The organism is uncultured Parabacteroides sp., assembly GCF_902493135.1.
GTDB lineage: Bacteria > Bacteroidota > Bacteroidia > Bacteroidales > Tannerellaceae > Parabacteroides.
Genome location: NZ_CABUOD010000031.1, coordinates 1 through 53,570 on the forward strand (window position 1 = coordinate 1; position 53,570 = coordinate 53,570).

Annotated in this window: 41 protein-coding genes; 11 read left to right on the forward strand and 30 right to left on the reverse strand. The window is 45.5% G+C overall.

Going from position 1 to position 53,570, the window contains the following annotated elements; all coding sequences use genetic code 11:
• Positions 1-684: 684 nt before the first annotated feature.
• Complete coding sequence (trmB, locus tag RDN79_RS13500; protein ID WP_298550674.1) at positions 685-1,443, forward strand: tRNA (guanosine(46)-N7)-methyltransferase TrmB; 759 nt, start codon at positions 685-687, stop codon at positions 1,441-1,443.
• 31 nt (positions 1,444-1,474) lie between these two features.
• Positions 1,475-2,584, forward strand: coding sequence for an Mrp/NBP35 family ATP-binding protein (locus tag RDN79_RS13505; RefSeq protein WP_298550676.1), 1,110 nt, complete (start codon positions 1,475-1,477; stop codon positions 2,582-2,584).
• 74 nt (positions 2,585-2,658) lie between these two features.
• Here RDN79_RS13505 and hutH read toward each other — a convergent pair whose 3' ends face one another.
• The 6 genes from hutH to secDF form a co-directional block, all read right to left on the reverse strand.
• On the reverse strand, positions 2,659-4,152 hold the full coding sequence (gene hutH, locus RDN79_RS13510; protein WP_298550678.1) for a histidine ammonia-lyase: 1,494 nt from the start codon (positions 4,150-4,152) through the stop codon (positions 2,659-2,661).
• A gap of 5 nt (positions 4,153-4,157) precedes the next feature.
• Positions 4,158-4,793 (reverse strand): cyclodeaminase/cyclohydrolase family protein, encoded by a 636-nt coding sequence (locus RDN79_RS13515; protein WP_298550680.1) that lies wholly within the window; start codon positions 4,791-4,793, stop codon positions 4,158-4,160.
• Positions 4,794-4,883: 90 nt separating this feature from the next.
• Positions 4,884-6,134 (reverse strand): imidazolonepropionase, encoded by a 1,251-nt coding sequence (gene hutI / locus RDN79_RS13520; RefSeq protein WP_298550682.1) that lies wholly within the window; start codon positions 6,132-6,134, stop codon positions 4,884-4,886.
• Positions 6,135-6,137: 3 nt separating this feature from the next.
• Complete coding sequence (gene ftcD / locus RDN79_RS13525; RefSeq protein WP_298550684.1) at positions 6,138-7,043, reverse strand: glutamate formimidoyltransferase; 906 nt, start codon at positions 7,041-7,043, stop codon at positions 6,138-6,140.
• Positions 7,040-9,043, reverse strand: coding sequence for a urocanate hydratase (locus tag RDN79_RS13530; protein ID WP_298550685.1), 2,004 nt, complete (start codon positions 9,041-9,043; stop codon positions 7,040-7,042). Before RDN79_RS13530 ends, ftcD begins: the two co-directional genes overlap by 4 nt.
• 174 nt (positions 9,044-9,217) lie before the next feature.
• Positions 9,218-12,232: a protein translocase subunit SecDF gene (secDF, locus tag RDN79_RS13535; RefSeq protein ID WP_298550687.1), complete on the reverse strand. Its 3,015-nt coding sequence runs from the start codon at positions 12,230-12,232 to the stop codon at positions 9,218-9,220.
• A 165-nt stretch (positions 12,233-12,397) separates the two neighbouring features.
• Here secDF and RDN79_RS13540 point away from each other — a divergent pair, with 165 nt between their 5' ends.
• A complete protein-coding gene (locus tag RDN79_RS13540; protein ID WP_298550689.1) occupies positions 12,398-13,399 on the forward strand; it encodes a DUF4468 domain-containing protein in 1,002 nt (333 codons plus the stop codon).
• A gap of 8 nt (positions 13,400-13,407) precedes the next feature.
• Positions 13,408-13,959 (forward strand): DUF4468 domain-containing protein, encoded by a 552-nt coding sequence (locus RDN79_RS13545; protein WP_308573240.1) that lies wholly within the window; start codon positions 13,408-13,410, stop codon positions 13,957-13,959.
• Positions 13,960-14,087: 128 nt separating this feature from the next.
• Here RDN79_RS13545 and RDN79_RS13550 read toward each other — a convergent pair whose 3' ends face one another.
• The 5 genes from RDN79_RS13550 to RDN79_RS13570 all read right to left on the reverse strand — a co-directional run bounded on the left by RDN79_RS13550 (position 14,088) and on the right by RDN79_RS13570 (position 19,041).
• The gene (locus RDN79_RS13550) at positions 14,088-15,716 is read right to left on the reverse strand and encodes a flotillin family protein (RefSeq protein ID WP_298550692.1); all 1,629 of its coding nucleotides are present in this window, start codon (positions 15,714-15,716) and stop codon (positions 14,088-14,090) included.
• A 21-nt stretch (positions 15,717-15,737) separates the two neighbouring features.
• On the reverse strand, positions 15,738-16,232 hold the full coding sequence (locus tag RDN79_RS13555) for a hypothetical protein (protein WP_298550694.1): 495 nt from the start codon (positions 16,230-16,232) through the stop codon (positions 15,738-15,740).
• Between the two features lie 121 nt (positions 16,233-16,353).
• Positions 16,354-17,475 (reverse strand): endonuclease/exonuclease/phosphatase family protein, encoded by a 1,122-nt coding sequence (locus tag RDN79_RS13560; protein WP_298550696.1) that lies wholly within the window; start codon positions 17,473-17,475, stop codon positions 16,354-16,356.
• On the reverse strand, positions 17,472-18,350 hold the full coding sequence (locus RDN79_RS13565) for a rhomboid family intramembrane serine protease (protein WP_298550698.1): 879 nt from the start codon (positions 18,348-18,350) through the stop codon (positions 17,472-17,474). The genes RDN79_RS13560 and RDN79_RS13565 overlap by 4 nt, the downstream gene beginning before the upstream one ends.
• On the reverse strand, positions 18,331-19,041 hold the full coding sequence (locus RDN79_RS13570) for a rhomboid family intramembrane serine protease (protein WP_298550700.1): 711 nt from the start codon (positions 19,039-19,041) through the stop codon (positions 18,331-18,333). Before RDN79_RS13570 ends, RDN79_RS13565 begins: the two co-directional genes overlap by 20 nt.
• A gap of 187 nt (positions 19,042-19,228) precedes the next feature.
• Between RDN79_RS13570 and RDN79_RS13575 the strand changes: the two genes are divergently transcribed.
• From RDN79_RS13575 to RDN79_RS13585, 3 genes are all read left to right on the forward strand, one after another.
• Positions 19,229-19,501 (forward strand): HU family DNA-binding protein, encoded by a 273-nt coding sequence (locus RDN79_RS13575; RefSeq protein ID WP_005637478.1) that lies wholly within the window; start codon positions 19,229-19,231, stop codon positions 19,499-19,501.
• A gap of 181 nt (positions 19,502-19,682) precedes the next feature.
• Positions 19,683-21,476, forward strand: a complete 1,794-nt coding sequence (gene argS, locus RDN79_RS13580) for an arginine--tRNA ligase (protein ID WP_298550703.1) — start codon at positions 19,683-19,685, stop codon at positions 21,474-21,476.
• 9 nt (positions 21,477-21,485) lie between these two features.
• A complete protein-coding gene (locus RDN79_RS13585; RefSeq protein WP_298550705.1) occupies positions 21,486-22,361 on the forward strand; it encodes a VIT1/CCC1 transporter family protein in 876 nt (291 codons plus the stop codon).
• A gap of 265 nt (positions 22,362-22,626) precedes the next feature.
• On the opposite strand, the gene topA is transcribed toward RDN79_RS13585, so the two are convergent.
• Positions 22,627-24,972: a type I DNA topoisomerase gene (gene topA, locus RDN79_RS13590; RefSeq protein ID WP_298550707.1), complete on the reverse strand. Its 2,346-nt coding sequence runs from the start codon at positions 24,970-24,972 to the stop codon at positions 22,627-22,629.
• A gap of 149 nt (positions 24,973-25,121) precedes the next feature.
• On the opposite strand from topA, the gene RDN79_RS13595 reads away from it, so the two are divergent.
• The gene (locus RDN79_RS13595) at positions 25,122-25,385 is read left to right on the forward strand and encodes a M48 family metallopeptidase (RefSeq protein WP_298550708.1); all 264 of its coding nucleotides are present in this window, start codon (positions 25,122-25,124) and stop codon (positions 25,383-25,385) included.
• A gap of 67 nt (positions 25,386-25,452) precedes the next feature.
• Here the strand turns inward: RDN79_RS13595 and nagB are convergent, their stop codons facing one another.
• The 4 genes from nagB to RDN79_RS13615 form a co-directional block, all read right to left on the reverse strand.
• A complete protein-coding gene (nagB, locus tag RDN79_RS13600) occupies positions 25,453-26,265 on the reverse strand; it encodes a glucosamine-6-phosphate deaminase (RefSeq protein WP_186930675.1) in 813 nt (270 codons plus the stop codon).
• Between the two features lie 73 nt (positions 26,266-26,338).
• Positions 26,339-27,535, reverse strand: coding sequence for an FprA family A-type flavoprotein (locus RDN79_RS13605; protein WP_298550711.1), 1,197 nt, complete (start codon positions 27,533-27,535; stop codon positions 26,339-26,341).
• A 37-nt stretch (positions 27,536-27,572) separates the two neighbouring features.
• Entirely contained in the window at positions 27,573-28,406 is an 834-nt protein-coding gene (gene lgt, locus RDN79_RS13610) for a prolipoprotein diacylglyceryl transferase (RefSeq protein ID WP_298550713.1), read from the reverse strand.
• 29 nt (positions 28,407-28,435) lie between these two features.
• Positions 28,436-29,332: a diaminopimelate dehydrogenase gene (locus tag RDN79_RS13615; protein ID WP_298550715.1), complete on the reverse strand. Its 897-nt coding sequence runs from the start codon at positions 29,330-29,332 to the stop codon at positions 28,436-28,438.
• A 310-nt stretch (positions 29,333-29,642) separates the two neighbouring features.
• Between RDN79_RS13615 and RDN79_RS13620 the strand changes: the two genes are divergently transcribed.
• Positions 29,643-29,960 carry a winged helix-turn-helix domain-containing protein gene (locus RDN79_RS13620; protein WP_298550717.1) on the forward strand — a complete coding sequence of 106 codons (318 nt, stop codon included), beginning with the start codon at positions 29,643-29,645 and terminating at the stop codon, positions 29,958-29,960.
• A 63-nt stretch (positions 29,961-30,023) separates the two neighbouring features.
• Here RDN79_RS13620 and RDN79_RS13625 read toward each other — a convergent pair whose 3' ends face one another.
• The 4 genes from RDN79_RS13625 to RDN79_RS13640 all read right to left on the reverse strand — a co-directional run bounded on the left by RDN79_RS13625 (position 30,024) and on the right by RDN79_RS13640 (position 34,687).
• A complete protein-coding gene (locus RDN79_RS13625; protein ID WP_298550719.1) occupies positions 30,024-30,974 on the reverse strand; it encodes an outer membrane beta-barrel protein in 951 nt (316 codons plus the stop codon).
• Positions 30,975-31,144: 170 nt separating this feature from the next.
• Complete coding sequence (locus RDN79_RS13630; RefSeq protein ID WP_298550720.1) at positions 31,145-31,558, reverse strand: hypothetical protein; 414 nt, start codon at positions 31,556-31,558, stop codon at positions 31,145-31,147.
• Positions 31,555-33,009 carry an RHS repeat domain-containing protein gene (locus RDN79_RS13635; RefSeq protein ID WP_298550722.1) on the reverse strand — a complete coding sequence of 485 codons (1,455 nt, stop codon included), beginning with the start codon at positions 33,007-33,009 and terminating at the stop codon, positions 31,555-31,557. Before RDN79_RS13635 ends, RDN79_RS13630 begins: the two co-directional genes overlap by 4 nt.
• Positions 33,010-33,697: 688 nt before the next feature.
• On the reverse strand, positions 33,698-34,687 hold the full coding sequence (locus RDN79_RS13640) for a sugar phosphate isomerase/epimerase (protein WP_298550724.1): 990 nt from the start codon (positions 34,685-34,687) through the stop codon (positions 33,698-33,700).
• A gap of 139 nt (positions 34,688-34,826) precedes the next feature.
• Here RDN79_RS13640 and RDN79_RS13645 point away from each other — a divergent pair, with 139 nt between their 5' ends.
• Positions 34,827-35,780: a hypothetical protein gene (locus RDN79_RS13645; RefSeq protein ID WP_298550726.1), complete on the forward strand. Its 954-nt coding sequence runs from the start codon at positions 34,827-34,829 to the stop codon at positions 35,778-35,780.
• Positions 35,781-35,914: 134 nt separating this feature from the next.
• Here the strand turns inward: RDN79_RS13645 and RDN79_RS13650 are convergent, their stop codons facing one another.
• From RDN79_RS13650 to RDN79_RS13695, 10 genes are read right to left on the reverse strand one after another with little or no spacing between them, the layout of a single operon-like run.
• Positions 35,915-38,728, reverse strand: a complete 2,814-nt coding sequence (locus RDN79_RS13650; RefSeq protein ID WP_308573239.1) for a sugar-binding domain-containing protein — start codon at positions 38,726-38,728, stop codon at positions 35,915-35,917.
• A gap of 41 nt (positions 38,729-38,769) precedes the next feature.
• Positions 38,770-40,203 (reverse strand): cellulase family glycosylhydrolase, encoded by a 1,434-nt coding sequence (locus RDN79_RS13655; RefSeq protein ID WP_298550729.1) that lies wholly within the window; start codon positions 40,201-40,203, stop codon positions 38,770-38,772.
• Positions 40,204-40,213: 10 nt separating this feature from the next.
• Positions 40,214-40,957, reverse strand: coding sequence for an RraA family protein (locus RDN79_RS13660; RefSeq protein ID WP_186929962.1), 744 nt, complete (start codon positions 40,955-40,957; stop codon positions 40,214-40,216).
• Positions 40,958-40,978: 21 nt separating this feature from the next.
• On the reverse strand, positions 40,979-41,752 hold the full coding sequence (locus RDN79_RS13665; RefSeq protein ID WP_186929963.1) for an SDR family NAD(P)-dependent oxidoreductase: 774 nt from the start codon (positions 41,750-41,752) through the stop codon (positions 40,979-40,981).
• 12 nt (positions 41,753-41,764) lie between these two features.
• Positions 41,765-42,955, reverse strand: a complete 1,191-nt coding sequence (locus RDN79_RS13670) for an enolase C-terminal domain-like protein (protein ID WP_298550733.1) — start codon at positions 42,953-42,955, stop codon at positions 41,765-41,767.
• A 10-nt stretch (positions 42,956-42,965) separates the two neighbouring features.
• Entirely contained in the window at positions 42,966-44,516 is a 1,551-nt protein-coding gene (locus RDN79_RS13675) for an endo-1,4-beta-xylanase (protein ID WP_298550734.1), read from the reverse strand.
• Between the two features lie 18 nt (positions 44,517-44,534).
• Positions 44,535-45,836 carry an endo-1,4-beta-xylanase gene (locus tag RDN79_RS13680; RefSeq protein ID WP_298550736.1) on the reverse strand — a complete coding sequence of 434 codons (1,302 nt, stop codon included), beginning with the start codon at positions 45,834-45,836 and terminating at the stop codon, positions 44,535-44,537.
• A gap of 25 nt (positions 45,837-45,861) precedes the next feature.
• Entirely contained in the window at positions 45,862-47,091 is a 1,230-nt protein-coding gene (locus RDN79_RS13685) for an MFS transporter (RefSeq protein ID WP_298550738.1), read from the reverse strand.
• A 54-nt stretch (positions 47,092-47,145) separates the two neighbouring features.
• Complete coding sequence (locus tag RDN79_RS13690; RefSeq protein WP_298550740.1) at positions 47,146-48,603, reverse strand: RagB/SusD family nutrient uptake outer membrane protein; 1,458 nt, start codon at positions 48,601-48,603, stop codon at positions 47,146-47,148.
• A 24-nt stretch (positions 48,604-48,627) separates the two neighbouring features.
• Complete coding sequence (locus RDN79_RS13695; protein ID WP_298550741.1) at positions 48,628-51,618, reverse strand: TonB-dependent receptor; 2,991 nt, start codon at positions 51,616-51,618, stop codon at positions 48,628-48,630.
• A 770-nt stretch (positions 51,619-52,388) separates the two neighbouring features.
• Here RDN79_RS13695 and RDN79_RS13700 point away from each other — a divergent pair.
• The gene (locus RDN79_RS13700) at positions 52,389-53,135 is read left to right on the forward strand and encodes an IclR family transcriptional regulator (RefSeq protein ID WP_298550743.1); all 747 of its coding nucleotides are present in this window, start codon (positions 52,389-52,391) and stop codon (positions 53,133-53,135) included.
• Positions 53,136-53,570: the final 435 nt, after the last annotated feature.

Genomic DNA, 53,570 nt, shown 5'->3' on the forward strand with positions numbered 1-53,570 from the left:
GTTATCTGTTGAATCTGTGTCATCTGCGCTCTATTTTATATTTTGACACACCTTCATGGCCTAAGCGGACGGGCGTCAAGCGGAGGGCAAAGGTGGAGCGGCAGGAGCCTGCGCTGTCTGAGCGAAGCGAGTTTCGCAGGCGACAGCGGAACCTTTGCCCGGAGTAGACCGGACGGTTCAGCCTTGATCTTTGAAGGTGTGTCAAAAAGAAAATCCTGCTTACAATAGACACAATTTAGGCACGGATTACGCGGATTACACGGAAAGATAATAAATTTATCCGTGTAAATCCGTGAAATCCGTGAAATCCGTGCCTTAAAGATCGTGATAAAGGAGTCTTGACACACCTCCACAAATCCTATAGAGGCTTGCATCCCCATCCCCCAAAAAAAGACAAGAAAACGAAAGATAATCGTCATAAAAAACTATTTACCAACAAATTACAAAACCTCTCATCTTCTCCGCATCCCCAAAATGTAGCGGGTGCCTTTTCTGTCCCTTTTTGTCCTTTTCCCTATTCCGGCACTTCAAATACGCGTTTTAAAGTTCAAAAAGCTATAGCCTGCCCAACGAAAAAGCTATAGCCTGCAAACAAAAAGGCTATACCCTTTCCGATAAAAAGCTATACCCTTTTGCTGGGCAGGTTATAGCCTTTTTTACGCGCAATTGTATTACCTTTGCATCATGGGAAAGAATAAATTAGCAAAGTTTGACGACATGGCGGGATATCCCCATGTGTTCCAATATCCGTTTGCGACCCTTCAGGAGAAAGGATTCGAACTGAAGGGGCACTGGCACGAACGGTTCTTTAAGAACGACCATCCGATCGTGCTTGAATTAGGTTGCGGAAAAGGAGAATATACGGTAGGTCTGGGAAAGCTGTTCCCAGACAAGAACTTCATAGGAGTCGATATCAAGGGCGCCCGTATGTGGACAGGCGCGAAAGAATCGCTTGAGGCAGGCATGACGAACGTTGCCTTCCTCCGGACCAGTATCGAACTGATCGCCCATTTCTTTGCCGCCGGAGAGGTGGCCGAGATCTGGCTCACCTTCCCCGACCCGCAGATGAAGAAAGTGAACAAACGCCTCACCTCCACCCGCTTCATGAAGATGTACCGCGAGATACTGGCGGGAGACGGCATCGTTCACCTGAAAACAGACAGCAACTTTATGTACACCTACACCTGCGAGATGGCAAAGGCGAACCGTTATCCTGTCTTGTTCAGCAACGACGACCTGTATCATTCCGATCTGGCGGACGACATTCTTTCTATCAAGACCTATTATGAACAGCAGTGGCTGGACCGCGGTCTGAACATCAAATACATCAAGTTTGTTTGTGAAGAGCGGGAGGAACTGGTCGAACCGGATGTGGAAATCGAATACGACCCGTATCGCAGTTTCAACCGCAGCAAACGGAGCGCGTTGGCTTCCGGCAAATAAATCATACATCATACATTATAAATCATACATCATGACACTCTATCCAAAGCTAATCATGGACGCGCTGGCAAAAGTGCGTTACCCCGGAACAGGGAAAGACCTTGTGACGATGGGCATGGTAGAAGATAACATCCGGATCGACGGCAACAAAGTCAGCTTCTCGCTCCTTTTCGAAAAACCGAACGACCCGTTCATCAAATCGGTGGTAAAAGCCGCCGAGACAGCTATCCTTACTTATGTAGGCGAGGATGTGGAAATCAAAGGCAACATCACGGTAAACGCCAAACAGACAGCCCGTCCCGAACCGGACAAGCTGCTGCCGGAGGTGAAAAACATCATCGCCGTGTCTTCCGGCAAGGGAGGTGTGGGCAAAAGTACGGTGGCGGCCAACCTGGCAGTGGCGCTGGCTTTGCAGGGCTACAAGGTCGGTTTGCTGGATGCCGATATCTTCGGCCCTTCGCAGCCTAAGATGTTCAATGTCGAAGAAGCCCGTCCCTATATGGTGGAGGTGGGAGGCCGCGAACTGATCGAACCGGCTGCCAACTACGGAGTGAAGCTGTTGTCCATCGGTTTCTTTGTCAATAAGGAAGACGCCGTCCTCTGGCGCGGCGCTATGGCAAGCAATGCCCTGAAACAGCTGATCGGCGATGCCGACTGGGGAGACCTCGATTATTTCCTGATCGACCTGCCACCGGGCACAAGCGATATCCACCTGACGATGGTGCAGACATTGGCCATCACCGGCGCCATCGTCGTCAGCACGCCGCAGGAAGTGGCGCTGGCGGATGCCCGCAAGGGGATCAGCATGTTCATGGGCGAGAAGATCAACGTGCCTGTATTGGGACTGGTCGAGAACATGTCCTGGTTCACGCCTGCCGAGCTGCCGGAAAACAAATACTATCTGTTCGGCAAAGAAGGAGGCAAACGTCTGGCGGAAGAGCTGAATATCCCGCTATTAGGACAGATCCCCATCGTACAAAGCATCTGCGAAGGCGGAGACAGCGGAACACCGGTCGCCCTCAATCCGGACAGCATCACCGGGCAGGCTTTCCAGAAGTTAGCCGAAAATGTCGTAAAACAGATCGATTACCGTAACGAGCATTTGGACCCGACAAAACGGGTGGTCGTTACTAAGAAATGAGGAGATTTATGATTTAAGATTTATGATTTATTATTGACGCATAAATCATAAATCTTAAATCATAAATCACAATTCTATACCTCCGAATACCGCCTCAGAAAAGCGACCGTCCGATGGATTTCGGGATACATGATGATGTCTTCGTCTATGAAAGGAACCTCTTTGCGATAGGCTTTCAGGAATTTCTCCAGGACAGGGGAAGTACGCGCCGGGCGGCGGAACTCGATGCCTTGCGCAGCATTCATCAGCTCGATCGCCAGGATGTGATCCAGGTTGTCCATAATCTTGAAGAGCTTCGTCGCCGCATTGGCCCCCATGCTCACATGATCCTCCTGCCCGTTGCTGGACACGATCGAGTCGCTGCTGGCGGCATAACAATACATCTTGTTCTGGCTCACCATGCTGGCGGCCGCATACTGCGGGATCATAAAGCCGGAGTTCAGTCCGGGATTGGCCACCAGGAATTCCGGCAACCCCCGAAGCCCCATGATCAGTTGCGCCACACGCCGTTCGGAGATGTTCCCCAACTCAGCCAAAGCAATCGCGAGGAAATCATAGGAGATCGCCAACGGCTGGCCGTGGAAATTGCCGCCGGAGATGATCTTGTCCTCATCGGGAAAGATCGTCGGGTTGTCCGTCACCGAATTGATCTCGGTAAGCAGTACGCCGGAGACATACCGGATCGCATCTTTCGTCGCCCCGTGTACCTGCGGGATGCAGCGGAACGAATACGGGTCCTGCACATGCTCCTTCTTCCGGCCGATCAGTTCACTGCCCTCCAAGATACGACGGAAAGCATCGCCCGTCTCGATCTGTCCGGGATGCGGGCGCATCTGCTGGATGCAATCCATAAAAGGATCGATCCGCCCGTCGAAAGCTTCGAGCGACAGAGCGGCAATCAGGTCCGCCCGCTTCGACACGGCAAAGGCACGCATCAGGGCAAACACGCCGTTGGCACTCATGAACTGCGTACCGTTCAGCAACGCCAGTCCCTCCTTGCTCATCAGGCGCACCGGCTTCCAGGCAAACTCGTCCAGGACGCTGATAGCCTCCCTCTTCTTTCCTTTATAATAGACATCCCCCACCCCGATCAGCGGAAGGAATAGATTCGCCAGGGGAGCCAGGTCGCCCGACGCACCGAGCGAACCCCGGTCATAGACGATCGGGAGCACGTCATTATTAAAGAAATCAAGGATACGCTGCACCGTTATCACCTGCACGCCGCTATGCCCCAGAGACAAGGCATGCGCTTTCAGCAACATCATCAGGCGGACAATCACCGGGCTCACCTCATCGCCCACGCTACAAGCATGGCTCTTCACCAGATTCTCCTGCAAGGTGCTGAGTTCGTCCGGAGAGATATTCTTATTGCACAAGGAACCAAAGCCTGTCGTGATGCCGTAAAGCGGCTCTTTCTGCGTCTCGATCTTACGGTCCAGATAATCGCGGCAACGCTGGATGCGTTCCTTCACTTCCGGGGTCAGTTCCAGCTTCATATTTCCGGTCAGTATCTCTTCGATACGTTCGAACGTCAGCGGTTCCGCTCCCACATAATGAACATTTCCCATAACTTTCAACTTTCAATTTTCAATTGCTCTTTCGCCCAATCGAGCAACTTCTTCTCTATCCGGATAGCTTCCGATTCGAGGTAATCCGCCTTCTCCGACATCCGCCGGACAAAGGCTTCATCCTTTATGGATACAAGATTGATGCGGACATTCAGCAACGCCCCCAGTACGCAGGTACGAGCCGCCATCATAGCCACACACGCATCGGTCACGGCATTCCGGTTCCCTTTGTGCGCCACGTAGATAATCGCCTCCATCACCGAAGCGATCTCTTCGCCCACTTCCATCGGGACCATTGCCGCCTCTTTCGTGGCATCCTGGATCACCCGGCTGCGTTCCGCCTTTTCCTCTTCCGTATCTTTCGGGAGCTTGAAGGCGGCAAACACGCGGTCGTACGCTTCGCTGTCGCGGTCTATATCGCGTATCAGGCGTTCACGGATGAGAGCCGCTTCCGTCGCGATAGTCCTCATCTGGCCTTCCACGTCGGCATATTTCTTTTTCCCGATCGTCAGGTTTGCCACCATCTCGGTAAGCGCTGTCGCAATAGCCCCGTTCAAAGCCGAGATACTTCCGCCCCCCGGAACAGGGGCGCTACCTGCCGTTTCGGCAAGGAATCCTTTAATCGTCAAATCTACAAGCATAATGTCTATTATTTAAGATTAAACATTTTGTTTCTTTATTCGGTTTACCGGTAAATGGCGATTTACCCGCTCTCTTTAATTTTCGTTCTATCATACGATATAAAGCACACCGTCTTTGATAACCGTGTCCACGATATTCATCCCTACATGATAAGGAAGGAACTTATATGAAGGAAACTTCAACAAGATCAGGTCCGCCTTCTTTCCGACATCGATGCTGCCGATCTTCTTTTCCCGCCCAAGGGCTGCGGCTCCATTGATCGTAAGGGCGGTCAAAGCCTCTTCAGGAGTCATCTTCATCTGGATGCAGGCGAGGGCGAACAACAGCGGGATCGAGCAGGAGAAACAACTTCCGGGATTCAGGTCGGAAGCCAACGCCACGGCACAACCGGCGTCTATCATCCGGCGTCCCGGAGCATACGGTTCGCCCAGTGAGAAGGCGGTAAGCGGCAACAAGGTCGCGATCGTGCCGGAACGCGCCAACCGCTCGATACCGGTATCGGACACATGCAACAGATGATCGGCACTCACGGCTTTCAGGCGGACTGCCAACTCGGCCCCGCCAAAAGGCACGATCTCGTCGGCATGGAGTTTAAGTTTAAAACGCTGGCTGCGGGCTGCCTTCAACAGGCGTTCACTTTGTTCGATCGAAAAAACGCCTTGCTCGCAAAAGACATCGCAAAAGGTCACGGAGCGTTCTGTACGGACATGCGGCAACACTTCTTCTATTACATAGTCGACATACGCATCCGTACGCCCCGCAAATTCGGGAGGAACGGCATGTGCCCCCAGGAAGGTGGAGACCACATCCAGCGGATGGTCGTCATTAAGCTCTTTCATTACGCGAAGTTGGATCAGCTCCGTGGCGAGATCGAGACCGTACCCGCTCTTTCCTTCGACGGTAGTCACACCCATGTCCATCATAGAGTCGAGACGGTCATATGCATCCCCGAACAGATCATCGTAGCTACTGCTCCGCGTCGCATTCATCGTATTGACGATCCCGCCTCCCCGTTCCATGATCGACATATAGCTGTCGCCTTTCATCCGCCAGGAGAACTCCTCTTCCCGGTAACCGCCGAAGACAAAGTGCGTATGACTATCCACGAACCCCGGCAGAAGCGCCCGCCCGCAAGCATTTACTTCCAGATACTCTTCAACATCCACTTGCCGGAGGACTTCTTCGGTCGGCCCCACATGCGTAATAATACCGTTCGATACGGCAACGGCCCCATCTTCGATCACACCGACATCGGACATGGCCTTGCCTTTCTTCGCTTCAAAACCGGAACAGGTCACCACCTGCGATGCGTTCCGTATCAATATCTTTTCATCCTCCATAGTCTATTCCATTATTCTGGCTTCCAACACCTGATCCATCGAAAAGTCTTCCAGTCCCAAATAGTAAGAAGCCGTATCGATCAACGCCTCCATCGGGACCAGCCCGATAATCTCGCTTCCGACGACCGGAACGCCGTAGCGACGCGCCTCGATGCGCACCAGCTCGAAAGCACGGTAGAGGGCGGTACGGGTATAATCGGTCATATTGATCGAAACCTGCACGATGCCGCGTTCTTTCAATTCCACTCCCATCGCCTTGCAGTAACGGAGTCCGCCACCTATGAAACGGATCTTTTTGGCAATGCTGTTCGCGATCTCCGGATTTGCCGTACCCAAATTGACGTTATAGGCCACCAACGGCATACGGGCGCCGATCGCCACGGTCCCCGCCGACGGATGCCGCTCGGCAGGCCCGAAGTCCGGTTTCCATTCCGGCAGCTTGATCTTTTCAGCCATTCCTTCAAATTCTCCTTTGCGGATAGCTGCCAGGTTCTCCCGATGCGGGGCCGAAGCCGATTTCTCATAAAGGAAGACCGGCACGCGATACAGAGCCGCCACCTTCTCGCCGACTTCCTTAGAGAGCGCAATCGCTTCATCCATCGTACACCCTTTGATCGGGATAAAAGGAACGACGTCGACCGCTCCCATCCGGGGATGCTGCCCTGAATGTTTCGTGAGGTCTATCAGTTCGACCGCCTGCCCGATGGCTTCGAGCAGTGCGTCCTTCAAGGCATCCGGTTCGCCGACTACCGTTACGACCAGTCGGTTATGATCCTCGTCATTGCTGTAATCCAACAGCTTTACACCGGCTTTGGCACGAAATTTATCCACTATCTTTTCTATTTTCGCTAAATCCCTTCCCTCACTGAAATTGGGGACACATTCCATTATTTTGCTCCAAGCACTCATACTTTGTGTTTTAAAGAGGTACGTATTATATTTTGAATCAAATCTTCTTTCGGTATGAAAGGCAGTGTGATGTGATACCGGTCGCCATAGCTTTCGTTAAAGGCGGCACTGGTCGCCAGGGCATTCGGATTCCGGGCCCATGAACGGCGGGCCACTCCTCCCATCACATCCCAGAGCATGGCCGAACGGAGGATCTCGTCCACCCGCTCACTTCCGTCCAGCACCATCCCGAAGCCGCCGTTTATCGCTTTACCGATACCGACCCCGCCGCCGTTATGAAGGGCGACAAGGCTCATCCCCCGCGCCGCATTTCCGGCAAAACATTGGACGGCCATATCGGCCATGACGTTGCTCCCGTCATAGATGTTGGACGTTTCGCGGAAAGGCGAATCCGTCCCGCTTACATCATGATGGTCGCGTCCGAGCATGATCGGCCCGACTTCTCCGTCCCGCACCATGCGGTTGAAACGGAGTGCGATCTTCAGCCGTCCTTCCGCATCCTGGTAAAGGATACGCGCCTGGGTACCCACCACAAGCCGGTTCTTCCCGGCATCGCGAATCCAGTTGTAGTTATCGCGGTCCTGCCCGCGCCGGGCAGGATCGATACAATCCATCGCTGCCCGGTCGGTCTTCGCCAGATCTTCCTGTTTCCCGCTCAGACAGACCCAACGGAAAGGCCCGTAACCATAGTCGAACAGTTCCGGCCCCATGATATCTTCGACGTAGGAGGGCCAGATAAAGCCGTCTTTCTCATCGATCCCGTTCCGGGAGATTTCCTTTACACCGGCATCGTAGATGGCTTTCATAAACGAGTTTCCGTAATCGAAAAAGTAAGTGCCGCGAGCCACCAATTTCTTGATTACCGCAAAATGCCGGTGCAGGGACCGGTCGACCAGCCAACGGAAACGGTCTATATCGTGGGAAAGGAGTTCCGTTCGTTCGGCAAAGGAAATACCCGCCGGACAGTAACCGCCTTCATAAACGGCATGGCAAGAGGTTTGATCGCTCAACAAGTCGATCCGGATCGCCTGTGATTCGGCAAATTCCAGCAAATCGACTATATTGCCATGATAAGCGACCGAAACCGGTTCTTTTGCCTGCATCGCTTCCTGCGCCCTACGGAAGGCCTCCGCTTTATCACCGGTCACATGCTGTACCCATCCCTGCGAGTAACGGGTTTCGATACGGGAACTGTCCACCTCGGCAATGATACTGGCGGCACCGGCGATAACGGCGGCTTTCGGTTGTGCGCCGCTCATCCCTCCGAGACCGGAAGAGACAAAGAGATGTCCGCGCAAGTCCCGATCCTGCGGAATGCCCAATTTCTTCCGCCCGGCATTCAATAAGGTATTGAACGTCCCGTGCACGATCCCCTGCGGACCGATATACATCCAGCCGCCGGCAGTCATCTGCCCGTAATTGGCCACTCCCATCTGGGCGGCGATATGCCAGTCCTTTTGGTTGTCGAACATGCCGACCATCATGGAATTGGTTATGATCACACGGGGTGCATCCGCCCTGGAACGGAACAGTCCCAACGGATGTCCGGACTCGATCACAAGTGTCTGCTCGCTCGTCAGTATTTCGAGGTATTGCTTGATCAGCCGGTATTGCATCCAGTTCTGGCAGACCTGTCCGGTCTCGCCATATGTAACCAGCTCATAAGGATAAAGGGCGATATCGAAACAGAGGTTGTTGTCGATCATTACCTGAAAGGCTTTTCCCTCCAGGCACCGGCCTTTATACTGATCGACAGGTTTTGCTTTCAGGTCTCCCTCCGGCCGGTAACGGTATCCGTAAATACGGCCGCGGGTCATCAACTCTTCCATAAATTCCGGAGCCAGCACTTCATGCAACTCTTCGGGAATATAACGGAGCGCATTCTTCAAGGCCGTCTCCGTCTGTGCAGGCGTAAGCGAATAGCCGCGATCAGGAGCGCGGCGGATACCGGGGACAAAAGATGGATAAACCGGCAATTGGTTGCTCAGGCGTACTTCCATAACATGACATTTTAAGGTGTTTGTTTACAATCTGTAAGTAAATAACAGAAGTAAGAGGCCTACAAGATAAGCATTCTCTTTCATCTTGCCAACCGGCACCGGTATGTTTAGAAGCACAAAAAGGGCCATTCCCCCAACGGGAACAGCCCTTTTCTATCGGATTGGAATGTATTCTTATTTACCAGCTTCGGCAGCTGCTTTCTTATTGATCTTTTTCTTCTGCAATTCGTATGCGATAGGAGTTGCCACGAACAGAGTAGAATATGTACCGACAATGATACCTAACAGGATCGCGAACGTAAAGCTGCGGATCGTCGCACCACCTAAGATGAAGATACACAATACCACTACCAATGTAGTCAAGGATGTATTGAAGGTACGAGACAAAGTGGAGTTCAACGCATCGTTGATCACCTGGTAACGGTCGCGCTTCGGATACAGGCCGATCGTCTCACGGATACGGTCGAACACAACCACGGTATCGTTGATAGAGTAACCGATGATTGTCAGGATAGCCGCGATGAAGGTCTGATCGACTTCCATAGAGAACGGCAATACCTTCCAAAGCAATGTGTAGAATGAAATAATACACAAGGTCGTGACCGCAACGGAAGCGAATGCACCGACCGAGAACGAAATGTCGCGGAAACGGAGCAGGATGTAAGCTGCCATACAGAACATGGCGAATACAACTGCGAGGAAGGCAGCATTCTTGATATCGTCTGCCATGCTCGGTCCCACTTTCTGCGAACTCTGGATATACTGTCCTGTGAACTGATCCAGCGTCGTACCTGCCGGAAGCAATGACTTGACACCTTCAAACAATTTATTTTCGATTTCCTGGTCGATAGCCGGATCGTTGTCGTCGATCTTATAGTTGGTAGAAACGCGCACCTGGTCGGGAGTACCGATCTGGATAACGCTTACGGAACCGTCCAGCTGGGCATCCAGCATATTGCGGACTTCGTCCGTCTTCACATCCTGGTCGAAGCGGATCACATAGTTACGTCCACCGGTGAAGTCGATACCGTTGTTCAAACCGATAGTAGACATGGAGATCGCACCTAACACGATGATAGCGGCCGGAATCAGATAGCCCACCTTACGGGCAGCCAGGAAGTTGATCTTCGGATTCGTCAACAGGTCTTTCGTGATAGAAGTCGTAAAGGTCACGTTCTTCAGTTTATCTTTAGCCAGCAGCGCTTCATAGACGATACGCGTCAGGAAGACAGCCGTCAGGAAGGATGCGATCAAACCGATAATCATCGTCGTGGCAAAACCACGGATAGGACCTGTACCGAAGTAGAACAATACGACACCCGTGATGATAGACGTCAAGTTGGAGTCGAAGATGGCGGAGAATGCATTTCCATACCCATCGGCAATTGCCTTGCTCAACGATTTACCGGCACGAAGCTCTTCTTTCGTACGTTCGTAGATCAACACGTTGGCATCGACGGCCATACCTAATGTCAACACCATACCGGCAATACCCGGCAATGTAAGAACGGCCTGGAATGAGGCAAGGATACCCATTGTGAAGAAGATGTTCAACACCAAAGCGCCGTCGGCTATCAGCCCCGGAATGACGCCGTAGAAAGCACACATGTAGAACATCAACAGCACCAATGCCAATGCAAACGAAATCACACCGGAATTGATAGCTTCCTGACCCAGAGACGGTCCGACAACGTCTTCCTGCACGATACTTACAGAAGCAGCCATCTTACCTGATTTCAACACGTTAGCCAAGTCCTTCGCTTCTTCCGGAGTGAAGTGGCCTGTGATCTGGGAACGTCCGCCGGTGATTTCCACCTGCACGTTCGGAGCGGAATAAACCATATCGTCGAGAACGATGGCAACCGCTTTACCGATGTTTTCTTTTGTCAGGCGAGCCCATGCCTTAGCGCCTTCCGCATTCATGGTCATGCTGACCTGCTGTTCGGAACGGCCGGCCTGCTGGACGAAGTCGGCATTAGCATCCGTGACAACATCGCCGCCCAAAGCAGGCGTACCGTCGCGGTTCGTCATCTTGATCGCATACAAGTAGAAATATTGTTCTTTGTCGTCGATAGCCTTTACGCCCCATTTCAAAGAAAGGTTACGCGGCAGGATATCTTTCACCTGCTTCATGTTCAGGTATTCGTTGATCTTGGCAATATCTTTCTTATCGGCAATACCGACAACCGGGCCGGATGCCAACTGTCCGTTATACTGGTTGATCTGCAGGACGGCAAACAACGGATGTTGCTTTGCGAATTCTTCCATGCTCTTGGCAGCCTGTGCTTCCGGCTTGTCTTCACCGATCTTGGCCAGCAAAGAATCTGCGTCGTTGGTCGTTTCGGCCGCAGCATTGTCGGCAACCACTTCTCCCGTTGCTTCCGCAGCAGCAGTTTCCGAACCGTCGGCGGCGGCATCGTCCGATTTCAGGAGTGTAGCCAACATATTATCGGCAGCAACCAGCTGCTGGTAGATTTCCGGCAAGTTGTACGTTTCCCAGAATTCGAGGTTGGCACTGCCCTGCAACAATTTACGCACACGTTCAGGTTCTTTCACGCCCGGAAGTTCAACCAGGATACGGCCGGCAGTTTCCAGACGCTGGATGTTCGGGGATACCACACCGAAACGGTCGATACGGGTACGCAAAACGTTAAATGAATTATCGATAGCGCTCTTCAGCTCTTCCTTCAACACGGCGATCACCTGTGCGTCCGAACTCTGCGGAGTGATTTTGTCTTTCAATTCGAAAGTACTGAATATGGCGGATAAACGTGCGCCATTATCCAACTTCTTATACTCGTCTGCAAAGAGATCAATAAAGTCCTTCTGACTTGTAGCCTGGTGAGCATAGGCCAAATCCAATGCTTTGTTGAAATTCTCATCCTGGTTGTTGTTTGAAAGCGAGCGGATCACATCAGCCACATTCAATTCCAGAACGACGTTCATACCGCCCTTCAAGTCAAGTCCTAAACTAATTTCCATTTCACGGCACTGCTTGAGCGTATAGCCCAGCCATACCTTCTGAGTAGATAACGAGTCCAAATAAGAACTCTCTTTTACCGGATCTCCACCTGCATACTCAGCGGCTTTACTGTTGTAATGTCTTGTCACGAACGAGAATGACAGATAAAACATACAGACAAGCGTAAGTAACACCGCAAAGACCTTTACAAATCCTTTGTTTTGCATTTGAATCTTATGTTTATGTTATTATTCGTTTTTTCACAGGGTGCAAATATAGGCTTTTTTTCTTTGTCCAACAGTAATTAGATTAATTTATTTGTCACACTCTTAGTTTATTTCAGCCACAATTATATATCTTTGCCCGTAAAAAAACATAAGTCAAGAATAACCATGAAGCAACTTTTATTATTAGCGCTATTTATCCCGACCCTGCTCTGGGCTCAGGACGATTCCAAGTATTTAGCCGGAGCCGTTCCCGTCGAGAATGGCAAAGTAGTATTCACAAAAGAGATAAACGCTCCTTCTTTTTCAAAAGATGAAGTATATGACAGGATGTTGGGCTGGGCGGACGGTTTCTTCCGTGAAGACGGCAACCGCGTTGTCTACTCCGACAAGGCGAAAGGCGACATCGCCGCAGTTGGACAAGCCAACTTAGTGTTCCAGAATACGGCCCTCTCCTTGGACCGTACGGAAATGAACTATCGCGTCACGATGGAATGCGAGAACCGGAAATGTATCATGAAAGTGGCCGGTATCCGCTACGAATATAATGTCTCTTACCAGCGCGAACCGGAAAAATACACTGCCGAAGAGTGGATCACAGATAAATATTGCCTGAACAAGGATAAAACCAAACTGAACCGGGGCAACGGCAAGTTCCGTAGAAAGACGGTCGACTTCATGGATGAGATGTTCGCCTCCGCCTCTGCCGCTTTAGGCGTGCAAGCAGCCGCCGACGTAGCTCCGGCCACTCCGGTCACGCCGGCACGGACTGTGACGCCGGCACAAGCCGTACAACCGGCAACTCCTGTTCCGGCAAAAGAAGGATATGTGGCTTTTGCCGCCGACAAAGTTCCGTCTACCTTATTACAGATGTTGCCGGAAAGCGATATGCAGGTCGCATCCGCCGGCAAACCGGACACCAAAGAGACATCCGCCGAATGGAAAGGCACGGGCAATATGTTCGGCAAATCGATCGCCTCGATCGCCATCAGCCAAGACAGCCCTGTCTATAAAGAAATAGGTAACAACGGCACCTACAGCCTGTCTTTCTTCAAGAAAGGCGAAAGCGGGGAAGCCTGGCTGATCATCGACTGCCGCAAGCAGGGCGAAACGGCGGAAGGCCGGCAGATGACCGTTATCGGTGAAATCGTAAATGTATGGATGAAATAGCCAGGATGATGAAAAAGTTGTTTTTCCTTCTATTAATCATGCTCCCTGCGCTGGCAATGGCACAGGGGCATAAAGGCGAAGTCGACGAGTGCGCCCCGATGAAAAACGGGAAGGTATGCTATCACGACACCGTCCATGTGAACGATATGAGCCAGGATCAGATATTCGAAGTCATCAACCGATGGGCGAAGAAAAGCTATGCGAAGGATGTATTCCTGTCGAATGTCAACTCCAAGAAGTCCAAAGGGACTATCAATGTTGCATCCAAAGTCGAGATGCTGCTGGACGATACGGACAAGACGATCATCAAATACAAGATGAAGATCAGCTGCCACGACAACAGTTACTCGGCAGAAGTAAGCAACATCGTTTATCAATACGATCCTGAGAACAACAAGAAGTTCAAGACCTATCCGGCAGAAAGCGTGATCGCCGGCAATGGCAACAGCAATACGGTCGCATTGATCAAGGACCCGAAGCTGTTCTGCAATGCCACGTTCTTCTTCGTCGAGAACCTGTTCGCCGATATCCTGGATGCAGTGAACGAGGCGGAACTATAGCATGAAGGGTCGGTTCCATAAGCATGGGACAAAAGTTTCACCCGCATGAAACAAAAGTTCCATAGGCATGAAACAAAAGTTCCCCTATAGAGAAACTACGGTTTCCTTACAGGGGAACTTTTCATATATTATAAGGTAGGAGCCGGATCATCCTTTCCTTTCTCGTCCGGCTTGATGATGTTCTTGACGGTTTCGCCGATCGGCAGCTTATCCAATACGCCGAGGCTCGGAGCGACCGTCTTCACGAGTTGGTTCAGGAAGTTGCCGGTAGCGCCGTTTCCGCCATCGAATACCGTAATATTGCCGAGGTTGATACGTTCGAACGCCTTAACCTGTTCGCCTGCGATCTCTTTCCACTGGTCGACCATCTTGTACTGGATCGCAATCGCCGGATTCGATTCGGCAGCTTCGACCATCGCCCGGAAACCGTCGGCTTCGGCCAGCAACGACTTCTTCTTACCGTCAGCCTCGGCTTCCAGTTTCATGCGGATGGCAGAGGCTTCGGCTTCGGCCTGCGCCAGCAAGGCTTTTGCACGTGCTTCGGCCTCACGGATGGTCTTTTCGGCAACGGCATCGGCCTGCAGGATGGCTTCCTGCTTTGCCACTTCGGCGGGGACGATCTTTTGAGCTTTCAGGGCCGATTCGACTTTTCTGGCTTTAGCCTCTTCCACCTCCTTCTGGGCTATCTCGCGTGCGGCCTGCACAGAGGCTTCCGAACGGGCGGCGGCTTCACCGGCTTTCTTATCGGCATCCGCCTGCGTCACGGCAAGTTCGGAATTAGAAAGCGCGATATCCTTGCCGGCTTCATTTCGTCCGATAGCGGCTTTCTTCTCCGCATCGGCCTTCTTGATTTCCATGTCGGAGTTCAGTTCGGCAATACGGCTTTCCTTTTCCGTATTGGCTTTCTCTATATTGATATTCTTCTCGGCTTCCGCTTTTGCCACCTGCGATTCCTTTTCGGCATTGGCGATGGCAACCTGGGAGATACGGTCCTTATCGGCATTGGCCACCGAGATTTCCTGCTGCTTCTTGGTTTCGGCAATGGCGATATCCTGGTCCTTGCGGGTTTCGGCGACCTTTGTCTCACGTTCCTTGATCTGGTTGGCAATCTTGATGGCTCCCAACTTTTCCTGTTCTTCGATGTTGGCCTGTGCCTCGTTCAAGGCCTTGCTTTCCGCTTCTTTACCGAGGTTGACGATATAGTTGGCGGCATCACGAATATCACTGATATTGATATTCATCAGATAAAGACCGAACTTGCGGAGTTCCGTATCGATATTCTCGCGTACCTTGGACAGGAATTTATCACGGTCGGAGTTCAACTCCTCGATCGTCATGTCGGCAATCACCAGACGCATCTGCCCATAGACGACATCCGTAATCAGGTTTTGTTTGTCTTCCGACTGCAACCCCAGCAAACGTTCGGCTGCGTTCTGCATCACTTCGGGATCCGTACTGATGGCGACCGTAATGGTTGTCGGCACGTCCACACGGATATTCTGGGCAGACAAAGCGCCGGTCAACTTGCAATCGATCTGCAAAGGTTTCATGGAGAGGAATTCGTACCCTTGAATGATCGGCCATACGAAAGCAGCGCCGCCATGATAAAGTTTGGCAGACTTATCCCCTGAAGTCTTACCATACACAACCAACACCTCATCACTCTTACATTTCCGGTAGCGCGAAAGGATGCCGATAAACGAAACAATGACCACTACAACCAGTATAGCGACCATGATTAACATCTCCTGTGTCATAATTTTAAATAGATTTGTTATTTACTGAATATACATAATTCCCGATTCTACCTTGACAATCGCAACCCTGTCGCCGGTCTGGTATTTCCGGCCCTCAAGCGAGCGGACATCCATCTCACGCAAGGCGCCGTTGACGGCAATCTGCACGATATAGCGATCTCCGTCATGCGTATAGATCGTGCACTCACGCCCCAACAAAGCTTCCGGCTTCTCCGGCTTATTCTCCTTCTGCAATTGCCAGGCTTTCTTATACAGATACCAGAGAACCAGCACAAAGACAAGTCCTACCAGAATACCGGTCACATAAGACGGGATATCCGTCCCCTGTGTGATATACATGTACCAACCCATACCGATACAGAAATGCGTCAGCCCCTTAAAAGAAAGAACACTGCCGATATCGGTATCCATATCGACATCCGTATCGATGTCACCAAAAAAGATGGAAACAACAAACTGGATCAGAAAGATCGCCGTAGCAACAACGGCCACTGTAAGAAAGATTGTGCTTGTCATGATCGACTGAATTTAATTAGGCTGGTAAGATATGAAAAAAATCAAGAATCGACAATACCTGCCACAACTTTCATTATTGAATAAATTATATCATTAATCAGGATAAAAACTATATTCATTGTCATTTGTCCATTTTCAACTGCAAATAGCACCACAGCGGATAGTGGTCGGAGTAGCGCACCTTGTCGACCGTGCAGTTGATCGGTTTCATGTTGTCGGAATGCAGGATGTTGTCGATCCGGAACCAGAAGAAGTTTTCATTATAAGTGACCCCGACACCACGGCCGGAAGCGGCATAGGCATCCTTCAGCGGCCCTTGGATCGTACGATGGGCATAGGAAATCGGCGTATCGTTGAAGTCACCGCAAACCAATATATAATCGGTATCGATCTTTTTAATTTCCTCGGCGACAGCTCTCGCCTGGCGGGCACGTATCCGGAAGGCCGGCCCCAACTTCTGTTCGATGGAACTTCTCAAACCGTCGAGGGTCTCGGAATTCAGGTTCTTGATAAAGGCGGAATAATGGCTCCGGTCCTCCATCGTCAGCTTGAAAGACTCCAGGTGGTTATTGATCAAGGTCAGTTTCTTTCCGTTTATATCCAGTTCATGGATGGACGAGCCGTTAAAAGAACTCCCATACTTGATCTTACGGGATTTGGAGATCGGATATTTGGAAAACACGGCGATATTGAATTTGAGCGTACCGGAAGTACCGACCGGAATAACGGAGCGATACCGGTACATCTTCAACGCATCGGCGATCTTCTGATTCGTTAAAAAGTTCTTGGAAGTACCGACCGCATATTCCTGCAGACATACGATATCCGCGCCGGAATTCGCAATATAACGCAGGATCGGATTCGGAGAATCTTCCGTATGACCTTTATAACCGAATCCCATGACATTATAAGTCAAAACTTTCAACACGTTCTCTTTCGGAATATCGCCCACCCTGTCGTGGAAAGGGAAATAGCGGCTTACAGGTCCCCTGCAAAGCAGGAACGAACATAACCCGATCAAGACGAACCGCCATTCCCTAAGGAACAACCAATAAATAATAAAACAGAGGTTCAAAACGCAGAACACAGGAAATCCCAACCCAAGATAAGAGAAGAATACACTCCTATCCGGCGAAATCCGGTCCGAAAAGGCAGAAGCAATGAATAGCAGGATGACTACCACATTGGCAGTACCGACTACAGATTTAAACAGAATCCTGATCGCTTTAAACCGTTCGCTCATTTTTTGCTGGCATCAAATAGTTTTTTCTTTTCTTCTGCCGAAAGGCTTTCGTAACCGGAACGTTTCAATTTGTCCAATATTGCATCCAGATCGGCTGTTTCCCGTTGTTTGCGGGCATTATATTCATAATCGGTCTCCGGGCGTTTATAGGTCACACGCATCTTGGGTTTCCGTTTTCCCAGATTCGCCACCCGGTCGAGCAGGCGGTTCATCGGAGCCGTCAAGTCTTTGCCTTCCTTGATCCGGGCGGCGAACCAGATACCGAACAACGCTCCGCCGATATGGGCGATATGACCGCCGGCATTCGTCGATGTAATGGCCAGCAAGTCGATCACAAATGTAAACAGGGCCAGGTAAATCAACTTGATCCTTCCGATCAGGAACAGGCCGATCTCCAAATCTTTCCGGTAGAAAGAGACGGCAAACACAATGGCCATGACCGAAGCCGACGCTCCCATCAAATAGCTATAGGCGGCAACGGTACGGAAATAAGGGAATATGTTGTACGCCACCAGGAACAGGACCGCTCCGGCAATGCCTCCTAACAGATACAAACCGCCTAATTGCCGCTCACTGAAGAAAGTAAGGAACAAACCGCCGAACCAGTACAACCACAGCATGTTAAACAGAATATGCAGGAAGTCGAAATGCGTGAACATATAAGTGATGATCGTCCACGGCCGGTACAGCAGCAATTCGGGAGACGAAGGCATCTGCAGATACTGCAAAAACGGGAAACCGCTCAGGTTGAACAGCATCAGAATCACACTTGCCAACCGTATGATAACAAACAGCCCGACATTGATATAGATCAGTTTCGCCAGGATGTTACCGGAATTGAAAGTCCGTTTGAGATTAGTAAAAATATCGCCCATTGCCTATATCTTTCTTTTTCCAATACCGTACCAGGAAATAACCGAAAAGCATACCGCCCAAGTGTGCAAAATGCGCCACGGAATCGCCGCCGTTGTTAGCGACACCCATAAATAATTCGGCCAATCCGTAAAAAATCACGAAGTACTTGGCTTTGATAGGAATCGGGATGAACATCAGATAAAGCGGTACATTCGGGAACAGCATGGCAAACGCCAGCAAAATACCGAATACGGAACCTGAAGCGCCGATCGTAATCAGATAGTTCAACGAAGGATCTCCCGCCACCAACTGCGCCAAAGTCACCCCGTTCGCACTTGCAAAAGAATGGACGGAATACAGCCAAACCAACTCCTGCGTGATACCTGCACCGATCCCCGTCACCATATAAAAGATAAGGAAGCGTTTCGGCCCCCAGACATTCTCCAGCACGCGCCCGAACATATACACGCCGAACATATTGAAGAACACGTGTGCGAACGAATGGGTGTCATGCATGAACATATAGGTGACGAACTGGAACGGATAGAAATCCTTCACACCCGGAAAATGCAGTCCGAATAACTGGACTAAATCAATCCCGACTTTAGGTAAAACAAGGCTCGCTACCCAAAACAACAGGTTGATAATGATAAGGTTTTTCGTAACCATCGGGATACTGCTCAGGAATCCCGAACTATTTTGATTCATCATATATTTATCAATTTAAGGACAAAGGTATATATATTTTGGTAGTTTTCTGAAAAAACAGCACTAAAACATAGTAAATCAATAAAAAAAACTCTTTTTTTCTTTGCGATATATTAAAATAGAATTACATTTGACACCGACTTTTTAGGCTATCACAAAAATTGTTTAATATATTAATTATCAAACCATCATGAACAAAACAGAATTTATCAATGCTGTAGCCGAAAAATCCGGTTTAAGCAAAGTTGATGCAAAGAAAGCTGTAGAAGCTTTTGTTGAAACAGTATCCAGCGAATTAAAAGAAGGCGGCAAAGTTGCCCTTTTAGGTTTTGGTTCTTTCTCTGTTGCTGAAAAATCTGCACGCAAAGGCGTTAACCCGAAGACTAAACAACCAATCGAAATTCCGGCACGTAAATCAGTTAAATTTAAAGCTGGCGCCGAATTGACAGAAATTATCAAGTAAATTAGTCTTACACTCTTATAATAAAAAAGGCATCCCGTAAATGAGGTGCCTTTTTTATTGCATACCGGCCACTTTATCAAATCATAGTTATGTCTTCCCTTACTCATACCGATCCTATGGTTTTTACAAAATAAACCCGTACCTTTGCGGCAAAATAAATCCGAACATATACTAAACGAATATGCTTATCGAACAACAGATTACCGGTGCGATCATTGCCGGCATAAAAGAACTGTATGGCGCCGATGTGGCCGCCAACCAGGTACAACTGCAAAAGACAAAGAAAGAGTTCAAAGGACATCTGACTCTGGTAGTTTTCCCCTTCCTCCGCATGTCGAAGAAATCACCGGAACAGACAGCCCGGGAAATTGGCGAATACCTGCTCCGGCACGAACCGGCAGTAGCCGAATTCAATGTAATCAAAGGATTCCTCAACCTGACCGTCGCCTGTGCCTGCTGGATCGATTTATTAAACGGAATCAACGGACAACCATCATACGGGATCATTCCTGTAACGGAACAATCCCCGCTGGTCATGATCGAATATTCTTCCCCCAACACCAACAAACCGCTCCACCTCGGTCACGTGCGCAACAACCTGTTGGGCTACAGCCTGTCCGAGATCATGAAAGCGAACGGTAATAAAGTGGTAAAGACGAACATCGTAAACGACCGCGGTATCCATATCTGCAAGTCCATGCTCGCCTGGCAGAAATGGGGCAACGGCGTGACTCCCGAAACGGCCGGCAAGAAAGGCGACCACCTGATCGGCGACTTCTACGTTCTTTTCAGCAACAAGCTGAAAGAAGAGACTGCCGCCCTCGAAGCGAAAGGCATGACGAAAGAGGAGGCCGAAGCCGCTTCTCCCCTGATGGCCGAAGCACGCGAAATGCTTCGCAAATGGGAAGCGGGCGACAAGGAAGTACGCGCTCTCTGGGAAATGATGAACAGCTGGGTGTACGCCGGATTCGACGAGACCTACAAAATGATGGGCGTAGACTTCGACAAGATCTATTACGAATCACAGACCTACCTGGAAGGCAAGGGCAAAGTGCTGGAAGGACTCGACAAAGGCATCTTCTACCGCCGTGAAGACGGTTCCGTATGGGCAGACCTGACCAAAGACGGCCTGGATGAAAAACTGTTGCTCCGTGCCGACGGTACCTCCGTCTACATGACACAGGATATCGGAACTGCCAAATTGCGTTTCGACGACTATCCGATCAACAAAATGATCTATGTGGTGGGAAACGAACAGAACTACCATTTCCAGGTATTGTCCATCCTGTTGGATAAATTGGGTTTCGAGTTCGGCAAAGGCCTCGTACATTTCTCTTACGGCATGGTCGAACTGCCGGAAGGCAAGATGAAAAGCCGCGAAGGAACGGTTGTCGATGCCGACGACCTGATGGAAGAGATGGTGGGTACAGCCCGCGAAATCTCGCAGGAGCTGGGCAAAGTGGACGAAATGACACCGGAAGAAGCCGAAGCCATCGCACGTATGGTCGGCCTCGGTTCCCTGAAATACTTCATCCTGAAAGTGGACCCGCGCAAGAACATGACCTTCAACCCGAAGGAATCGATCGACTTCAACGGTAATACCGGTCCGTTCATCCAATACACATACGCCCGCATCCGTTCCGTTTTACGTAAAGCCGCCGAACAGGGCATCGTCTTACCCGGACAACTGCCGACAACGACTACGATCTCCGAGAAGGAAGAAAACCTGATCCAGATGATAGCCGACTATGCTTCTGTCGTTCGCGAAGCAGGAAAGGAATACAGTCCCGCCCTCATCGCCAACTACACGTACGACCTGGTCAAGGAATACAACCAGTTCTACCACGATTTCTCTATCCTCCGCGAAGAAAACGAGGAAGTGAAGATATTCCGCCTTGTCCTCTCCGCCAACGTAGCCAAAATCGTTAAATCGGCCATGTCGTTACTGGGGATAGAGGTTCCGGAAAGAATGTAATAAGCGATCATGAACATAAATCAACAAACATACGATGCCCTCCTTCGGTTTCAGCGCAATGAAATCACGGAGAGCATTGTTTATACGAAACTGGCGGCAATCGAGAAAGATCCGGGTAACCGGAACGTGCTGCTCCGTATTTCAGCCGATGAAAAAGGACATTACGGAATCTTGAAGAAATATACCGGACGGGAGGTCGCCCCTTATACGTGGAGAGTCCTGAAATATTACCTCCTGGCCCGCATATTAGGCATCACTTTTGCCATCAAGCTAATGGAAGGCAGCGAGGAAGGTGCAAAAAACGGATATGCCGCCTATCAGGACTATCCGGATCTACTCCAGATTGCCAAAGACGAAGACGAGCATGAAGAAAAACTCATTGCCCTGATTAACGAGGAAAGACTTGAATATATGGGTTCCGTAGTGTTAGGACTGAATGACGCCTTAGTGGAATTCACCGGTGCGCTGGCAGGTTTCACGCTGGCCCTTAGCGATTCGAAACTGATCGCTTTGACCGGCAGCATCACAGGGATTGCGGCAGCACTTTCAATGGCTTCATCAGAATATCTATCCACAAAATCCGAAGGCGGCGGAGAAGGGAAACATCCAGTAAAAGCATCTATCTACACGGGGATAGCTTATATTTTCACCGTCATCGCGCTGGTAGCTCCCTTTATCTTCATCAGCAACGTATTGGCGGCATTAGGCATTATGTTGCTTTCCGCCCTATTGATTATCGCCTTGTTCAACTACTACTATTCCGTAGCCAGAAGCGAAAGTTTCCGCAAGCGGTTCACTGAAATGGCAGTTTTGAGTTTCAGCGTTGCCACTTTAAGTTTCCTGATCGGCTATGCGCTGAAAGAGTTTACGGGGATAGATGTATAAGGTATCAAGGGTCCCTGCCCCATAGAATATAGGTTATAGGCTAAAAAAATACAACCTATAGCCTGTCCGCAAAAAGGCTATAACCTATTCGCAAAAAGCCTATAGCCTAACAGGAAAAAGGTAGGCATCTATTCGGCAACCGGTGCCCGTCTTTTGAAGAAACGACAGGCACCGTTTTTTTTAATACTGCTGATTCGATGGGCAGTAACAACTCCCGGCAAATGATGAACTGATCTATCCCCAGGAACGATCGGCCCGACTTTTATCAGGCTTTCTTTTTGCGCGTTGTCTTCTTTGCTGCCGGTTTTTCTCCTGCCTCGGCTATGATCTTCTTGCAATCTTCCAACGTCAAGGCAGTCGGATCGGTTACCGTCTTCGGAATACGATAGTTCGCTTTCTGATAAGAAATATAAGGGCCGAAACGACCTTTCAGTATTTCCATCTCCGGATCTTCTTCGAACTTCTTGATAAAACGCTGTTCGTCTTTTTCCCTTTTACCATCGATCAGGGCGATTGCTTCCTCAGCCGTGATCGTCAGCGGATTCAAATCTTTCGGGATAGAGACAAATTTACCGTCATGACGGATAAACGGCCCGAAACGGCCGACAGCAGCCACCATCACCTTGCCTTCATATTCGCCGACCGTACGGGGAAGGTCGAAGAGTTTCAGAGCCTCTTCCAATGTGATCGTATCGATGGACTGGCCTTTCATCAGAGAGGCGAACTGAGGTTTCGGCGCCTCTTTGTTGTCGGCATGGGCAACTCCGATCTGAACGACAGGCCCATAACGGCCGATCTTTACAAATACCGGATTGCCGCTCTTCGGATCGATGCCGAGTTCGCGCTCCCCTACCTTATGTTCGGTCTTAACGGCAGCCGTGGCCTCGACGATCGGATGGAAAATCTTATAGAATTTATCGATAGCCTTCGTCCAGACCAGTTCGCCTTCGGCAACCGAGTCGAATTCCTTTTCAACGCTGGCCGTAAAGTTGTAGTCCAGCACATCCGGAAAATACTCCATCAGGAAGTCGTTTACCACCGTACCGATATCGGTCGGCATCAGTTTATTGCGGTCGGCCCCGACGATCTCGGTCTTCTCCGTCTCCTTGATCTTTCCCTTGGACAGCGAAACAACCGTATAAGTACGTTCCGCCCCCTCCTTATCTCCTTTCACCACATATTCGCGGTTCTGGATCGTCTGGATAGTCGGTGCATAGGTAGACGGACGTCCGATCCCCAGTTCTTCCAGGCGCCGAACCAGACTGGCTTCCGTATAGCGCGGAGGACGCTGCGTGAAACGTTCCGTTGCCACGATATCTTTCAACGCCAATGCCTCATGAAGCTTTACCGGAGGAAGCAGGCCGTTTTCCTGTTCTTTCTCCACATCGTCGTCATTGCTTTCCATGTAGACCTGGAGGAAACCTTCGAAACTGATCACTTCGCCGACAGCGACAAAACGTTCCGTCTGTCCGCTGATACCGACCGAAATAGTCGTGCGTTCCAATTCGGCATCCGCCATCTGGCAAGCGATCGTACGTTTACGGATCAGTTCATACAATTTCTTTTCCTGCGGAGAGCTTCCTGCCTCCACATTGCTGATATAAGTCGGACGAATCGCTTCGTGCGCTTCCTGCGCCCCCTTACTCTTGGTATGGTATTGGCGGAACTTATAATATTTCTCACCGTATGTTTCGAAAATAGCTTCTTTTGCCGTACCTAACGCCAGGTCACTCAGGTTCACGGAGTCGGTACGCATATAAGTAATCAACCCGGATTCATATAAACGCTGTGCGATCATCATCGTCTGCGACACGGAGTATCCTAACTTACGAGCCGCTTCCTGCTGCAAAGTGGAAGTCGTAAAAGGAGGTGCCGGCGATTTTTTTACCGGTTTCGTCGTGATATCGTCAATCGTAAACGAAGCATTCTTACAGGATTCCAAAAAGGCTTCCACCTCTTTCTTGTCTTTCAAGCGGCGGTTCAGCTCGGCCTTCAACACCGTTGTCCCGTCCGGCAGGATAAAATTGGCAATCACACGGAAAGCCGCTTCGCTTACAAATTCATTGATCTCCCGCTCCCGTTCCACAATCAGACGCACAGCGACCGACTGCACACGCCCGGCCGATAAAGCCGGTTTTACCTTACGCCACAAAATCGGCGAAAGTTCGAACCCCACGATACGGTCCAGCACACGGCGTGCCTGTTGGGCGTTCACCAGGTTAATATTGATATCGCGCGGAGTTTCAATTGCATGCAGAATGGCATTCTTGGTAATTTCATGAAAGACGATACGTTTGGTATTTTCAGGTTTCAGACCCAGCACTTCATACAAGTGCCAGGATATGGCTTCTCCCTCACGGTCCTCATCGGAAGCGAGCCATACCTGTCCGGCCGACTTGGCTTCGGACTTCAGTTCGCTGACCAACTTCTTCTTGTCGGCCGGTATCACGTACTGCGGAGCATAATCATGTTCGATGTCAATACTAAACTCTTTCGTCTTCAGATCGCGGATATGACCATAGCTCGACATAACCTTATAATCTTTTCCGAGGAACTTTTCAATGGTTTTTGCCTTAGCGGGTGACTCCACTATTACCAGATTCTTTTGCATAATAACGTCTTATCTTTTTGAAATCGGGTGCAAACTTACACAAAATCCACGATTTATGGTTTATCATTTATGATTTATGATTTAAATTTGCACTTTATCTGCCCAAATCGGCATCTATAATTCATAAATTATAAATCATAAATCTCGAAATGGAAACTATTAAACAACTCATTACCGACGGTAAAACAGATGAAGCAATCCGTTTGTTGGACGAATACATAGAAAAAAACGCTTTTTCGGATGAAGCGTATTACTTACGCGGCAATGCCTACCGCAAAAAAGGGGATATCCGGCAAGCCCTGAACAACTACCTTACGGCGATGGACCTGAACCCCGACAGCCCCGCACAAATCGCCCACAATCAACTGATTTCAATCATGAACTTCTATAACAAAGACATGTTCAACCAATAAAAAAGGCTGCATCTATCGCAGATACAGCCTTCCGATGTTAAATCAAAACTATTATGAATAAAAAAAATCACTTCAATAAAGAGCAGGGACAAAGATTGTCTTTCTCAATATCTTTGAAATAGTTGTATGTACCGACTTTAAGATCTGCGCAAGCAGCCTCGTCGGCAACAATAATCCCCTTCGGGTGCATCTGCAAAGCCGTGATAGTCCACATCTGGTTTACCGCGCCTTCTACAGCCTGCTGCAAAGCGCGAGCCTTGTTGTGGCCGTTCACCATGATCAGCACCTCTTTCGCATCCAATACCGTAGCAACGCCGACCGTGACGGAAGTCTTCGGGACTTTGTTGACATCGTTGTCGAAGAAACGGGAATTGGCGATGATCGTGTCGGTAGTCAAAGACTTGACACGGGTACGGGAAGACAAAGAAGAACCCGGTTCGTTGAAAGCGATATGCCCGTCAGGACCGATGCCGCCCAGGAACAGGTCCACGCCGCCGACAGCTTTCATCTTTGCTTCGTAAGCGGCACATTCGGCTTCCAGATCTTCTGCGTTTCCATTCAGGATGTTCACATTCTCCGGCTTGATGTCGATATGGCTGAAAAAGTTATTCCACATGAAAGAATGATAGCTTTCAGGATGGTCTTTCGGCAAACCTACATATTCGTCCATATTGAAAGTTATGATATTCTGGAAAGAGATCACACCCTGTTTGTTCAGTTCGATCAGATTCTTGTACATGCCCAGGGGAGAAGAGCCGGTAGGCAAGCCCAATACAAATGGTTTCTCTGCCGTAGGATTCGCCTTCTTAATCTTGGCAGCCACATAATTAGCAGCCCACTTTGAGAGTTGCTCGTAATTAGGTTCAATAATTAGTCTCATACGCTTTTTTAATTTAGTTCTTTCGTTCCTAAAAGTAATATCTTTATTCTTTACGACCAAGAATTTTCAATCCTCAATTCTTTATTTTCAATTTCCTGGCCATTTCTTCTCCCAAAGCCCAGCATTCTTCATACTTATCAGCTTTCAGAGCTTGTTTCTGTTCAACCGGAGCCCCCACAACTTCCCATTTCATCTTCTCACCGAATGCCGCCAAGTTCTTCACTGCAGCTCCCGCCCAAGTGAAAGAGCCGAAATAGCCGTAAAGACGATGTTTCACTTCACGTGTTTCGATCTTATCCAGAATCGATTCGATTTCAGGGAAAAGGCGGTTGCTGTAAGTCGGGCTACCGATAATCAAGCCTTTAAACTTGAAAATATCTTTCAATACATAAGATGCGGGGCTTTTGCTGACATTGTGCATGACGATATTCTTCACCCCGTTTGCGGCCAAAGAGGCTGCAATCGCTTCTGCCATTTGCTCGGTATTGCCATACATGCTACCGTACACGATTGTCACGCCTTCTTCCCCTTCATAACGGCTCATGCGGTCATAAATATCGATCGCATGAGCTGCATATTCGCGCCAAACCGGGCCGTGAGTCGAACAGATCGTCCGGATATCCAAAGCCGACAACTTCTGCAAAGCACGCTGTACAGGATTTCCATATTTACCGACGATATTGGAATAGTAACGGATCATCTCTTCCCAATAATGCTCCACATTCATTTCAGAGTCGATCACACCGCCGTCCAGCGTGCCGTAAGTACCGAAGGCATCGGCAGAGAACAGGATTTTGTCAGTCGAATCGTAAGTGACCATTACTTCCGGCCAGTGTACCATCGGAGCCATATAGAAAGACAGTTGGTGACGGCCCACGTTCAGGGTGTCTCCTTCCTTCACTTCATACAATCCCGCCGAAATACCGTGATACCCATCCAACATGCCGAAAGTCTGCTTGTTCCCGACGATCCGGACATCCGGATATTGCTGGCGCAACAAACGGATACTGCCCGCATGATCCGGTTCCATATGGTTCACGATCAGGAAATCCAAAGGACGCCCATCGAGAGCATCCGCTATTTTTTTCAGGAAAATATCGGAATAACACACATCCACCGTATCGACCAGGACCGTTTTCTCATCCACGATCAGATAGGAATTATAAGATACGCCGTAAGGTAAAGGCCACATATTCTCAAAAAGAGCTTTTTGACGGTCGTTTACACCTACATAGTAAACCTCATCTGCTATTTCTTTTAACTTATACACTTTGAAAATTAAAAATTAAAAGTTGAAAATTAAATAATCAATTCTTCTTCATCCCTTTTCCAAGCCGCATGGCACGCCATACGAAATAGATACCGGCCAAAACGAACGGAATGCTGAGCCATTGCCCCATATTCAGCATCATATCAGCTTCGAACTCTTCCTGGTCGTTTTTCAGGAATTCAATGAAGAAGCGCGAACCGAATACGCAAATCATAAACACGCCGAAGATAAGCCCCTCCTTTTTCCAAGCATCTTTTTTGAAGTAGAGCCACATACAAATAGCGAAAGTCACCAAATAACTGGCAGCTTCATAGAGTTGTGTAGGATGGCTGGGAACGGTAAAGACGGGAGCAGCCCCTCTTTTCCATGCATGCAGGTTTTCTATAAAACGAAATCCCCAGGGCAGATCAGTCGGATGTCCGTATATTTCATGATTCATCAGGTTTCCCAAGCGGATCATAGCAGCCACAAGGCCGGTTGGGACCACCAGCTTGTCGAATGTCCAGAGCATGCTCCGGTGGCTGACCCGCTTAGAGTAAAAATAGACGGCGATAATTATGCCTAACGTTCCACCATGGCTGGCCAGCCCGCCTTCCCAAACTTTTAAAATTTCGACCGGGTGAGCCAGATAATAGTCCGGTGCATAAAAAAGGCAATGTCCCAAACGGGCACCGATCACTGTTCCCAGCATCGTGTAAATCAACAGGGAATCGATCCATGCCGGATTGAGTTTCTCTCTTTCCCACATCTTCTCCACGATCTTGTAACCGATCAGGAAACCGATGGCAAACGCCAGTCCGTACCAGCGTATCTCACGCGAACCGATGGAAAAGATGGCGGGGTCAGCCGTCCAGGTAATAAAATCAAGCATAATTATATCAATTATCCATTGTCAATTTATTAAACCAATTTTTTTATCAAGTCCTCTCTTTCGCCATAAAGCATATCGATCACCGGCAATTCGATCATCGTGTAGGCTCCGGGCTGTTGTTTGAAACTTGCACGGGCAACGCAAACCAGAATCTGCGCCGTAAGAGCCGGATTGTTGATCTTCATGTCGAATTCGATCAACTGGTTCTGCGTCTTACCGGAAACGCCTTTACGGACAAGGTTCACGCCATGCCCCATATCTTTCAGGTCGTCCACACAGTCGACCCGGATCACATGCGTCTCGTCGTGCACAAAATAGTCGTCCGCCTTGATGGCTGCAGCTACTTTATCAAAATCATATCCTTCTTTCACTTCGATATAAACCATACGGCGGTGAACGCCTGTTCCCATCGGGATTGTCATAGACAAGGCCGCCTTAACCCCTTCGATGGCTTTCACGGCAACGGTATGTCCCATGCTCATGCCCGGTCCGAAGTTCGTATATGTAATTCCTTTCGGAACGATCGCCTGCAACAAAGCACGAACGATAGAGTCGCTTCCCGGATCCCATCCGGCAGAGATGACAGCAACGGTGTTATGAGCTTTCGCCACTGCATCGAGCGAACGGCGCAGATCGACAATACCACCGTGGATATCGAAACTATCCACCGTATTGATGCCTAAAGAAAGTATTTCCTTGGCGTACGTCTCTACGCTACGTGTCGGAGTTGCCAGAACAGCCACATCCACTTTATCCAACTTCGTTATATTATCAGTGACGGTATATCCTTTCAATTCATCCGGAATATCATTCGGATTACGACGTACAACACCAGCAACTTCAAAATCGGGAGCAGCCTCCAGGGCCTCCAATACATACTTTCCAATATTGCCATATCCAACGATGGCAGCTCTAATCTTTTTCATACTTTAGTTTTTACTTTTTCTTCAGCCACAAAAGTAGTTATAATTAGGGGATTGACAAGAAAGGGGTATGTTGTTTTTGTTTAAAATGAAAAGAGGTTCCCTCATCCTATGTCATATAGGATGTTTTTACTATCTTGCTCTCTGAAACAAAAAAGGAAAATGACAAATAAAATACCCTCAACTACCGGTCATCATAGCCTCCTCACATACGGACGGAACCGAGATCATCCGCAGTTATGACGCCGGAGCCAACCATTACATCAAAAAGCCGTATGACATTACGGAATTGGTATTTCAGATTCAAAACCTATTGCAACAGTCCGAAAAACAACCGGCAGCGATATGGGCAATCGGCACTTATCAGGTAGACGCGACCAAACATCTTCTGATTTATCCGGATAAAAGAATTGAAAAACTATTTCCGAAAGAATTTCAGGTTTTGCAAAAGCTATACTCCAATAAAGGACAGGTAGTCACACGCAAACAACTGCTCGAAGAAATATGGGGAAACGATTCGAGCGAAGAAAGTCTAAATAACAACATTGCGCAACTTCGTAAAAAATTATCACAAGATAAAAACATTCATATCCAGACATATCCCTGTATCGGATATCAACTGGATTTCTGACGGACAACCCAACCGGGAGAAACCGAACCCAATCCAGCCTCTCCCGGTTGTCAAATCCGCCGATCAGAAATGGAACCGCACTCCGACGTCAAAGTGCAAACGAAAGATTCCGGTATGTTCCTCATCTCCATAACCCGCATAGTCCTGCTTCGGCAAAGAGCCGCCGATGTATCCAAGGTTTGCTCCGATCCCGACATGATCAGACAGATAATATTCCGCTCCAAACAGGAAATCATATCCCACACCCGAAAGAGAAGCGCTCGTGCCTTTCGCCGACTCCCGATACTTGAAATAGCCGATACCGAATTTTTCCTCAATCCCCCAACGGCCTACTTTTTGTTTCATCACAAACTGAGGCGCCACGTATGCAAGCCCCACTTTGACATCCACATTCGAATACGCATAAGACGACTTATAGCCCGAATACATCAACCCGGCTCCAAAGCCGCTCCTTGACACCCAATCATAACCCAATTGCCAGTCCATGCCATTTTTCGGATCGCCCGATGCACCCGACGGTAAATAATACTTACTGGTTATAAAAGCATACCCGACATTAGCATAGAACGTGCTATGCCGGAAAGCACTTTTAGCCACACCGGTGGTATTTTTATCACCAACCGGAGCAGACAAATTAGCAACCGTCCCCGTTTCCCAATTTGCCGTGTCGCCGATCCAAAGCATATCGCCGGCGATCTGATGGCAACTGCTACCCAGTAATGACGGCTTCCGGTGATCCGTTAACGCCAAAGCATTTCCGCCACTCTTCGCCGTCTCCTGTTTGGCCAATGCCACAACCTGCTCGTAGTTGCACTTGGTGGATGCCCCGCCATCCACCACTCTTACACTTCCGATCCGCTCTGCCGTTTCCGGCACGGTTTGCCCGACTCCATACAAATGGACTTCATCCGCAGCAACCCGGGATGGATACTTCTTTTCTATGTGCGTCAACACTTTGGGGGCGCAACTGCCTAAAAAGAAAGGCAGAAGCAAAGAAAAAATCAACTTTTTCATTCTTGATTATATTTTTTAATTAATCAAAATTGCAACATATATTTTTCAACAAAACTCAAAGCCCATGCCGTTCTCCCATGTGGTTATGTATCTTCAAACACCTTTAAGTAGAACAGATAGTACATATAATACAATACATCAATCATGGCCGATAATTTTTATAAAATTCCTCATTTGCCAAACACCATTCGGGACATAGGTTCAACAAGCTGATACATATATTCCCTCACGAAAGCTGATGAAAGAAACATTGTAACAGTTATCACAAAAAAGAGTATTGCCCAAATAACTGAAAGACAAAAACTACCACGAATAAGAGGCTTTCTCTCTTCAACAACAAATTTTCCTCTTCCATTTTTTGAATAAATCCAATAAAACAGCAGCACTCCTAAAAAGAAAATTGTAAGTGCAAGTTCCAAAGAGATTGAATACAAAAAGCAAAAAAGCAAAAATAAATCAATAGTACAGAATACCCAATAAGAAAAGAAAATTCCTAAAAACCAAATCGTGCTCCAATGAGGATCTGCCTCTTTCAATTTCTTTGAATAGAACAGATAGTACATATAATATAATACATCAATCATGGTCTATAGTTTTTATAAAATTCATCCCAATATATTTTATTTGTTTCAGAAGGGGGGCCAATTAAATTCTCCATTCGATTATACCAAAAACGATATTTTAATTGTTGATACCATGCCTGGTACGTTGTTTGTCTTCCCATTTCCCAACCAATACCCCAAGCGGCTCCACAAACACCACCTACTGTTGAATAAATATTTGAAAATTCCTCTATTAGAAATTGTTGAGACGAACTATTTCCTCGATCCCAATTAAGATATATATTCACTCCATTATAAATACCCAAAACATTTCCTCCCCGTGCTATCTTTTTAGACATTTTCAATGCAAATTGATTCTTTCCTCCAGTGTATTGATTTCCACCCCAACTTTGACTTCTCACCTTGAAATCTTTTCCCATCCATGTACCAAAATGTTTACTATAATAAACCTCTGACGTACCAGACAAGGTTGTAGATAAAACGACCATGGGATCCAATGATGAACCTTGAGAGTGAGACTGATAATTATAATAATAAGATTGCGCATTAGCAATTGCTTTATCGACCGATACTTCTGCATTGCCGGAATGTCCATACTGACCTCCGCCTCCAGCAGCAGTCGTCCATTCAAAATTAAACCGCCAATCAGTTCCTTGACCTAATGCAGCTACTGAAGTCCCTGCACTTATCCAGGGAGTTCCGATTGAACCGCCAATACTCATACTTCCAGGATAAACAATCCCATATGCACCATAATAACCAACCAAAGCACCAAATCCAAGCCCTAAATAGGTAGTAATAGAACTATAATTCCAACGGAACGGATTTAGCTCTCCGCGATTTGTCGCAACTCCTCCAATATAAGCACCGATGACCAATCCTAACACCAATAAAGGATTTTCACCATCAGCATCCACATACATCAACGGATTATTCATCGCATAGCTAAAACGATTATAGCTTTGTGTGAAATCCGGAACTTGCACATAAGGATCCGGACTCAGGAAACGTCCTACCGCCGGATCGTACAACCGGGCATTCATATTCACCAAACCAAACATTGTCAAGTGTTCATGCCCCGTATAACCGCGTCCTAAAAGGAGTTCCGGTTCCATATCCGGCAGATAAGCGACCAATGTATTCGGATTACGTAACCGCCCCCAAGCATCATAACTCACTTCCTGCAGCAAAGTGCCATTACTATCTGTCATCTGTGTTATACTACCCAAATAATCACGACAAATATAATGCAAGTTCCAACTACCATTCTTTTTTATCAGCACAGCAGGAGCGGAATAAGCATCGCCTCCCATATAAAGCCGTTCCGTATCTCCCGCCGGAGTGTGATCGACTTCATAACTTCCGTTTAAGTAATAACGGAGAATTTCTGTTTTATTATTCCGGGTGATATCCATTTTTACTCTTTCTCCGGATCCGTTATAAGAAAATAATGCCGTATAATTATTTTTCAACAACACAAAAAAACATACCACGCAACATTCCAACTAAAATCATGTAATAAAAATGGACAAACAGTAGACTCTAAACACAAAAAATATAAGGGAAACCGACAACAGCCGGAAATCATTACTGCAAACAGGGGAAGTACAAATACGCAAACTGACAGACATTATCGACTCCATACTGAATACACATAAGGAAAAACAAAACGTTGAAATAAAAAGAACACAGGTTTCTCTACCGGAATTGATCGAAGAAGTCAACCGGGAAGTAGCCCTTTTGTTTCCCGGAAAAAAATATCAGTTCGAGCTGGACAATCCGATTCCTATACGTTATATATATACAGATCCGGCCCGTCTGGAACGTTGCTTACGAAATCTATTGGAAAAATCCGATAAAAAACGACAATATCCCCCTTAAAACGGCAATATTGCATAAACGCTTCATTCACAACAATAAGCTAAAATCCAAGTTTATTAAAAAATATTACCCTTGCAGGAAAATTCTGTTTCATGGGTATGAAAATCGATTTTCATGGGCATGAGTTTCGATTTTGACTAACAGGTATAAAAAAAAAATTGACAATAAGCCATGCTCCGGACACTTTGCCGGAACCCGATCCGTATGTCTACAAAAAAACCGTTATACCAAGAAGCCCTCGCCACTTGACATAACGGTAAACGATTCCACAACTCCCTTTTATCGTTCGAAACAAGCATCGAAAGCATGTGCCGACGGCTGGAAATCTACCTGCTTCACAAAAGTGCAGGATTCGCGTGCCCCGTGTTCACGATCCATGCCGCTATCTTCCCATTCGACAGAAAGAGGGCCTCGATAGCCGGCATCGTTCAAGGCACGGATGATTTCTTCAAATTGGATTTTACCGCGTCCGAGACTACGGAAATTCCAGAAACGACGGGCATCGCCAAAAGTCGAATGACCGCCAAACACGCCGATCTGTTTCGGGGTATCGCTCCAATACACATCTTTCATGTGGACATGGAAAATGCGGTCCGGGAACTGGTTGATAAAGTCCACATAATCCACTCCCTGATACCCCAAATGGCTCGGATCGTAGTTAAAACCGAAAGCCGGATGATAATCGATCGCTTCAAGAGCCTTACGAGCAGAATAGGTATCGAATGCGATCTCGGTCGGATGCACTTCGAGGGCAAAGCGAATGCCTAATTTCTGGTATTCGTCCAAAATCGGGATAAAACGCCGGGCAAAATCAGCATAGCCTTCATTCACCATCTCATCGGTAACGGGAGGAAAAGAATAGAGCCATTGCCAGATCGAACTTCCCGTAAAACCGACTACGGTATCGATCCCCAACATCTTAGCGGCATGGGCGGCCTGGATCATATTTTCGATCGCCCGCAGGTGTACTCCTTCGGGATCGCCATCCCCCCAGATATAATCGGGCAACACGGATTTATGCCGTTGATCGATACGGTCACATATGGCTTGTCCGACCAGATGGTTCGAAATGCAAAACAGTTGCAAACCGTACTTGTCGAGCGTTGCCTTGATATTCCGATAATATTCCGGATCTGTCTGCCGAACATCCAAATGAGAAGGTAATCCCAATTCAACACCGTCAAAACCAAATGATTTTGCTTTTTCACAAATAACTTCCAGCGGTAAATCTCCCCACTGCAATGTACATAATGTTACAGGACGTGCCATAATTTCATTCTTTTAAGGTGAATACATTGTGCCTATTCGGCAAATATAAAATTTCTTTTTAAATTTATCTATAAATATTTTTTATTTCTGGATATTTATCTTTCCTTTGCGACATTATAAACAACTAAAAAAATTAGCTATGAGAAAGAAAGTGTTTTTTGCACTCGCCTTTGTGCTCTACCTGACAGGTTGCAACAGTTCTTCGCTTGAAGAGGTTATTCCGCAAACAGAGTTTTTCCCCGTCCAATTCAGCATTCAGATGGAAAAAGAAATCATGTCTTTTCCCACCACCCGCAGCATGCCTGATAACGTGATTCCGGAACCATCGGTTTCTAAAGCCGGAGAGAATGACGTCGAGTTGAACGAATTATGTTCCACTCTCGAATATGTGGTATTCAAAAACGAAGAGGTTCCCGCTTTCATCAAACACAAGCAGTTCACTTACAGTCCTACCGATCTGGATGCGGATTTCAGTTGCATATACGACAGTCTGCCACAAGGCGACTACAAATTCTACTTTTTGGCCCACAATTCAAAAACTGTAGTATTGTCCGGTTCGACTTTCTCTTTCGATAGCATCTCGGATACATTCTATGAAATGCTATCCCTGAACATCGGGGTTGCAGAAGTCATCAATAAGGATATCTCCCTTCAGCGTATCGTCAGCCGTATCGAGTTCATGGCGACCGATTCGGTTTCCGACATACTGAACCAGTTCGATATGGAGATCGACGGAATATCCAATCAGCTGGACATCACCACCGGCCAGGGGATAAAAACCCCGGACAAGCAAATCTTCTCCTATACATTCAATAATGATGAGATCGGAGAAGTAAACAAAATACATTCTTTCTATACTTTCATCCCTGCCACCGACAATAAAATGGCCGTCCATCTCACAGCCATCGCCCACAGCGGCGAACCGATCCGTGAACGGCAAATCGACAATATCATCCCGGAAAAGAACAAAATCATCCGTTACAAAGGCCGTATCTACAGCCGTTCCGAATCCGACGACACATTTCAAATCAGCATCTACAACAACGGGAAATGGGAAGTGACATCCGATGTTGAATTGCCTGATTATGAGTAAAATATTTATCTTGTTATAGTTGACAGTTTGTTTAAAAATCAAGTTTGGATTTATAAATAATAGTTTTAGTTTAATGGTTATTTTTTTAAGAAAGCCCGTACTTGTGAAAGCATGGGCTTTCCATTTTCCCAAAATTAATCGATCAGTTTCACTGTCCGATTCTGTATTTTAGCATTCCAAGACTTAAGAACCAGCTTCATCGAACTTGCCACTTGTCTTCCTCTCAGTTCAAAATCGATCTCGATACTTTTCGTTTCACCAGGATCCAACCAGAAGAAATTATCATTCGCATAAAAAGAACGAGGACTTCCTTCTATATCCAAATTAGTCATAAAAGAGGGCAACTTTCCTGTGTTCGTCACAACTACATGCAGCAGTCCTTTGTTTCCATTTATTTTCATTAACTTTACTTCTTTCAACTCAACAGAAGTTTTATGTTTAGCCACGGCTGGCTTTAACCAGGGGCCATTGACCAAAGTAGGCCAATCGACAGGCTCAGAAACAAACTTCAGATAATAAGCCTCATCTTCCATTAATTTGATGGTGCGAGGCCAATATTCAGCATGAGAAATCACTTTCCCATACTCATCAGTCAAAGAAACAATAGCAAAAAAGTACTTTTCTTTATATACCTGTGGGATAGCATATACCCCTATCTCTTCTTTTAAAACCGATGTGCCTTCCGGAACATTAACATTTTTCGAAATCTGCCAAACTTTTCTAAAAGAGTCATCCAATATTTTCACCTGTACCATTCCTTTAAAACCAGGTCGACCCACTCCATTTAAAATATTTACGGAAATCGGAAAAGCTTCTCCAGGTGCCCACAGCAAACGCTTAATGTCCAACAAAACATGAGTTGGTTCGTATGTCCTTTTTAAAAAATAATAAGTTGCCGAAGGCTGTCCCATACCATCGACCAAATTAATTGCAGCAACTACTGGCCAAGGACGCTTATAGACCCAAGGCATCAGTCCGGTTGTTACCGGATAATTACTTTGAAGACCTTCCGACATAACCTGATAGAATTCACCAGCACCAATTTGAGTTGCCTCAGCAATTGTTTCCAACGCCGGTTTAGCCATATTGTCAATATGGGAAGCACGACTCAGCATACGGGGTACACGGGAAGGATTATATTCAGCAAAATGTTCTACAAATTCAGGATGCTCCAATACGAAATCCTTATCATACATTCCTCCCAAATCTACCAACTCACCCGGAGAAACCACTTGTTTTATATTTGCAGGGTCTGTTATACAATGTACGCCAGTCTCAGCCACATAGGGTATCAACTCAAAACCTTTATACCATGCGGGATCAAAATCCGGATAAGAATGCATGGAACCGGCATCCGGAGAAGTACGCAGAAAACACCTTGTCGGATCAAAAATAGCCAAGTTACGCTCCAAAATACCCATAGAAGCTGCATTTCCATAAGAATACGGATTAAATTCATTTCCTCCGCACCAAACAGCCAAAGAGGGTTGATTTCTCAACCGGAAAATATTTTGGCAAACCTGCGCTTCCCAAACATCTTGCGGCCATTCGGGCGTGTCAAAATTGGCAATATTAAAATCCTGCCAAACCATTATACCATATTTATTACATGCATCATAAAAAGCATCACTCTCCAACAGTCCGCTTCCCCAAATCCGAAACATCTGAATTCCCATATTCCGTGCCATTTTCACAGCCCAATCATACTTATCTGCCGTCAAATCGTAGAGGGCATCAACAGGCATCCAGTTGACACCTTTCACAAAAAACTTTTTCCCGTTTACGACAAACTGCCAGTCTTGCCACCTGTCACTTGTCCGAATGCCGGCACTCCGAACCTGTTCTATTGTCCGGATTCCAAAATCAAACTGAATGCAGTCGGTCAACCGATCATTTACTTTTAATGTCATTTTTGCCTGATAGTAATCCGGGCTACCCAAACCATTCGGATACCACAATTTAGGATTATCGATAACAAAACGTTCTTCCATCCAGCATCTTCCTTCTATCACCTCAGGTGAAAATTCTTTTGAGAATACGACCTGCCCCTTATCTATCAAGTCGAACACCACTGTCAACTTATCTTTTACCCGTTTATTCTGTGGGGCACTTGAGGGCTTTCCATAATTCGATATCTGACAATTATTCCAGGGATGCAACTGATAGTCCAATGTGTTTTTCCCGGCAAACAGTTCAACACTAAAACCTATTGTAGCCTGATTATTTTCTATCTTTTCAGTAAAAAGGAAAGGACGCTCCATATGATATTCGGGGATAAATTCCATACGGACATTTCGCCATAAGCCCAAATTGAAAAAAGGTTCCATCGCACTTCCCCCCATCAGAAACCACCCCTTAACAATGTTTCCAGGTCGATTCGGGTTAAAAGACGTTTTCCCATAATTGGCGGACATAACTTCTACGATCAGTTCATTATCCCCTCCATAATTTAAGTTTTCACTTACATCAATGACCGGACCGCCGAATATACCCCGATGCTTGCCTAATTCCATGCCATTTAACCAGACTTTTGCAAAATAGTCAATACCATCAAAATTCAGTAAACAAGAGTAACCATTCCGTTTTTGAGGAATTGCAAAATGTTTTTTATAATACCAAACTTTCTGTTCCAACTTCTCATGTTCCCTGGCATTCAAATGTTTATAGGGATCACCCAATATGCCCGCTCTGTAATTAGCCATTTGGACAGAAGTCGGATATGCCACCGTAAACCAGGCATTCTCCCTAAGTTTTGCCAAGTTTTCAACAGGAGATTCTTCCGAACTCAATTCCCAATCCTGGGATAAATCGATATGCTGCTCTGCCAGCCTCGGATAAATATAATATGGAGACTCCAAATCTCTTACCTGCGCTTTCACAATCGAAACGCAACACAAACAGCACCATATTAAAAGACATCTATACTTAAAAACGCTCTTTCTTACCATACTTTTTTCATTTAGTTATTAGACATAGATTCCATATAAAATCAATGATTTTCATTATTAAAACGCAATACTACCGAACGTTTGAAAGTGATCTCCAGAGTATCGTCCACCACATGGGTAACTTTTCTCACATCACTCCAAGGATCATATTGTTCTACATCCGAGACTTTATTACTTAAAAATTGTAGTGGCAGTTTCACCGTCCTGCTATCCGGCAATAGATTTCCGATCAATTCAGTATGCCAATTGCTTAAGGCATCCCGGCACCAAACTAAAGTATGCGTATTACCTTTCAAACAATAAAAGCGAACCTGATCATGCATAAAAAACACAGGCTGATACAGCTCTGTTACCGGATTTATATTTTCTGTAGCATGACTAAAACGTCCGAAATGCCACCATAAATTATTTTTTTCTATATAATACTGCCAGTGCCAACTTTGTCCGGGAGCAGCAGCTCCCGAAAAAAAAGGGGCAAAAATCAAATCATGTAGCAGAATGCCTAATGTATCCGATTCATATAACTTGGATGGTCCGGAATGATGTGCCTCGACCGCACCCACTTCCGAGAGTATAACAGGTTTATCAACAACCATACTACGCAATAAAACGACCGCCTGACTTGCCAAAGAATCCATAGGAGCCTGACAAATATCCCAGGCGGCTCCCGGATCCAAATAGCGATGAACCTGGGCTATCTCATTATCCGAAAGAGAAGAAAAATCGGTATACCACTCCTGATATTTTTCATTATCAAAACTCCCCAGGCTTTGCATAACCAAATGATGCGGAAAATAAGATTTAACGACAGGCAGCATCTCTCTTGTCCATTCCAGCTCCCCTGCTATTCCCTCGGAAAAACTTACAGAATTGATTTCATTCCACAATTCCCAACCCATAATAGCCGGATTGTCCGCATATCTGGTGGCTAAAAAGGCAACCCTGTCTATATATAAATTTTTCCCCTGCTGTGTTTTGAAAAAATCATCCATATCGCTCAATGGCCCCCGGTTATCACAAGAATAGATTGGTTTATCAAAAGCCACTGACGAAGAAAACGGGGCTGAATATCCTGTTAGTTTCCTGAAATTTTCCAAACAAAATTTGATCTTGATCCCATATTTCGTCGCCAACTCCAACAGTTTGTCAATTCGCTTTACTCTATTTTCATCAAACTCTCCGGCTTTCTTATGTTCAACCTCAAAAAATGGCGCACTCAACCAAATACGTGTGTAATTTCCTCCATTTTCCGAAAGATTGCGAAAACGCTGTTCATAAAGCTGTAAAACTTTTGTTTCATCTGTTTCAAAACGTTCCCAACAAATATTAGGACCTACAGGAATAAAAGGTGTACCGTCCGAATATTCCAAATAACGAGGATTCACCTGACTCACCCTTATAAAGTTTTGATCACGCTCTTTTCCACAAGAGAAAAAAGAGCATAGAATCATCATATATAATATATTCCGTATCATAGACTGATTCTTAAAAGTAACCACCTTTTGCTGTAATTTCCTGGACACTGTCTCCGTTTTGTACCCAAGAGAAAATCTTCTTCTCATTTTCACGTATCTCTTCCGAACGTAAAAGCACTTCATAAGCTATTTCTCTTGGTACTACCAAAACTCCGTCAATATCCCCAAGTATTATATCACCCGGCTTAATCGTTACATCTCCGATTTTAATCGGAATTTGATAGTGAGTAATCAAACAACGCCCCAAACTGCCATTTGATATCCGGTATTCGTAAAACACAGGAAAATCAGCACTCAAAATCTGATGTGTATCCCGTATTCCCCCATCTATACAAGCGGCTTTCAGTTTTTTCCCCTTAGCAGTCGCCGTCATTACACCTCCCCACAAAGTAGCTTTGTCATCCCGGCTTGTATCCCAGACAACAAAATGATCTTCCTGCATCTCATCCAACATCTGAGTTCGATATTCCATCTCACCCTTTATCTTTACGTTCGGTGCACTTTTGACAGTAAACGCAAAACCGGCAACAGAATGATATTCGCGTAAAGGTTTAATCCTACCGGGCAAAGCCTGCTCCAAAAGGCAAAATTCACGCATTACGTCGTTTACGGCACCTGTATACAACTGCTCATATCTAAATAATAACTCTTTATCCGGTATGGGAAACTTTTTCGAAGATATTCCTTCACGGTCCTGAATCAATTTTTCCAGATTCATCATCCCGATTTCTTTCTTATACTGATCTACGCTCATAACTCTTTTATTTTTAATTAATCACTCCGGTAAACTCATTCCACCATCTACCCATATATCCGCACCGGAAATATAGCGTCCGGCATCGCTACACAAAAGCAACGCCATAGAGGCCAAATCATTCGGTTCTCCGATATACCCCAATGGAATATTTTTCTCTATTTTTGTTTTGAAAACTTCATTCGACAAAACTTCCTCATTGCGAACCGTTCCGATCACTCCGGGAGCCAGATTGTTAATCGTTATTCCTTTATTACCCAATTGCCAGGCGAGATTTTTCACCATATTCAATTGAGCAGCTTTTGAAGCGGCATAAACAATCATTTGCTTACTCGGCCTGTTCTGCTGGACGGAACCTAACGTGACAATTCTTCCCCAACCTTTAGATTCCATATGAGGCACACAACATTGCATCAACTCCAGCGAAGCCCTTACATTCACATTCATCTGAGCATTAAACTCAGATAGAGTCACTTCTTCCCATTTTCTACGAATCTGAATAGAAGCATTCAAAACTAAAATATCGACTCCAATTCCCAGTTTTTGCTGCAACTGTTGAAAGTCAGAAGTCAGCGTGTCTGATAATAAGTCGTATTCCCATAGCCACGCTTTTCCTCCCATCTTCAGCACATCCTGTAAAGTTGCTTCCGCCAACTGGCGATTACTCCGGTAATTGATCACAACATTCGCCCCATGTTCAGCCAAAGCTAAAGCGATGGAGCGGCCAATTCCTTGGCCGGCTCCTGTAATCAATGCGGTTTTTCCTGTTATATCAAACAAATGCTTCACTCCCATAACGTTTCTTTATTAAATTCCACCTACTATCGGATACCAGTTCGGATTATACGGATCTTGATGAAAACGAGCGTAATAATCTCCCATTTTTTCATAATAACGCTCATATTTCTCCATTTTTTCCTCATCCAAAACAACTCCCAATCCCGGTCCTTCCGGAACTTTTATAGCCCCATTGACATATTGTAGTTTTCCACCCTGGATAATATCATCTTCCAAATAATGATAATGAGCATCTCCCGGCATAGTCATTTGAGGGATGGTAGATGCAGTATGTAACATAGCCGCCAATTCGATACCGAATTCTGCCCCGGAATGCATAGCTACACCTATATTAAACGTACGACAAACCGCAGTCAAGTCTTTTACACCACGCGGGCCTTCCCAATAATGTAAATCCGTCAATATGATGTCTATCGATCTCATATGGACAGAAGGGCCCAAATCATCAAATTTATTCGGGTACATATTAGTCGCCAAAGGAATACGAACCTGTTCCCGTACAGCCTTCATGCCTTCTATGCCCCAAGAAGGATCTTCAAAATATTGCAGTTCTAACTCTTCCATCCTATGACCGGCTTTTACGGCTGTCGCAACACTCCATACCCCATTAGGATCAATTCGCAAACCAAAGTCATCTCCTAACTTTTGCCGGCATAATTGCAGTACTTTCACTTCTTCCATCGGATCCATGACACCGGCTTTCAACTTCATTGCCGTGACACCCAACTCATCGTTCAATTGTACACAAAAATCGGCCATATCCTCCGCACAGGTATCATGTCCGCCACCCGGACGGTCATAGCGCCAAAACAAATAAGCGATCATTGGAATCGAATCGCGTAATTTGCCGCCAAGAAGCTGGTGCATCGGAACATTAAATGCCTTTCCCATAATATCCAAACAGGCAATCTCTATTGCACCATACAAACGGGAATTGGAAATGTAATAGATACTTCTCAAAACTTTCATCTTGATAGCCTCCAGATCCATCGGATTCATCCCGATGATACGTGGTTTCAGTTTGAGAAGAGCCGCTCTTGAATCTCCTCCGCCTACTTCACCTAATCCGACAATCCCTTCGTCCGTAATAAGTTCCAAGATTGTCCTCAATAAATAACCCGGATGTACTCCCGTGTTATGCCGCAGCATGCAATTCATAGGAATTGCAACGCAACGGACTTTCATGTCTACGATTTTCATTTCTTTATACTTATTTTAAGTGATACTCTATAACTTGATCCTTTCCTGATTTATCCGTATAAGTAATTTGATATTGACCTTTAAATCCCCGGAATTTTACATCTCCGTTTTTACTGGCTTTTACGACCATATTAGTTTTCCATTCATGATTGATCAAATTATCAAGTGCATAAAATGACTGTTTGGGATCCATGTTTCTGGTGAACAACCCGGAAACGGACGGTTCTCCCGGTGCACCGCAATCGTCTACCACATTCCACCACGTGATTCCCATCATGTTTTTAACACTGAACCATAGGCGATACAAGTTTTGTGCAATAACAGCCTGTATTTTCTGTCCTCGGTCATCATTACCCGGAGATGTAATCGTTATTTCGCTTAAATGAATCGGCAATCCGGTTTCCGAAATCCGGTTCATGATAGTCCAGATCTGGTCTGGGGTTTGTATTTCTTTTCCTGCGGCAATATCCAGGCATTGCTGAGGATTAAACAAATGCATTTGAGAACCGGCGACATTTATCTTCACCCCTCTTTTCATCAAGTCTTTTACCTGTTCCGGATATTCCGGACCAGTCCAATAATCATTGATATTCAAAAGGACATTATCCGAGAATACCTGATTGGCAGTTTTGAAAGCTTCAAATGTATAATCACCTGGCATTACCCCATAATTACTTTTACAAAGCCCGGAACCCGGAACCATTGCCCCTTTGGCAAAATCTTGTGCACTCTCATTGACAACATCCCAACTGCTGACGCGGTCCCCATAATATTTAGCTATCTCCACAATTCGCTTTTCAAACAACTCCTTCAACTTCTTCGTCAAATTAGGAAATTTCGCTTCCAGTTGGGCTACAGTCATATTCTTGTATTCATCCGTGTATTTCTCGCTATCCAGGTAATTATCCAGATTGCCATACTCCAGAATTAGTTTATCCATTTCTTTTTTCTCATCAGGCGTCATCATTTGACCTATAATCCAGTTAGGATTATGCCACTTACGGTTTCCCCAGATCAGCGGATGGCCGTGTACCGGAATCCCCTTGCTGAGACAGAAATCTATAATCTGGTCGGGAGAAGGACGACGCCAGTGTGGCTGATGCTTCGGATCCGTCTGGCGATTCCAATATTCTTCCGTATCCCAGTATTCTTCACGAAAACGGGGGCGGTTCGGTTGCATTTCCAGCGTTTTCCAATAAAATGCGACAGTCGCACGATTAAATAACGTCCCGAACACATCTCTATATTTTTGGTTACATACAGGAGTACCTAATTGATTATAGTTAAATATATGGGCGCCAAATACAAAATCATGCGAAACTTGCTCGATCTTCACTTCTGATCCAGCCGCAACATTCTGTAAATTAACAATAGCATTTGCTTTTCTATTCTGCTCGATGTCCTTATCGATTTTAGCCTGTACCTTCGGATTCCAGATATTCCAATAGGCTTCACTCATGATTTTGTCTTTGTCTTCTTTTGCACTTTTGGGAAAACCTTTCTGTGCAAACAGGTTAAAACAACATAGAACTAAACTGATTATTAATGTTATTCTTTTCATATACAACTATGATTTTAATTATTTAATGTCAAATTCTTGAATTTCTATCTTACCATTCTTACTTGTCCAAGTTGCACGGTAATGCCCCTTAAAGCCTCTGAAACGAACCACACCCTGTGCGTTCGACGTAGCGGTCAGTGAAGTTTTCCATTCCCGGTTTATCAACCTGTCCAATGTCTCATAGACGGGCTTCTTATTCACTTCTTTGTCATAAAGTCCTGAATAAGACGGTTCACCCGGAGCACCACCTCCATCCACGACATTCCACCAGGTAATACCTGTAATATTGGGGCAACTGAACCAGAAACGATATAAATTTTCAGTTATGACAGCCTGGATCGCACTTCCTGTCCTCGTAGAATCGGGGGCACAAACCGTTACTTCGCTCACATGGACAGGACGCCCTACTTCATTCAGGCAATCAACTACTTCCGTGAGTTTAGCCGGTGTCAGGATATTATCCCCCTCAGCTATTTTCTGAGCCTCGACCGGATTAAAAATATGCATTTGAGCTCCGACATTATCTATACGGATACCCCTGTCTATCATATTTCGAGCAATCTCTACATACCGCCTTGTATAAGGAATACCACTTTTAAAATCAATATCATTAATATTAAAAATGACAGATTCCGGGAAATATTTCATAGCCCACTTATACGACTTATAAGTATAATCATCCGGCATTATTCCGCGATTTGCCTGATTAACCGGTTCATTGACTACGTCCCACATCCAGATTCTGTCCTTATAGCGCAACGCCAATTCCTGAATATGCTTTTCAAAATAAAATTCCATCTCTTTACGATCTGACGGCATCCAATCCGGATGTCCCCAACGGCGCATACCATAAATAATAGCATGGCCTTTTGCCATTATCTTGTTCGATTCGCAAAACTCAAGGATGGGATCGACGGGGGGACGACGGAAAATATAAGAAGATCCCGCCGTATAACGTGGCTTTCCTTGCTCAGGTTCCAACGTTTTCCAATAAAAAGGCAATGTAGCAGAATTAAACAAAGCACCAAAAGTATTTTCATACTGTTTATTTTGTTGCGTAGTCTCAAGCTGACCGAACAAAAAGATATTACCACCAAAAATAAACGAATGGCTCAACTGCTCGATTTTGACAGTTGTTCCGGAAGGAATTTTCAATACGGCATCCCCTTTCCGGTATTGCTCTATATTCTTATCTATGCTTGCCTGGACATCCGGATTCCAGATCTCCCAATAAGCCTCGCTCATGACATCCTTATGATCTTGTGCCTGTAAGCAAAAAGCAGAGAAAAACAATCCTATCAATAATATTACATTTTTCATATTTTACAATTTTATAGACACTTTACTAATTATCTGTCTCTTCATAAAACTCTTTCAATAAAAAGAATCTGATCGCCACAAAAACGGCTAAAGCTCCTAATAAATAGAATATTGCCAGAAACGATATGCCAAAAGACAAGCCATAATCAGTCTTCAGATATCCCAATATCAAGGGAGCCAACGCCCCGACGATAAAGGCAAAAGCGGTCATAATCCCTACCGAAGATGCTCTTAAATCCGGAGCTATCACATCAAACAAGGCGGCATACAGATTTGAATCATAAATTCCCCTGAAAAAGCCGAACAGAGCCAACATTGCATAACTTACATATAAATTCGAGGTATATCCCATGAAGAATATAAACGGAGCACCGAACAACAATCCGACCAGTTCCGTTTCCAGACGGACTGTTTTACGCTTTTGCGCATATTTATCTGAAAATTTTCCACCTATTAAAACACCCAACAATGCGGCTGCAAAATGAAAAAACATAGAGGTAAACCCGGCCGTCGAAAGAGACAAATGGAACTTTTCATGATAGAACGTAGACATCCAAGTCACATAACCGATATTCACAAAACACATTCCTCCAAAAGCCAGACAAAGCATCCAGACTGTCTTTTTCTTAAATATCTCTTTGATGACATATCCAATAGAATGCCGTCTTTCTTCTTTATTCTCCTGAGGAGTATCTGCCATTCGGAAAAACAAATAGACACACAACAGCAAACCTCCTGCTCCAAACGTAAAGAAAGACATACGCCATCCGAAATGTTCTCCGATGTAAGCAGCAATAAACCCACTGGCAACAATTCCGACATATAAAGAAGTCTGGTGTATGGACATTGCCATTGCACGGGTTTTATGATGATACTGGCTAATCAATGATGTTGCGGCTGGATAATAGAAAGCTTCACCTCCTCCTGTTGTAACACCGCGTAATATAATTAAAGAGATCAGCCCGCCACTAAATCCGGTGCATAATGTCCCGATACTGAAAATCAGGATACTGATAAGAATAATCCATTTTCTCTTCAGAAAATCCCCCATATATCCGCCGAACGGGACCAAACAGCCATATACAACCGTAAATACAGAAGCAACAAGCCCCAATTGTACATCCGTCAAATGCAGATCCTCCTTTATCAAAGGGATCACCACATTAAAAATCTGCCGGTCACCTTGGTTCAGGAAATAGGCAACCCATAACATAATAATCAACTCCCACTTATAGGTAATACGTAGTCGTTTCATTTTACGAATAGTTTATCGAAGGTGTGACTTAAACCACACCTTCATATTTTTAATTTAATACCCCGGATTTTGATCTTTCGACGGATCAAGGGCCTCGTTATAATCGAATTCTGTTGTCGGAATCGGGAAAAGCATATGTTTCTCCGCCACATCTATACCTTTGATTTTCTTAATCCGGTCTTTTGCAATCCCCAATCTGCATAAGAAGAACCAACGCTTCATTTCATTCATGCACTCATAAGCTTGTTCTTTTATTAACAGATCCATGAATTTATCGACCGATCCATAATCCGCCAGCTTAAAATCGACCTCGGAAGGACTATTAGGATCATAGCCATACGCGCGGCGATGGATACGATTCAGCATTTCCATAGCATCGGTTGTAGGAGTGCCTGTCGCCTTTGTTATGGCTTCAGCATAAATAAACAAGACATCCGGGAAGCGGATTAACGGATTTGAATTACCTGATCCACTGCCACTCAAAGCATCCGGATCGTAAAACTTCGCCATCAAATAGGTATTATCTCCTAAACCAAAATCATGAAGCAACAAATTATAATCTTTCCGCAAGTCTTTTACATCCCATTCTGCTATCATCTGGTTTTCTGTTGTTGTATAAAGTCCGTACCAGCCACCAGCACCACACATCGGTTTTCCATTTATCAAAGCAGATGGATGTGCACAGAACATAACAAACTCCCAACCATTCTTCGTCGTATTGTCTTGCTTCAGATAAAATATTTCCTCCGTCGTATTAACGACTCCCGCTCCAAATATTTTTTCAAAATCACGGGAAGAGGAAACTGGAACCAGAGAATAGGCATTACTATCGATAACCTGCTTCGCAAACGTGGCTGCCTCCTGATATTTTTCTAATTGCAGATATACCTGAGCCAAGAGACTCCGGGCACTATTCTTACAGGGCGTTCCCACTAAACGGGCCTTATCAGGTCCATTTTCAGTAGCATACAATAAATCATTTACGATATAGGCATAAATATCATCTACGCTACTTTTTCCTAAATTATAGTCCGCCATATTTTCTTCAGTACGCAAAGGGCAGCTTCCGAAAGAACGTACCAAATAAAAATAGCTTAAGGCACGGATAAAACGCAATTCGCCTAAATAAGCGGCTTTCGATGTTTCAGACAAACCAGATGCTTCCGGCAAACGGGAAATAGCAATATTACAATCTCGGATTGCTTTATAAAGGCTGGCCCAAACCATATTTGCACGAGTCTGGTTCTGCGTATTCAGACCTTCATAATCACTATTTGCCTCCCAACTGCCACGTCCATAAGCATAATCGGCAAAGCATTCCAACAGTCCCGGATAGCTCATCGCAAATCCGCTTCTGAATTTTGCTAAAGGAGCAAGCACAGCCGCATCAGCTTCCTCTTCCGTATTATAAAATGTTTCTGCTGCCACTGCTTTTGGATGTTCTTCCAACCAATCGGAGCAGGAAGTAAAAAAGATAGCTACAACAACCAGTAAAAATAATATTCTCTTCATAACATACTCTTTTTAAGGATTTAACTAAAATTGGACTTTTGCGCCAAACGTTACACTTTTTACATTCGGATAGGTCAGATAGTCCAGACCGGAGTTTACACCGCCGCCCCATGAACTAACTTCCGGATCACGTCCCGAATAACTTGTAATAGTCAGGATATTCTGGGCACTTACATAAACCTTTACGCCTTTCAACCAACTACCTACAGCCCATTTCGATACGGGCAAATTATACCCTAACGAGATGTTTTTCAACCGCAAGTACGAACCATTCTCAACATATCGGTCGGAATAGTTCATATTCAATTTACGCGTAATTTTAGGATATTTTGCCACCATATTCTGAGCCTCAGTATTATTGGAGCTCCAATGACTATATAGCACATCTCTTTTCAGGTTCAGTCCCATACCCTGATCCAAGTTTGCGGTCTCGGCAACATTAAAGACGTCATTACCCTGACTCCCCTGGAAGAAGAAAGAAAATTCAAAATTTTTAAAACGGATATCAGAATTAAGGCCATATGTAAAGTCGGGATTCGGATCACCTGTAATAAATTTATCATCATTATTCAAGACACCATTTCCATCACGGTCTACATATTTCAAATTGCCATCTTCATCATACCCGTCTTCCTTATAGGTATAAAAAACGCCTAAAGGCTCACCTTCACGAACCAGATTTATAAAATCTTCAATGTAAGACAATCCTACACGGCTACCATAAACATCTTTGCCTCCGTACAATTTCACAACCTTATTACGGTTAAGTGCAAAATTGGCAGACAAAGTCCACGAAAAATCTTTTGTTTGGAAAACTTCACCTTCTACCAAAAGCTCTATACCCTTATTACTCATTTTGCCAATATTCTTGATCGTTGTATCATAACCGGTAGAAGCCGGCAAAGCTACCGAGTTCAGCAAATCTCTTGTCATCTTTTGATAATAATCGGCAGTAACGCGCAGCCTGGAATTAAACAAACTCAAATCAACGCCGACATTCCACTGAGCAGTCGTCTCCCATTTTAGATCAGAAGGTAATGTCGTACTGGCAGCATAATAAGTCGAAACGCCACCATTCACAGGAGCTTTTCCCTGGCTCAACATATTCAGAGTTGCATAAGAGTTAATAGCTGTAGAACCGGTTTCACCATAACCAACACGCACTTTCAAATCTGACAATTGTTCAACATCTTTCAGAAAACCTTCATCCGAAATACGCCACGCGAGTGCTGCAGAAGGAAAATATCCCCACTTGTTACCTTCGCTATACCGGGAAGAACCGTCCGCACGAAAACTGACTGTGGCAATATATTTGCCTTTGTAAGAATAGTTGGCACGAGCCAAATAAGACATCAATACCCATTTTGAATAACTTGTCCCCGGTGTTCCAAATGCAGAAGCAGCCCCCAATTGATCACTTTCAGGCACATCACTAATGAAACCGCTTCCACTAACGCTCATGGAGCGTCCTTCATATTGCTGGTAAGTAAAACCACCCGTAAAATCCAAGCGGTGGTCTTCAGCAATCGTTATATTATAATTGGCAATATTTTCATTAATAATCGTGGTTTCCGTATTTTGGCTGACAGATGCACTATTCGAACCATATAAATATTTGGATGTCGTATATGAATCGGTTCGATAATCCAGATTTTCAACGCCGATAGAAGCTTTCAACGATAAACCCTTTATGGGTTTATAAGTTAATGCTGCATTCGTATTTATCAAGTTCGCTTTCACCTTTGAACGCTGTTCGTTTATAACATTCAGAGGATTATATAAAGCATTCGACATAAAGGGATAAGACAACATGATATTGTTATAGCTCCCATCTTCATTGTAAGGAGAGACAGACGGAGGAGCGGAAATGGCAGCTCCGATAACAGAACCTCCCCGGTTACCACCACTACTGTTTTGCTGATCTTTAGTAGTCCGGGCATACGCCATGATCAGAGCCACATCGAATTTATCATTTATTTTATGATTAATATTCCCTCTTAAGTTATACTTATTATAACTGCTTGGTTTGATAATACCGTCGCGCAACATCATGGAACCACTGACCAAGACCTGAGTTTTTTCATTACCTCCGCTAATCGTCAAGTTATGATTCTGGATCGGCGCATCCTTATACACCAAATCCTGCCAATCTACACCTTTCCCGAAAGCGGCAACCTGCTCAGCGGTAAAATACTCTTTCCCGACATCATTTAATTGCTGCTCATTTACAATCTGTGCCCATTCAGTAGCATCCATCATATCCATCTTCTTTATCAAAGACTGAATGCCATAACTGCCGTCATACGTGACAGAGGTAGCCCCTGTTTTCCCTTTCTTAGTTGTAATCAATATAACTCCATTTGCACCACGAGAACCATAAATAGCCGTAGCAGAAGCATCTTTCAATACTTCGACCGATTCGATATCCTGGCTATTAATGGAAGAAGGATTTACAGGCATCCCATCTACAACATATAAAGGATCGTTACCACCTCTAATCGAATTAGTTCCACGGACACGAATCGTAAAATTTCCTTCGGGCGATCCCGTATTTGTGGTAATCACAACACCTGGAACACGTCCCTGCAAGGCCTGAATCGGATTTGGAACCGTTATGGCTTGCATATCCTCCGCTTTTACCTGAGTCAATGATCCTGTCAAGTCTCGCTTTCGCATTGTACCATAGCCGATTACTACAACTTCCTCCAAAGCTTCCATGTCTTCCGACAAAGCAACATTGAGGATAGATTGGCCTTTTACTGAAATTTCTTGGGTAACATAACCGATATAAGAAAAAATCAAAGAAGAAGATTCGGGAACAGACAAAGAGTAATTTCCATTCAAATCCGAAATAGTACCAGATTCAGATGAACCTTTCAAAACAACATTCACACCAACTAAAGGTTCTCTCGTTTTAGCATCTGTAATTTTCCCTTTTACAGCATGCTGAGCAAAAACCGAGACACTGCCAAAGAATAGCAACATCCATAACAAAAAACTCTGCCGATTTTTCATAAGACATGAATTAAGTTTAACTTGATATTTATTATTGTAAAACTAAATTTTACAATGCAATATTAAGTACAACAACATAAAACACAAAATATTTTTGTAAGAAAATCAACATTTATGCTCTTAAACATACAAATATACTGCTATTTAAAGCAAAAAGCTAAATACATTCGCAACATCATAATTAAAACAATACAAAAAGTATATTTTACAATATAAAATCAATAAAAGGAAGTCGTATAGTAAAAAAGTAATTTTTCACACTTAGATTTAGGCATAAAAAAACGTGGAACTACAGCCTATTTGTCATCGAGGTATCGCCAAACACCATGCCACAAATAAACTATAGCCCACGCCTATAAGGACGCAGGCGTTCAATAGTTACACCTTGTGGCATTATTGAAATTGGCGATTTCGATGACAAGGATTCACTAAACGCTTTTACGTTATATTCTCAATACAATCACAAATATACAAAATTATAGCAATTCATCACAAACATAGGATTAAGAAAAATCAATAGTTCTTAGCCTACTTTTCATCATGAGAACGGATAGAATAAGAAGTCACCCAGAATGAAAAATAAGGGATCAAACAGATAAGCTAAATAGAAATTTGATTTATCACAAATTAAAATAGTAAGAATTAGGTCGAATGCTCACAATAAAGACTTTTAGAAATCTATTTTAATACTATATTTTTTGTAGTTTTGCAAATAAGCTTACTAATTGTCAGTTATATAATCAGATTACACGAAACAAAAACGAGGAAGTATGATACAAGTTATAAACAGAGCCATGAATATTCTCGAAATATTAGCACAAGAGCCAGACAAAGAGTTCGGATTATCCGAAATCGCTACTGCTGTAGAATTGAATGCGGGAACTTGCGCCAATATCCTAAAAACTCTTGTACATCGCAACTATGTAGAGCAATCCGGCATAAAGAAAGGATACAAGTTAGGATACATGGTTTATCAACTCACGCGCGACAATTCTTATAACACGGAACTCGTCAATGCTTCAAAAATCGCAATGGATAATCTACGTGACAGTATCAACGAAACTGTAATATTATCTGTTATAAAAGGGGATAAAAGGATTTTGTTGAACGAATCACAATGCACACATGAAATCCAGGTCCGCACGACCAACGAGTCTTCCGTATACAGAGCCACGACAGGTCGCATGATCCTAGCTCATTATTCTCCTAAAGAGTTAAATGATTTTATCGACAAAGTCGGATTGCCCACAGAAGAAGAATGGCCGGAAGTCAAAACAAAATCCGAATTGATCCAACTGCTAAACGATATACGAACTAAGAACATCGAACTTTCATGGAATAAAAACCATGTAGTAGGCCTGGCCACCCCTATCCTGAAAAAAGGAAAAGTTATAGCAAGTCTTGGAATTTACTTGCCTGACATACGCTTCGGCAAATCAGAAAAAAATAGCATCATAAAACAGTTGAAAAAGACAACTGACATTATCAATGAAAAGATTAATGCGATAATCCAATAATATGATACGATCTGGTATTTATATCTTCAATCGATCCTATTATAGATATCGTTTTAATTCATATCTTTGTCATTGAATAGCTTAATGTATGAATTATGATAAAAAAGAAGAATATACTCGGTTTATTGTTTCTGTTGTCCGCACTCTGTTTGTTCAACAGTTGTGAGGACGATCCGTATTATGATGATTACGGCTGGGCGACCGATGCATTATGCAATAATACTTGGGTTGATTTTTATACCAATAACAAAGGGTACGAATGCGAGCAACGGCTCGACTTCTATAACGATCATACGGGAGAAAATTTTACAATTATCTATTATCCCAGGGTCTTGTTCACTTTTGCTGTCTTATACACAAATCATCATTCTTTTGAGTAGTTCTATGCTTCCTCGTCCATAACACATTCTTTTAATCATCTTTAATTTGTTGACA

Coding starts and splice junctions, on each gene's coding strand:
- RDN79_RS13640 (WP_298550724.1), bottom strand. CDS start 34,687: ATGGCACGTCCTGTAACATTATGTACATTGCAGTGGGGAGATTTACCG.
- RDN79_RS13565 (WP_298550698.1), bottom strand. CDS start 18,350: ATGGGCGATATTTTTACTAATCTCAAACGGACTTTCAATTCCGGTAAC.
- RDN79_RS13630 (WP_298550720.1), bottom strand. CDS start 31,558: ATGATTGATGTATTATATTATATGTACTATCTGTTCTATTCAAAGAAA.
- hutI (WP_298550682.1), bottom strand. CDS start 6,134: ATGGAGGATGAAAAGATATTGATACGGAACGCATCGCAGGTGGTGACC.
- RDN79_RS13680 (WP_298550736.1), bottom strand. CDS start 45,836: ATGAAAAATGTAATATTATTGATAGGATTGTTTTTCTCTGCTTTTTGC.
- RDN79_RS13625 (WP_298550719.1), bottom strand. CDS start 30,974: ATGAAAAAGTTGATTTTTTCTTTGCTTCTGCCTTTCTTTTTAGGCAGT.
- RDN79_RS13660 (WP_186929962.1), bottom strand. CDS start 40,957: ATGAGCGTAGATCAGTATAAGAAAGAAATCGGGATGATGAATCTGGAA.
- RDN79_RS13650 (WP_308573239.1), bottom strand. CDS start 38,728: ATGGTAAGAAAGAGCGTTTTTAAGTATAGATGTCTTTTAATATGGTGC.
- RDN79_RS13675 (WP_298550734.1), bottom strand. CDS start 44,516: ATGAAAAGAATAACATTAATAATCAGTTTAGTTCTATGTTGTTTTAAC.
- RDN79_RS13685 (WP_298550738.1), bottom strand. CDS start 47,091: ATGAAACGACTACGTATTACCTATAAGTGGGAGTTGATTATTATGTTA.
- RDN79_RS13690 (WP_298550740.1), bottom strand. CDS start 48,603: ATGAAGAGAATATTATTTTTACTGGTTGTTGTAGCTATCTTTTTTACT.
- RDN79_RS13700 (WP_298550743.1), top strand. CDS start 52,389: ATGATACAAGTTATAAACAGAGCCATGAATATTCTCGAAATATTAGCA.
- secDF (WP_298550687.1), bottom strand. CDS start 12,232: ATGCAAAACAAAGGATTTGTAAAGGTCTTTGCGGTGTTACTTACGCTT.
- trmB (WP_298550674.1), top strand. CDS start 685: ATGGGAAAGAATAAATTAGCAAAGTTTGACGACATGGCGGGATATCCC.
- RDN79_RS13575 (WP_005637478.1), top strand. CDS start 19,229: ATGAACAAAACAGAATTTATCAATGCTGTAGCCGAAAAATCCGGTTTA.
- nagB (WP_186930675.1), bottom strand. CDS start 26,265: ATGAGACTAATTATTGAACCTAATTACGAGCAACTCTCAAAGTGGGCT.
- ftcD (WP_298550684.1), bottom strand. CDS start 7,043: ATGAGTGCTTGGAGCAAAATAATGGAATGTGTCCCCAATTTCAGTGAG.
- RDN79_RS13540 (WP_298550689.1), top strand. CDS start 12,398: ATGAAGCAACTTTTATTATTAGCGCTATTTATCCCGACCCTGCTCTGG.
- topA (WP_298550707.1), bottom strand. CDS start 24,972: ATGCAAAAGAATCTGGTAATAGTGGAGTCACCCGCTAAGGCAAAAACC.
- RDN79_RS13560 (WP_298550696.1), bottom strand. CDS start 17,475: ATGAGCGAACGGTTTAAAGCGATCAGGATTCTGTTTAAATCTGTAGTC.
- RDN79_RS13530 (WP_298550685.1), bottom strand. CDS start 9,043: ATGGAAGTACGCCTGAGCAACCAATTGCCGGTTTATCCATCTTTTGTC.
- RDN79_RS13615 (WP_298550715.1), bottom strand. CDS start 29,332: ATGAAAAAGATTAGAGCTGCCATCGTTGGATATGGCAATATTGGAAAG.
- RDN79_RS13515 (WP_298550680.1), bottom strand. CDS start 4,793: ATGCTTGTAGATTTGACGATTAAAGGATTCCTTGCCGAAACGGCAGGT.
- RDN79_RS13545 (WP_308573240.1), top strand. CDS start 13,408: ATGAAAAAGTTGTTTTTCCTTCTATTAATCATGCTCCCTGCGCTGGCA.
- RDN79_RS13550 (WP_298550692.1), bottom strand. CDS start 15,716: ATGACACAGGAGATGTTAATCATGGTCGCTATACTGGTTGTAGTGGTC.
- RDN79_RS13670 (WP_298550733.1), bottom strand. CDS start 42,955: ATGAAAATCGTAGACATGAAAGTCCGTTGCGTTGCAATTCCTATGAAT.
- RDN79_RS13505 (WP_298550676.1), top strand. CDS start 1,475: ATGACACTCTATCCAAAGCTAATCATGGACGCGCTGGCAAAAGTGCGT.
- RDN79_RS13570 (WP_298550700.1), bottom strand. CDS start 19,041: ATGATGAATCAAAATAGTTCGGGATTCCTGAGCAGTATCCCGATGGTT.
- RDN79_RS13655 (WP_298550729.1), bottom strand. CDS start 40,203: ATGATACGGAATATATTATATATGATGATTCTATGCTCTTTTTTCTCT.
- RDN79_RS13645 (WP_298550726.1), top strand. CDS start 34,827: ATGAGAAAGAAAGTGTTTTTTGCACTCGCCTTTGTGCTCTACCTGACA.
- RDN79_RS13665 (WP_186929963.1), bottom strand. CDS start 41,752: ATGGGAGTGAAGCATTTGTTTGATATAACAGGAAAAACCGCATTGATT.
- RDN79_RS13695 (WP_298550741.1), bottom strand. CDS start 51,618: ATGAAAAATCGGCAGAGTTTTTTGTTATGGATGTTGCTATTCTTTGGC.
- lgt (WP_298550713.1), bottom strand. CDS start 28,406: ATGCTTGATTTTATTACCTGGACGGCTGACCCCGCCATCTTTTCCATC.
- RDN79_RS13595 (WP_298550708.1), top strand. CDS start 25,122: ATGGAAACTATTAAACAACTCATTACCGACGGTAAAACAGATGAAGCA.
- RDN79_RS13585 (WP_298550705.1), top strand. CDS start 21,486: ATGAACATAAATCAACAAACATACGATGCCCTCCTTCGGTTTCAGCGC.
- hutH (WP_298550678.1), bottom strand. CDS start 4,152: ATGGGAAATGTTCATTATGTGGGAGCGGAACCGCTGACGTTCGAACGT.
- argS (WP_298550703.1), top strand. CDS start 19,683: ATGCTTATCGAACAACAGATTACCGGTGCGATCATTGCCGGCATAAAA.
- RDN79_RS13555 (WP_298550694.1), bottom strand. CDS start 16,232: ATGACAAGCACAATCTTTCTTACAGTGGCCGTTGTTGCTACGGCGATC.